This is a genomic window from Andreprevotia lacus DSM 23236 (genome assembly GCF_900176275.1).
Lineage (GTDB): Bacteria > Pseudomonadota > Gammaproteobacteria > Burkholderiales > Chitinibacteraceae > Andreprevotia > Andreprevotia lacus.
In genome coordinates, this window is the sequence record NZ_FWXD01000009.1 from 109322 (window position 1) to 163178 (window position 53857).

Here is a 53857-nt window from a genome sequence, read left to right on the forward strand (position 1 = left end):
TGGCCTGGTGCTCGGCAGCGATCAGTGCGCTCACGCTCGGGTCAACCGCGACATAGCTCTTGTCCGCATTCTGGGTCGAACGGGCTTCCACCGTGGTCTTGCTGGTGTCCACGCTCCACTTGCCGTTGTTATAAGCCAGGTTCAGGCCGATCACGCCCAGATTCTTGCCCCAATAGTTGGCCATCACGGTCGGTACGCCGTTCACAGTGCCCTTGACCTTGTCTACGCCCGGCAGGTTGAACTGCGGTACGGTGCTGTTGGCATCCGGGAACAGCTGATGCGAGTGACCGATCAGCATGGCATCGACACCGGCTACCTTGGACAGGTAGTAGCTGCCGTTTTCCATGGTCGGCGAGTAGGTCGAGTTATCCAGGCCGCCGTGCGAGATGACCACGACGACATCGGCACCCTTGGCGCGCATTTCCGGAATGAACTGCTCGGCGGCTTCCTTCACGCCAACGGTGTAGACCTTGCCGTCCAGCCAGCGCTTGTCCCACGCCAGGATGGTGGGCGGGGTGAAGCCAATGATGCCAACCTTGACGATGGCGCTGACGGTCTTGCCATCCGGGCCGGTTGCGGTCACGGTCTTGTTGATGATGGTGTAGGGCTGGAACAGCGGTTGCTTGGTCTTGGCGCTGTAGACGTTGGCCAGCACTTGCGGGAACTTGGGGCCGGCGCAGGTCTTCTGGCTGGCCGGGTCGGGCTGGCCGTCCACGTTGAAGCGGTTGCCGGTCACCTGGCTCAGGTAGGGCAGGCCATAGTTGAATTCGTGGTTGCCGATGCCGCCGCCTTCATACCCGGCTGCATTCATGGCCTTGTAGATGGCCAGGGTCTGGTCGCAGGTGATCGGGCTGACCATGGCCTGGTAGTCGGACAACGCGGTGCCCTGGATGGTGTCGCCGTTGTCCAGCAGCAGCGTGTTGGGGAAATCCTTGCGCGCCTGCGCAATCAGCGTGGCAACGCGCTCGAAGCCGAACGATTTGTCCTCGGCGAGCTTGAAGTAGTCATAGCTCAGCACATTGGTGTGCAGGTCGGTGGTTTCCAGCAGCGCCAGCTTGGCCACGGTGCCCGATGCCACTTGCGGGGCCGGAGTCGGCGATGGATTGGTATTGTTGCTGGGTGTGCTGCTGTCGCTGCTGCTGCTGTTGCAGGCGGCCAGCAGGGCCGACGCTGCCACCGCTGCTGCGGTCAAGGCTAGTTTGTATTGCATGACTTGCTCCCTGTTATAAGGCTCGCAAGTCTGCCTGACGTTATTGGCAAGAAATTAACGAATACATGAATCTAGTTTGAAATTTATTGGAAAGAAATATGACAAAGCATTCTCTGGTGATTTTTTAATCGGCGAAGAATGTTGGTGCCGGACAAAAAAACGCCGACCCGCAGGCCGGCGTTTCATTTGCTGCCGGTTTATTGCAACTGCACGTTGGTGGTGGCGGCAAAGCTGCTGCCCAACGTGGTTTCCAGGTTGCCGATGGCCGCTTCCAGAACGCCGAAGATCTGGGCGCGCTGTGCCGCATTGCTCAGGTCCAGCGTGGCCGATGCGGCAACGCCCTTCTGCGCCAGTGCGGCGTTGAACGCAGCCTGCGCCTGCGCCACGGTAATGTATTGCGACTGGCTGCTGCTGGTGGGATAGGCCAGCGTCGCAAACACCTTGCCGAATACCGTGGACAGGTTGCCCATGTTGAATGCGACATGGATGTTGGCATTACCGAAGGTGGTGGCACTGCTGGTCGGGATCGGGTTGCCGTAGAACTGGTCGAGGTAGTAGCGCACCTGATACGGATACTGCTCGTAGGTGTCCTTGCTGCCCCAGACCGAGCTATAGGCGTTGACCTGATTTACCGTGGCGGTGGTCGCCGTGGCGCCCAGATGACTGTAGCTCTTCATCAGGGTGCCATAGTAGCCCTGGTTGTAAGCCACGTTCAGCATCACATCCAGGAAACTACCCGGCAGGGTCTTGAAGTTGACCAGCGCATTGTCGTAATCAGGTTGCCACGGCGTAGTCCAGCCCCCGGTGCCCTTGCCGATGGCGGAGAGCGAGATCATGTCGAGATAGTGGAAGTAAGCCGTCACCACCGGGCTGTAGTACTTGTTGTTGAACGACGGTGGCGTGACCTTGGTGTTCTGCGTTGGCGCCTCGGCCATGGTGTAGCCGATGTTCTTCTGCAGCGCGATGAAGTTGACCAGCGAATGGCCGCCCGGCGTATAGCTGCCGTTTGCCATGTCTGCCGCGTAGTTGTTGATCTGGTAGGGACCGCCCTGGCCGCCGCCCATCACGGCCTGTTGATCGGGCGACGAATCAATCAGGTCGCTGCTCGACTTGTACAGCTGGGTCGCCAGGTTTTCCTGCAGCAGCTGGCCGAGCACCGAGCCGTACAGATAATCCTTGTTGTACTGGATGCCCGGGTAGGCGCTTTCTACCAAGTGGCCGTACATCACGCCGGCGATCATGTTGGACATGATGAGGTCGGTGTAGTTGTCGCCATCCAGTGTCATGCTGTCTTGCGCCGTGCTGGCGCCCAGCAACAGGTGGAAGTTGAGCGTGCCGCTGCTGACCACGCCGGACGGATTCGGCGTCGGCGTCACGCCCGGCACCGGGGTGGCAGTCGGTGTGCTGGTCGGGACCGGGGTTGCGGTCGGCTTCGGTGTGGCGGTAACCACCGGGGTCGGCGTGGTCGGGGCGGGGGTTGCCGTCGGGCCGCAGGTGCCGTTGTCGGTCCAGGGCAGACCATCACCGGTGCTGCTGGACGGTATATTGCCTTGCGTCCACCACTTGGCGGTGTAGGTGTGGCCGTTGTAGCTCACCTGTGCGCCGCCGCTGTACGCGGTGCTGCTGTTCCAGGCCGCAGCACTGCAGCTGCCGGCAGCCGGTGTCGGCGTGGCAGTCGGCACCGGGGTACTGCTGGGCTTGGGTGTGGCCGTCGGTGTGCTGGTCGGCGCCGGTGTGGCTGTCGGGGCAGGGGTTGCCGTCGGCTTGGGTGTTGCCGTGGGGGCAGGAGTCGGGCTGCTGCCGGTATCGGCGCCAAGGTCTTGCCACAGTGTTGGCGTGGTCGACGGCGTCCAGCCGGCGCCGGTATAGGCGGTATGTGTGACAAGGGCTTTGTAGTCGTGGCCGTTGTAAACCACGATGGTGCCGGCGGTATACGTCGTGCCCTCGGCCCAGGCCGGGTAGGCTGCGTGGGCTGCAATCGAGCTTGCCAGCAGCACAGCCGCCAGCAGACCCGACATGCGCGCATAAGCGCGGGTGCGTGGGTGCATTGGTCATCCTCCTTCAGGACTTGACGGGCAGGGCCGTTGCCACGGCCTTGCCCCGGGTTTCCGGGGTCGTTGCCCCGGATTGGCTTATCGCCCGTGCGCGGATGCGTGCGGGCGTGTCTGCATGTTCCGCAGCGGCAAAAGCACGTCAAGCCTGGGGGTGCAAGGTGGCGGTAGGGGAGGGAAAGCCGCCTGTTACAAAACGGAGGAGGGTGCTGTCGGCCCGTGTTGCGCAGCAATCAAGCCGGGGCAAGACCCCAGTAAAATCCGGCGCTGGCGGCCATTGGGGTCATGTGGCAATGCAGCATGCAGTGCCGCTGTTTGCAGGCGTGTAGTCCATTGCGTGCACTGGTGTATGTGTAACGAAATATTCGCGTGTCGTGCTTAGGTTGCACCTTCGCAGGCCAGTGCAGTCTGGCGTGCGTGGTGGCGCAGCGACAACAGATAGATGGCGATGCCGGCCAGCGGCAGCAGCGCGCCCACCCAGGAAGTCGATGTCCAGCCCAGCCCGGCGGCAATCGCCGCCCCGCCCAGCCACGCACCCAGCGCATTGGCGATATTGAAGGCTGAATGGTTGAGCGCGGCGGCCAGCGTCTGCGCATCGTTGGCTACATCCATCAGCCGCACCTGCAAAGCCGGGCCAAGTGCTGCGCCGGTGCCGATCAACAGAATGTTGAACATCGCCAGCCACCAGACGTGCGCGGTGAAATAGAACAGCGCCGTTACCGCCACGTTCCACACCAGGATGCCGCCGATGGCGGGCAGCAAGGCACGATCGGCCAGCTTGGCGCCGACCACATTGCCCAAGATCATGCCGCAGCCGAACAGGGTGAGCACGGCCGGCATCCATGCCACCGGCAGCCCGGCAACCTTGGTCATCGTCGGCGCCACATAGCTGAATACGCAGAACACGCCGCCAAAGCCCAATGCACCGATGCCCAGGGTCAGCAGCACCGGCATGTGGGTGAGCGCGCCCAGCTCGCGCGACGGGCTGGCCTCGGCATCGCCGGGCTGGCGGGGCACCCAGCGGTGGATCAGCCAGCACGCCAGCGCGGCAATCACGCCGACGAACACAAAGGCCGCGCGCCAGCCCCAGTGCTGGCCCAGCCAAGCCGCCAGCGGCACGCCGGCCAAGGTGGCGGTGGTCAGCCCCAGCATCACCCGGCCGACGGCCTGCGCCCGCTGATTGGCCGGCACCAGCGATGCAGCCACCAGTGCCGCTACGCCGAAATAGGCGCCGTGTGGCAGGCCGGCAATGAAGCGGATGGCTACCATGCTCCACAGCGACGGCGACAAGGCGGTAACGAAGTTGCCCAAGCCAAAGCAGGCCATCAGCACGATCAGCAGCAAATGGCGCGGCCAGCGCGCGCACAGGGTGGCCAGTACCGGTGCACCGATCACCACGCCGAGCGCATAGGCGCTGATCACATAGCCGGCCTCGGGCACGCTGACCTGCAGTTGCGAGGCTACATCGGGCAGCAGGCCCATGATGACGAATTCGCCGGTACCGATGGCAAAGCCACCCAGCCCCATGGCAAGTTCGGCTTTGACGCTTTGTCTGGCGTTGGTGGTCATGCTGGCTCCTGCCTTCTGCAACGATCAGGCGCCATTTTATCGCTGTTTTGTACTGACTAAAACGATACAGCAAGCAGGGTCTTTCCCTGATCATGTTGCCAACATGCAGCAAAAAGCCCGCATGCGTGGGCATGCGGGCCTGGCTGGGTGCGACGTGGTCAGAGGTCGAACTTCAGCTCGGCGTAGTAAGTGCGCTGCGGGAACGGGTGATACAGGTAGTAATCGCGGTTGTTGATGTTGTCGATGCCGACCGCTGCCGTCCACTGCTTGTCGAGGCGGTATTGCACCCGTGTATCGAGCACGAAGAAGGACTCGAAACCCATATAGGTGTGCGCATTGGTATCGGTGTTGTCGACCGTGGCGTACTGCGTGCCGCTGTAACGCCCGGCCAGCGTGAAGCTCCAGCGCTCGTTCGGGCGATAGGTGGCCACGGCAGTGGCGCGCCAGTCCGGGATATAGGGCGTGCGCTTGCCGACCGAGGTGGCACCGGCCATGCTCGGCACATAGCGGTCATTGGCGGTGATGCGCGCATCAACGTAAGTGATGCTGCCCGACAGGTCCAGCCCGGCGATGAAGGCATCGCGCTGGTCGGCGACGATCTCGATGCCGCGCTGGCGCGTGGCGTCGACGTTCTGCATGAAGCTCGTCGGCGCTGCCACGCCGGGATATTGGGCTGTTTGCGAAATCAGCGCATCGCGCACGTGTTCCTCGAACAGCGAGATGCGCAGCTTGCCGTTGTCGAAGGCGCGCTCGAAGGCCAGTTCGCCGCTGGTGACGGTTTCCGGCTTCAGATTGGGGTCGGCACTTTGATAGGTGCTACCCACCTGGATGGTTTGGTACAGCTCGCCCACAGTGGGGAAGCGCACCGCACGGCCGAGCGAGCCGGTGATCAGCCAGTCCGGCGTGGCCGACCAGGCGATGGAGAGTTTCGGGCTGACCGCGTCGTCCGAGCGGCCCGGCTGCTGCACCGTCACCAGCTTGCCGGCGCTGTTGGTCAGCGAGTTAGCGCCATCGAAGGCGCGCCAGTTTTCGTAGCGCAGGCCCAGGGTGGCGGTGATGTCCGGGTGCCAGCGCCAGGCATCTTGCAGCCACAGCGCAGCGGTGCTGCTCTTGCCGCGTGCATCGCTGAACAGCGTGGTGGTGCTGTCGCTGCGCCAGTCGCTGGTGTTCCAGGTCGGGCTGGCCAGCGTATAGCGGTCGTAATGCACGCCGCCGCGTACGCGGTGCACGTTGTCACTGCTTTTCCAGCTGGCGCTGGCGTCCAGCGTGGTCCAGCCGGTGCCGCCCATGTCGAGGATGCGGCCGGCACCGCCTTGCTGCGCGCTGGTATAGGGAGTGACGGTGCTGCTGCGCTCCTTGTGCGTGGCATAGTCATAATTCGCCAGTGCCACATTCCAGCCGATGTTGCCTGCACCCTTGTCGCTCAGGGTCAGGCTCTGCATCACGTGCAGCGCATCCTTGCTGCCGGCGGAGAACTGGCCGGCGATGCTGCTGGCGCTGTACACCCGCCCGTTCAGGCTGACGTTGCCACTGTTGCCGCCGTAGTAGGGATTGCCGTTGGCATCGCGCAGGTAACTGTCTGCTGCGGTGCCGGCGCTGTTCTGCCAGAAGCCCAGCGTGTAGGCGGCCTGCAGCGTGGGGGTGACGTCGTAGGCCAGCTTGAGCTTGGCGTTGTCCTGAACGGTATGGGTGAGGTTGCCTGCACCCAGCACCACGATATCGCCGCCGGTGCGGTTCCTGTCGGCCAGCACGCCGCTGATGACGGGTGTGGCGGCGCTGCTGGCGGTGCTGCTGCGCGCAAGGTTGGCATAGGTCACCGGCTGGCTGAAGCTATCCAGATGGCTGGCGCTCAGCCAGTACGACCAGTTGCCGCTGCGGTTGCCAAAGTAGGCCGAGCCTTGCCCGGCGCGGAAGTTGTCGTGCGTGCCGTACTGGTCGAATTGCTGCTGGCTGCCAGTGAGCTTGATGCCGGCCTCAAGCTTTTGCGGCATGCGGGTGCTGATGTCGGCGACGAGACCATACGAGTTGCCCGGATAGGCTGCCGAATACGGGCCATACAGCACATCGATGCGCTCGATTTCCTGCGGCGACACCATGAACCAGCGTGGCGAGCCATTGCCGTTATTGTTGTTGATCAGCGGGGTCAGCAATACGCCATCGGCGTAAACCAGCGAGCGGGCGCTGGCGTTGATGCCGGTGGTACGGCTGGCAATGGGGGCATCGGTATCGCCGATGAAGCGTTTGCGCACCAATACATTGGGCAGGTACTTGAAGCTGTCCTCGGTGTTGACCGCGTTCACGGTTTGCGCGAGTTCATCGCGTGTGCGGCCCTCGTTGCTGTTGGGTGCTTGCAGGCGTGTGGCTGCAGAGGGCGTGTCGGAAATCACGACCGCCGGCAGCTCTGCAGCAGGGGCATCCGCGGCCTGGGCGGGCAGCGTGAACAAAGGCAGCAGCAGGGCGGCCAGCGGGGTAAGGCGGGCGGGGCAGTACGAAGTCATCATGCATCCTGTCAGCGGCCGCTGCCCGGCGACTCCTGCGCGCGGTATCGACGGCCGACACAAGCCCGGGGAGCGGGCAGTTGGCTGGTGCACGCGATCAGGCGCGTGCGTGTGCGGGCCGTCGTCAGCGACGGCCGGAACGGGCCGGCAGGATGAAAGGGCGGGAGTTGCGCGCGCTCAGACTACGCTGCCGGCCTGGGCCGGCTGCGGCGGTGCACGGGGTTGCGCGCTGGTCCACGCATACAGGCGAACCGGTGCGGTGTAGAAACGTGCGGGGGCGTCGTAGTGCGCCAGCGGGATTTGTAGTGCTGCTTGCGTCGCCAGCGGCATGCCGCCATGCCAGCTATGGGTGTGGCAATACGCGCAGGCATGATCGGCATGGCTGCCGGGCAGCTGGCCATCGTCACGCTGCACCGCGCCTGCCAGCAGCAGGCCGGGGCGGACGGCAGGGCCGGTCGAGCACAGTTCGGCATTGGCCGGGCTGCTCAGCAACTGGCTCAGCCCGGGCGCGACGAAACCGGTCAGGTGCGCCACGAAGGCGAACCAGACGACGAGGTAACGAAGCGCGAGGCGGCGGGCGAACATGGGGGGAGTGTAGCAGCAGGATGCCGGACTGCTGCCGGCGGCGCTGTTTTTTGCCCTTGAGTGTTGCGCATCGGATGCCCATGGCGGTGTATCGGCGTGATTGCGCTTTTTTTACGGAACGAATACATCGCGCAGCGTTACCTGACGTTACAATTGGCGCCCGCTGATCGCCTCGCCGCGCATCAGGCCCCAAGCCATGATGAAGTGGGCCCCATGTGGGAAACGCGTCTATTCAATACCAGGCCTCAGGATGAGCGATCCGATATTCGTTGCAACACCGCTGCCGCAGCTGCAGCGGGATTTACTGGCCGCAGCCGGAAGCCCGCCCCTTTTGCAGGCTTATCTGGAAAGGTTGCAGCAGCTGCGCGATGCCGCGCAGTTCGACGCCTTGCGGCAGGCCGCGCAATGGCTGTGCACGCATTTCCCGGCCTGTGCGCCCGGCTGGGGCTGGCTGGCGCGCGCCTGTATCGCGCTGGGTGAGACCGGGGCCGCATTGGGAGCGCTTGATGCGCCTTCGCTGGCGATGGCGCCACAGCACTATCTGCAATGCTGGCGTGGTGAGCTGTGTCTGGAGATCGGTGCGCTGGATCGCGCCGCCGATGCACTCACGCGTGCACTATCGGTTGCGGATGACGCTTTGCTGCCCAAGATCAAATATCACTGGCAACGTCTGCTCTGGCTGGGCGTGGCCCATGGCTATCGGGATGCTGCCATTTCCTACGCCACCCGGCTGCGGCAGGCCTATCCGCATGACGCCTGCTGGCCGCATATCCTCTGCTCCGCTTACCAGGACAGTGGCGAGATCGCTGGCGCATTCCAGCAGGGCAGACAGGCTGTGGCGCTGTATCTGGATGGTGTGGCCGATGCCGGGCCACTGGATGTGCATGCGGTGCCGCATTTCGTGCGCCCCGAGGCCGAAGCCATCCTCGACAGGGTGCGGGCGGCGCTGGATGCGGCGGGAATTCAATGGTGCCTCTACGCCGGCACCTTGCTGGGCGTGATACGCGATGGCGAATTGCTAGCGTATGACAAGGATCTCGATATCGCCATTCCCGCTGCAAGCAGCCGGGATGCCGTGATCGAAACCATGCGGCTTGCGGGCTTCCAAGCGGTGCCCGAAGGCGCAAATCCAGGCGAAGAGATGGCGTGGCGCATCATCTTCGCCACGCCGGATTCACCGATTTCGCTCGACGTGTTCTTCATTCATCCCGACGGGGACGAGCATGTACGGCTGGGCATGCAGCATGCCGGTCACCCTGTACGCTGCCGCCTGCCCCGCTTTGACTTCGGCCTGCATGACTGGCGCAACTCGCTCTGGCCTGTACCGGCTGACCCGGCCGCTTTCTTGCTCAGCTTCTACGGCGATGGCTGGCGCGAGCCCGACCCTTACTTCAACACCGTGCTGTCCAACCGGGGCCGCACCGCAGCGTCGATACCCGTGGTGCTGGGCTATGGCTACGGCTGCCTGTACCGGGCCCTGCTGGCAGAAAAATACGCCAAGGCGCTGTCGCTGTGCGCGCAAATCCAGCGCCTGCAGCCCGATCCGCTGTTAGACAGACTGGCGGGTGAATTGCGGGCCAGACAAGCGGCATGAACAGTGGACTGGACGACACGCTCAGCATCGTCATTGCTGCAGCGGGGGATGGCGCCCGCCTGGGTCTCGGCCCCAAGGCACTGCTGCCACTGGGCGGCAGGATGCTGCTGGAGGCTGTATGCACCAAGGCGCGCCGGATCGCAGGCGAAGTCATGGTCGCCGCGCCCGCCAGCCGCATGGCGGAGTGGCAGCGGCATGCCACAGGCTGCGCGGTGATTGCCGGGGGCGAGAGTTTTTTGCGCACCACCGCATCGCTGGCGCAGGCGGCAAGCCGGCGCAAGTTGCTGGTGTGGAGCGTGGCAGCACCCTTCGTGAGCGAACCGGTGCTGCGCCGCGTTGCTGCCGGGGTGCCGGAGGGCGGGGTTTGCGCGGTATTACAGCCCAGCGACGTACCGCTGGCCGCCATGCAAGATGGCGCGGTGCGCGAATTCCTGCCGCGCGATGCGGTCATGGCCGTGCAGGGGCCGCAGGCCTATGATCGTGCCGCGCTGCTTGATCTGATCGCACGGGCCACCGATGCGGACTGGCAGCAGCAGTCATTCCTGCAGGTTGCCCTGCGCCACGGGCAGCCCGTCGCCACCGTCATGGGCGAGAAAACCAATTTCAAGATCACTACGCCGGACGATTGGCGTCTGGCGCAATACCTGAAGGATTTGCTATGAGTTCGGCCGGCCTGTTGGTCGCGCGTGACCCGGCGCTGTATGCGTGGGACGACGCGTTGCGCGAGCAGGATTATCTGTTTGCCTGTTATGAAATCACCACCACGGTGGATGGCCACGCGGCCGCGCTGGGCATGGCCATGGAGCAAAGTGCCGCCACCAGCCATATTGCCGGCTATGTCGAGCCGACCATGCTGCTTGGCTACAGCATCCGCGTGCGGATGGTGCGATCCCTGGGGCAGGCCGTGCCCGTGGTGGGCAGCTATCAACTGGATACGCCGGTTTACGGTGCCGCAGCCGGTGCCGGTGCGCAGCGCTATCAAATCGAGCTGGCCGTGCCGCTGCGCCTGCTGGCCGGCAAACCGGCGCAGTTGTGGAACGTGGTGGTGGGCGAGCTGCCCAGGCTGGGCTATCTGACCGGCTTTGCCTTGCTGCGCGCTGATCTGCCCGCCAGCTTCGGCCCCGGCCCGGGCTTTGGTGCCGAGGCACTGCTGGCATGGTCTGCGCATGGCGCGGGCCCGCTGCTGTGCCGCTCGATGCGGCCTGCCGTGGGCGTGGACGAGGCAACCATGGCGCGCCTCAATCATGACGTGTTGCTGGGCGGTTTCGACATCGTCAAGGATGACGAACTGCAGGTGTTTGCCGACTTTGCCACCTTTGCCAGCCACGTGCGCGCCATGCTGGTGGCGCGCGACGCTGCCAGCGCGGCAACGGGTCTGCGCAAACGCTATATCGCCAACCTGATCTGCGAGCCGTGGGAGCTGGCCGAGCGTTGGGCACTGGTGTGCGAGCTCGGGGTCGATGGCGTGCTGGTGGCACCGTGGATACAGGGCATGGGCACGTTGCTGCAGCTGGCACGCCAGCGCCGCATGCCGATACTGGCGCACAACACGCTGGGCGAACTGTTCTCGCGCAATCCGGGTTGGCGCGTGGCACCCGCCGTGCTGGCACAGTGGCTGCGCGTGCTGGGGGCCGACCTGATCGTGACCGACGGGGACTTTGGCGATACACCGGGCGATGCCGACGCGCAGGCCGCGCTGGCCGCAGCGCGTGCGCCGCAGGGCGAATGCCGGGCGGTCCTGCCCATCCTGCAGGGGGGCAAGCAACCCGATGGCCTGCCGCGCTATCGCGCAGCGATCGGCAGTGATGCCTACATGCTGATCGTGGCCAGCTGGGTGGATCATCATCCGGACGGTATCGCCACGGCCGCAGCGCAGTTCCGGGCCGCTGTGGATGGACAGCCCGCAGCGGGGTGAACGGGCTCAGGCAGCTCAGCTTGGGTCGGGCCGGCCTGCACTGCTAGGATGGGCGCATTGCCATCTTCAGGAAGTCGCTACCGTGTCGAGCAATCAGGCGCTGGCCGAAGCGTTGTTTTTCGAAGGAAACCGCCATCTGGCCGCTGCCGAGCATGCCGCAGCGGCGGCCTGCTTTCGCGAGGCGGTCACGCTGGCGCCACAGCTGGCCGAGGCGCATGCCAATCTGGGCTTTTTGCTGGAACAGACCGGCCAGCTGGACGAGGCCGAAGCCTGCTACCGTCAGGCCATGGCCATCCTGCCCGACTGCCTGCAGCTGTATCTGAATCTGGGGGCGCTGCTGATGGCGCGCAAGGATTTTGGCGCGGCGGAGGCGCTCTACCGGCAGGCGCTGCGTTTTGCGGCGGGCGATCCGGCGCTGTGGTCCAACCTGGGCGTGCTGCTGGCCTGCCTGCAGCGCGACGACGAGGCCGAGCAATGCCATCGCACCGCGCTGGCCATCAACCCGGACTACGCCAATGCGCGTTTCAACCTTGCCTATGTGCTGCTGCGGCATGGTCGCTTTGACGAGGGCTGGGCAAGCCTGGAGGCACGCGACTGGTACGAGCGGCTGGCACAGTATTTCGAATTTCCGCGCTGGCAGGGTGAACCACTGGCGGGCCGCAGCGTGCTGATCGGCTTCGAGGCTGGCCATGGTGACATGATCCAGTTCTGCCGCTATGCCGCCGAACTCAAGCGCATGGGGGCCGAGCAGATCACCGTGGTGTGCCACCCGGGGCTGAAAACGCTGTTCGGCAGCATGATTGGGGTCGACGAGGTCTATTCCTTGCACGACGACGTGCCGACGCGCGGCTGGGATTACTGGACACCGCCGCTCAGCCTGCCGTACTACTGCCAGACCCGTCTGGATACCATTCCGGCAACGGTGCCGTATCTGCAGGCCGAACCCGCGCGCGTGGCCGCATGGGCCACGCGGCTGCCGGCGGCAAGGTTGCGCGTGGGTCTGGCCTGGCTGGGCAATCCGCGTTTCGAGAACGATGCCGATCGCTCATTGTCCGCGCTGGATATCCTCGCGCCGCTGGCCGCCGTGCCGGGTATACAGTTCATCAGCCTGCAAAAAGGCCGGGGAGAGGATGTGTCAGCCCCGATTGGCATGGCATTGCAATCGTATGCCGGTGAGCTGGGCGACTTTGCCGATACCGCCGCACTGATTGCCAATCTTGATCTGGTGATCAGCGTCGATACCGCCGTCGGCCATCTGGCCGGCGCGCTGGGCAAACCGTGCTGGCTGATGCTGCCCGACTACCGTGCCGACTGGCGCTGGCTGACCGGGCGTGATGATACGCCGTGGTATCCGCACACCCGGCTGTTCCGCCAGCCGCCGGGTGGCGGCTGGGGGCCGGTGGTAACGCAGCTGGCCGAGGCACTCGGCCAGCTGGCTGCCCGCTGAGCTTCAGCGCGCAGTGGCACGCACCACAGGGAAATCGATATCGGTGTGCGCTACGTTGTTGATGTAGTTGGTCAGCACGTTCAGCGCCACACCGGCGACGATTTCCAGCACGGCGGCTTCATCAAAACCGGCAGCGCGTACGGCAGCCAGTTCGGTGTCGTTTACCGTGCCGCGTTGTTCCAGCACATGGCGGGCAAAGCGCAGCGCGGCGGCGTTTTGTGCGTCGCTGCTGTGTGCATCGCGCGCCGCGTCGATTTCAGCCTGCGGCAGGCGGGCCACATTCAGGCCCAGATAGCTGTGCGCAGACAGGCAGTAATCGCAGCCATTGTATTCGGCAGTCGCCAGTGCGATGCGCTCACGCAGGCCCACGTTCAGCTTGCCCTTGCCCAGCGCGCCGTTCAGCGCCAGATAACCTTCCAGCGCGGCCGGGCTGTGGCCCACCAGCTTCATCAGGTTGGGCACCACGCCCAGTTGTTGTTGCACGGCAGCCAGCAGCGGCTTGCTGGCGTCCAGCGATTGTTCGACGGTGGGGATGCTGATGCGGCTCATGGTCTTGCTCCTCGGGTGGGGCGCCGGGCGATATGCCGCAGCGCATGCCGCTACTTTGCCGTGTTGGCTGGGCGAATAGAATATCCATAAAATACAAATTATTGTTTCGATTGGTGGAATAATTGATCGACTGCGTTTGATGGCTGCTTATGTGGCGGTGGCCGAGGCACAAGGTTTTACCGGTGCGGCGCGCAAGCTGGGCATGTCTGCCCCGGCGGTGACGCTGGCGGTGGCGGCACGGTTGGGTGTGCAATTGCTGTAGCAGACCACGCGGCACGTGCGGGCCACCGAGGCGGGCCAGCGCTATCTGGACGATGCCCGCAGCGCGGCTGCTGCCGCCGACGAAGCCGCCGGAGGCAGCAGCCGCGCTGCGTGGCCATGTTGCGCTGACCGCACCGGTACTGTTTGGCCGGCTGCACGTGATGCCGCTGGTGGCACGGTTAGCCAGCAGGTTAACTGGCCTTTTGCCGGCCGCTGCGCTTGCAGACGCGGCTGGCAGTCAGCAACAACGACAGCTGCATCGATGCGGCGCGGCGCGGTCTGGGCATCGTGCGGCTGATGTCGTATCAGCTGGCCGATGACACTGCCGCAGGTCGTTGACCTCCGTGCTTGGCATCCATGAAGAGGCCGCCTTGCCGGTGCACGTGCTGCATCTCGAGCACAAGGCGGGCCTGCCCAAGGTGCGCGGGCTGATTGATTTGCTGCTGACGCGCTTGCGTGCAAATCGCCACCTTAACCCACAGCAAGGGTTCAGCTACCCAGTGGCAGCGGTTTGCCAGGGTAACTGGCCAGCACGATGGAGGTGGTCACTGCACCCAGGGTGGCGAGCTGGTCAATCACTGCTTCCAGTTCGTTCATGGTCGGTACCGTCACCCGCACGATGAAGCAATCCTCGCCGGTAATGCGATCGGCTTGCGTGATGGCTGGTATTGCATCAAACAGTGTCAGGCAGCGTTTGATGTGCTCATGCGTGGTGCGCAGCCGGATATAAGCCGAGATTTCCATACCCAGCGGGCCTGGGTCTATGCGTGCGGCGTAGCCAGTGATCACACCGGCTTGCTCCATTTTTTGAATGCGTGCAGTCACTGCGGGTTGCGATAGGCCCACGCGTTTGCCGATTTCCGTATTGGATAGGCGCGCGTTCTGCTGCAGCAGCATCAGGATACGTCGGTCCAGCCGATCCGCTTCGTACTTTGGTTTCATCAGCAATATTCACCACTTTCCTGGATATGTGCCGAGATTGCCTTGTTTTTATTGGTTGTTCCATGGGATTTGCAGGATATCGCCTGCATACTTTAATGGAGGCAAAGACAAGGAGAAGTGCACCATGCAGATGGCTGCGTTGATTGTTCCCGGCATCGGCAATTCGGGCGCTGCCCACTGGCAAACCTTGTGGCAACAGCAATGGCCTTGGGCTACGCGCATTGCCGTGCCCGACTGGGACAGGCCAGTTCTGGCCGACTGGATGGATGCCATAGAACAGGGTGTGCTGCAGAGGGGCGGCGAGACGGTCATCATTGCGCATAGCCTGGGCTGTATCGCTGTTGCGCATTGGGCTGCTGCCACACGCTTGCGGGTGCGGGGTACCTTGTTGGTGGCGGTGCCTGACCCAGCTGGCCCGGCATTCCCGGCCGAGGCAGCCGGGTTTGTACTACCGCCGCTGCGGCCGCTGCCGTTTCCGGCGATTGTGGTTGCCAGCTGCGACGACCCCTACGGCAGCATGGCGCACGCCAGCCGCTGTGCGCAGGGCTGGGGAGGCGAGCTGGTTAATGTGGGTGCATCCGGCCATATCAATGCGGCCAGTGGACTCGGTGACTGGCCGGCTGGCCGCAGCCTGCTTGGCAGGCTGTCAGGCACCTGAGCTGGAGTGGCTAACAGGCTGTGCCGGGAGATGGATGCTGTTTGGCCCGCAGATGACGGGCGTGGATAGACAGGCACTTATGCGGAGGCCTGGTAAATCTGCTGCAGCAGCTGCTCGGCATCGCCGTGCAGCACCTTGCGCAGCTCGATGCGCACATCGTGTTGCGGCAAGCCCAGTTCGGCCAGCGTGGCCAGCACTTCGTCGAATTGCTCGCGCAGTGAGGGCTCGGTTTTGCCGCGCCGGTCGCTGAATGCCGCGGCCAGGGTGGCGCCACACTGACAGAGGCGCCTGGACTCGATCACGCCGGGATGCGGCTCGTGCGCGGTTTCAGGCAGTGCGCGCGTACTGGTCAGGTATTGGGTAAAGCTCACATACTGCGTGCCGCACTGCGGGCACTGGCGCGGATAGGCCAGCAAATGCGCCGGGCTGGGGTCTGCATGCGTCATGGCGCCACTCCTGGTGACGGCCGCTTGCTGCGGCGCTCAATCCACTATAGCTGTGCCCGGCGGGTGTTTCGAATGAAGCTGCCCAGTGTGTCGGCCAGCACCTGACGGTGTACCACGCGCCCGAACACGTGATCGGCCCCGGCTATCGGGGTCCAGCGTGCGCCGGCAATCGCGTCGGCAATCTGCCGCCCTTCGCCAAAGGGCACGGTCATGTCCAGCGTGCCGTGGACGACCTGCACGGGCAGGTCGAGTGCAGCAGCATCGGCTTGCACCTGCAGCGAGCCGGCTTCATCGCGCAGCGCCTGGGTCACTTCCAGCCCGAACCAGTCGATATTGCCGTTGGGCAATGCATGCGCCAGTGGCCAGATGCCGTCGAGGATGCCGCGCAGATTACCGGCGGGTGCCAGCAATTGCAGCGAGGCCAGCCCGGCATCGCGCGCGGCCTGCATGGCGACGATGCCCCCCATCGAAAAGCCGGCCAGGTGCCAGCGCAAGCCCGGGTATTGGGCCACCAGCGTGTGCAGCAGCCAGCGCGTCTGCGCCACCTGCCCGGCGACCGAAACATCGGTGAAATCGCCGCTGCTCTCGCCACAGCCCAGGAAATCGAAGCGGAACACCGCCAGGCCGCTATCGGCCAGCCGCCGCGCCAGATCGACAAACAGATAGGTGAACTCGCCCCGGTTGCCGGTGAACCCGTGCAGCAACAGCACTGCATCGGTGGCTTCGGCAGGCTGGTGGGCGGTGCCCACCAGCGTATGTTGGGCGTAATCCAGATACAGCGTTTTGACGGTCATCGGCGGCTCGCTGGGGTCAATGTCTTGGGCGTCTGGCCAGCGCAATATCGAGCTGGCGGGCAAAGCGTTGCTTGTCGGCTGCCGACAGTGCCGGCGGGCCGCCCGTCTGCACGCCGCTGGCGCGCATGGTCTCCATGAAGTCGCGCATGGTCAGCCGCTCGCGGATGTTTTCGGTGCTCATCACCTCGCCCCTGCTGTCGAGCACCTGCGCGCCCTTGGCAATGGCCTCGGAGGCGAGCGGAATGTCGCCGGTAATGACCAGATCGCCCGCCTCGACGCGGCGGGCGATTTCATCGTCGGCCACATCAAAGCCCTGCGGCACCTGCAAGGCGCGGATATAGGGCGATACCGGCACCGTCAGCAACTGGTTGGCGATAAAGGTCAGCTCGACCTGCGTGCGCTCGGCTGCACGGCAGAGGATTTCGCGGATCACCTTGGGGCAGGCATCGGCATCGACCCAGATGCGCATGCCTCAGCCCGCCGCCTTCAGGATGGCGACATAGCGCTGCACCGTTTCGGTGTAGCCGTAGTGCAGCGCTTCGACGGTCAGCGCGTGACCGATAGACACTTCGAGGATGTCGGGGATGACGAGGAAATCAGCCAGGTTGTCCAGATTCAGGTCGTGGCCGGCATTGATGCCCAGCCCGGCCGCGCTTGCGGCGGCGGCCGCTTCGGCAAAGCGGGCGAATTCGGCAGTGAAATCATCCTGCTCGTGCTGGTGGGCAAACGACTCGGTGTACAGCTCGATACGATCGCAGCCGGTGGCCGGAGCCAGCACGATCTGCATTGGGTCGGGATCGACGAACAGGCTGACGCGGATGCCGGCGGCTTTCAGCTCGGCGACGATGGGTTTGAGCTTGTCGAGATCGCGCGCAATGTTCCAGCCATGGTCCGAGGTGATCTGGCCCGGTTCGTCCGGCACCAGCGTGCACTGGTGCGGTCTGGCGGCCAGCACCACGTCGAGGAAGGCGCGATCCGGGTAGCCCTCGATATTCAGCTCGGTGCCCGGGTATTGGGCAACGACTTCTTTCAAGGCGGCCACATCGCTGTAGCGCGCATGGCGCTGGTCGGGGCGCGGGTGGATGGTGACGCCGGCAGCACCAGCCTTGAGCGCCAGATGGGCAAAGTGGCTGATGCTGGGGTAGTCGCGCCCGCGCGAGTTGCGGATCAGGGCGATCTTGTTCAGGTTGACGGAAAGTTGGGTAGGCATGAGTTGAAGCCCGTCTCGTTCGGCGTGGTGTACAGCATGTATTGTCCCTGCCTTCGCGGCCTTGAGCCAGCACAGATTGCGCCGCAGCAGGCGGGTACACGGCGGGTGCGCCTCCGGTTGTCGGCCCGGGCGGATGGCCGGTGGCTGCCAGGGCGCGGCGGTCGGCCGTGCAGGTGGCGGCGGGGCTATAAACCAAGGGCAGCGCGTGCTGCATGGTGTTCAAACTATCTGGAGTGCGTGATGAATCGTTTATACATCGATTGCCGCGACGTACCGGGCAGCACTTGCTCGGTGGCCATCACGGCAGACAACAAGGAAGAATTGCTGGTCGCCGCCGTCGAGCACGCGGTAAAGGCACATGGCTATACCGATACGCCCGAATTGCGTGCGCAATTGCAGACCATGTTCAAGGTGGCACCCACCGTACCCCAGCGCAAGGCGGCGTGATGGACTGGCCTGGCGTATGTTGTGCAACATGAAAAAGCCCCGCATCGCGGGGCTTTTTCTGGCCGGCCAGACGATCAGGCGCCCAGTGCCTTGAAGATTTCGTTCTTGATCGCGTCGACATCGCCCACGCCGTTGACCTTCACGTACTTCGGTGCGGTGGCGTCGCCCGAGGCAGCCTGCTTGCCGTAGTAGCTCACCAGCACTTCGGTTTGCTCATGGTAGACCGCCAGGCGCTTGAGCACGGTTTCTTCGCGGTCGTCGTCGCGCTGGATCAGGTCTTCACCGGTTTCGTCGTCCTTGCCTTCCACCTTGGGCGGGTTGAACTTGACGTGGTAGGTGCGGCCCGAGGCCACGTGCACGCGGCGGCCAGCCATGCGCTCGACGATGGACGAATCCGGTACGTCGATTTCAACCACGTAGTCGATTTCCACGCCGGCATCGCGCATGGCATCAGCTTGTACGGTGGTGCGCGGGAAACCGTCGAACAGGAAGCCCTTGGCAGCGTCCGGCTGCGCAATGCGCTCTTTCACCAAGCCGATGATGATGTCATCGCGCACCAGGCCGCCGGCATCCATGATGGCCTTGGCTTCCAGGCCCAGCGGAGTGCCGGCCTTGACGGCCGCACGCAGCATGTCGCCGGTGGAAATTTGCGGAATGCCGAACTTTTCCTTGATGAAGTTGGCCTGGGTGCCTTTGCCGGCGCCGGGGGCACCAAGAAGAATCAGTCTCATCGTCGTTCCCTGTTTTACGTTGGTTTATGAATTCTGTTGTGTGAAGAGGGCGCGCACGCGCGCCAGGTCTTCGGGTGTATCCACGCCGGCGGCCGGGGCGTGCGCAGCGATGTGCACGCCGATGGCGTAACCATGCCAGAGCACGCGCAGTTGCTCCAGTGCCTCGATCTGTTCCAGCTGCGACGCGGCCAGATCGCGGTAGGTGCGCAGGAAACCGGCGCGATAAGCATAAATGCCGATGTGGCGCAGCGCGCCCAATTGTTCAGGCAGGTGTTGCGCTGCAGCGACGGTTTGCACGCCATCGGTGCGGGTAAATGCATCCCGCGCCCACGGAATGGGCGCGCGGCTGAAGTACAGCGCGCGGTTGCGCGCATCCAGCACCACCTTGACCACATTCGGGTTGAAGAAATCGGCTGCGTCGTGGATCGGATGGGCAGCGGTGGCCATCGGCAGTGCGTCGTCGCTGGCCAGCTGGGCGGCTACGGCGTCGATCAGCGCTGGGTCGATCAGCGGTTCATCGCCCTGTACGTTCACCACGATGGCTGCGTCGGGCAGACCCAGGAGGTCGACCGCTTCGGCCAGCCGGTCGGTGCCCGAGCTGTGGTCGGCGCGCGTCAGCAGTGCTTGCTGGCCGGCGGCTTCGACGGCAGCGGCGATGCGCGCATCGTCACAGGCCACGTAAACCGCAGCGGCATGCGTCTGCAGTGCCTGTTCAACCACGCGCACGACCATGGGCTTGCCGCCGATGTCGGCCAGCGGCTTGTCGGGCAGCCGGGTCGATTGCAGCCGGGACGGAATCAGGATGGTGTAGCGCGCGCTCATGACGGTCAGCGCGGAATGTCTTCGGTGGGGTCCAGCGTGCGCGCTTCGCCTTCCAGCATCACCGGGATGCCGTCCTTGACGGCAAAGGCCAGGCGGTCGCCACGGCAGATCAGTTCCTGGCGGGGCTTGTCATACACCAGCGGGCCCTTGCAGACCGGGCAGACGAGGATTTCAAGCAGTTTGGCGTCCATGTTTCAGTTTCTCGCTAAGCCACGCAATCAGATCGGGCTGGATGACAGCCGTAACGGGCAGGACCCAGATTCTAGCACCCGCATCGCCCAAATCCGGCATTGCCGCGAGTTTGACCGCATCTTTCTCGGTCACGATCAGCGTGCCGGCTGGCAGATCGGCCACAGTGAACGCGTGGTGGTCGGGGAAGTCATGCCCGGCAAACTGCAGGCCAAGGCCGCGCAAGGTGGCAAAAAAACGCTGCGGGTTGCCAATGCCGCACACGGCAGTCAGCGGGCCGGGCAGGGCAGCGACGCTGCGGGTGATGGTGGCATTGTCCAGCCGGTAGGGCACGCCTGGCACCAGCTGCATGCGAAAGCCGTGCGGGTGGGCCGGCATGTCGCCCTCGCCGTTGACGACTACGGCATCAACCGATTGCAACCGATCCACCGGCTCGCGCAGCGGCCCGGCCGGCAGCAGGCGGCCGTTGCCGAAGCCGCGCTGGCCGTCGATCACGCACAGCTCGATATCGCGGCCCAGTGCGTAGTGCTGCAGGCCGTCGTCGCACAGGATGATGTCCACCTCCGGGTGGGCCGCCAGCAATGCTTGCGCGGCGGCGGCACGCTGACGGCAGACCCAGACCGGCGCACGCGTGCTGCGAGCCAGCAGCAGCGGTTCGTCGCCCACTTGTGCGGGATGGCTGTCGGGGCTGACGGCCAAGGGCGTATCTGCCTGACCACCATAGCCGCGCGAGACAATGCCGGGGGTGTAGCCGGCCGCGCGCAGCCCTGCGGCCAGCGCGGCGGTCAGCGGCGTCTTGCCGGTGCCGCCGACGGTGAGGTTGCCGACGACGATGACCGACACCGGCAGCCGGGTGACCGTGCGGGCGCCACGGGCATACGCGCTGCGGCGCCGTGCCGCCAGCCAGCCGAACAGGCAGGACAAGGGCGAGAGCAGCAGCGCCAGCGGGTGGCGTGGTGCATACCAGGCACGCTCGATCAGCCGCATGCGGTCTGTCCTGGCGGCGAGTGACAAAAAACGGGGCCGCAGCCCCGTTCCTGTTGATCCGCGTGCGCGCAGCCTGGCATCACTTGGTCTGCGTGGCGAAGGTCAGCTTGCCGAAGCCCGCCAGCCGTGCCGCTTCCATCACGTTCACCACGCTCTGGTGGCTGGCCTGACCGTCGGCATTGATGACGATCATCGGGTCGGGATTGTTGCCGGCCGCCTTGCGCAGCTGCAGTGCAAACTCGTCGGGCGTGCTGAAGGTTTGCAGTTGTTCGTTGATGCTGTACTGGCCGCCGGCAGAAATGCTGATCTGCACCGTTTGCGGTGTTTCAGCTGCTTTTTCTGCATCGGCGGTCGGCAGGTTGATCTTCAGCTCGGCAAACTTCGAGTAGGTGGTGGTGGCCATCACGAAAATGAGGATCACCAGCATCACGTCGATCAGCGGAATGAAGTTGATTTCCGGCTCTTCCCGGTGGCGGCGTTGGCGGAATTTCATGTCGCGTCGCTCAGTGACGGTCGCCGTGGACCACTTCAACCAGCTTGATGGCTTGTTGTTCCATCTCGACGATGAAGCCATCCACCTTGCTGCGGAAGTAGCGATAGAACAGCAGCGCCGGCACGGCCACGATGATGCCGAAGGCGGTGTTGTAGAGGGCTACCGAAATACCGTGCGCCAGCATGGCCGGGTTGTTGCCGCTGGCCGGGTTTTGCGCGCCGAAGATCTCGATCATGCCGATCACGGTGCCGAACAGGCCCAACAGCGGGGTGACGGTGGCAATGGTGCCCAGTGCCGACAGATAGCGTTCCAGATCATGGGCAACGGCACCGCCGATTTCCTCGATCGATTCCTTCATGATCTCGCGGCTGCTTTTTACATTCTTCAGGCCGGCGGCCAGCACGCGGCCCAGCGGACTGGTGGCAGCAAGCTTGGACAGCATTTCCGGCGTGACGCCGTGGCTGCGGTATTCCTGTACTGAACGCGCCAGCAGGCCCTCCGGCAGCACCAGGCTTTTGCGCAGGGTGAGCAGGCGTTCAATGATGATGGTCACGGCCGTGACGGAAGCGGCGATAATCAACCAGATCGGCCAGCCGGCGGCTTCGATGATTCCGAGCATGGTGCGTGCGTCCTTTTCGGGAGGGCTTTGAAAACGGCGTAACTGTAGCCGGATTGCGGCTTGCGCGAAAGGCCCGCCGCTATGCGCTGCCTTGCGTGGCCGATGGACGTCAAGACTTGACAGGGGGCACTACAAACCCATTCTGTAGCAGTGCAACATGAGACGATTGTCCCCAAACCCGCGCCCTTGCTGCGTTTGTCCCGCTTTCCCACAACTTCTGTGGATAACTTTGTGAACAACGGGGATAAACGCGCACTAAACCCTTGATGGACCTAGGGGGCAGCCAGATTGCCCCATTTTTGATCTTTTTGTTAAGTTTAATAAAAACAAAGACTTGCGATGTTCATTTGCACTACAGGTTTCAGATCGGGCAGCCAGCCCAGTCGGGAAGCCATTTTGTGGATTAAAGAGGTGTAGCTTACGATGATCGACGTGTTGTCAAGCCCTACAAGCAGGGCCGTTTCGGTCACCGAACTGAACCGGCAGGTACGTGATGTGCTGGAGGGCAGCTTTCCCGTGCTGTGGGTGGCGGGCGAGATTTCCAACTTCAAGCGCTACGATTCGGGCCACTGTTATTTCAGCCTGAAGGATGCCGGCGCACAGGTGCGTTGCGTGATGTTCCGCAACCGCGCCGCGCTGCTCGATTTCCAGCCGCGCGAGGGTGCGCAGGTGGAAGTGCGCGCCGTGGTGTCGCTGTATGAGGCGCGCGGCGACTTCCAGCTCACCATCGAGGCCATGCGGCCGGCTGGTTTGGGGGCATTGTTCGAGGCCTTCGAGCAATTGAAGAAGAAACTGGCTGCCGAGGGCGTGTTTGATGCAGCGCGCAAGCGGCCGGTGCCCGCATTCCCGCGCGCCATCGGCATCGTCACCTCGCTCAAGGCGGCGGCCTTGCGTGACGTGCTGACCACCTTGCGCCGGCGCATGCCCGGCTTGCCGGTAATCCTCTACCCGTGCGCGGTGCAAGGCGCCAGCGCGGCGAACGAGATCGCTGCGGCCATCAATGCCGCATCCGCACGGGCCGAGGTGGATACCTTGCTGGTGTGCCGTGGCGGCGGCAGCATCGAAGACCTGTGGTCATTCAATGAAGAAGTCGTTGCGCGCGCAATTGCTGCCTGCAGCATGCCGGTGGTCAGCGGCGTGGGCCATGAAACTGATGTGACCATTGCAGACTTTGTTGCCGACGTACGCGCTGCCACGCCCACCGCTGCGGCCGAGCTGGTCAGCCCCAACCGGCAGGAGCTGCAATTGCGCGTGGCACATTTGCAGGCCCGGCTGGCGCGTGCCTTGCGCCGGCAGATCGAGGCCCGCATGCAAAAGCTCGACGGCCTGCAGCGGCGACTGCGCCACCCGGGCGAGGCGTTGCAACGTCGGCGCGAGCACTTGCTGCGCGCGCGCAGCAGCCTGCAACGCGCCATTGGCCAGGTGCTGGAGCAGCGCCGCCAGCGCCTGCTGCGTGATCGCTTGCGGCTGGATCATCTGGCGCCGGACATGGCCCAGCGGCGCTTGCGGCTGGCCAGACAGGCCGAGCGGCTGGCCATCACCATGCAGCAGCAACAGGCACGCCGTACACAGCGGCTGGCACTGCTGGGCGCGCGGCTGGCGGCACTCAACCCGACCGCCGTGCTGGCACGCGGCTATGCGCTGGTCGAGGACAAGGCGGGCCATGTGGTGCAGGCGGCTGCGCAATTGCAACGGGGCGATGCAGTACGCATCCGCTTTGCCGATGAGGCGGTGGATGCACAGGTAACGGCCACGCCGCACGATAGCCAGCCGCAGTTGTTCTGATTGCCGTATCCCGGCCGGGGCGCCAGCGGGGTGGCCTCGCTGTAAGCCGAATCGGAGATGGCCGGTAGCTGGGGGTAAAGGCAGAAATGTATCTGCTTCCTTGCACGGTCATGGCAAAAAGCGATGCAGAAACAGCGCACTAGCACCGGGTTTTGTGCCGTTTGTCGCCTCTCTCTCACTTGTACATTTGTTTGTTTGACTCGGCATGGCTTCTACCGATAAATCACAGGCGAGCAGCCTGCTGACAGGTTGCTTAATAAAAATCTAATATTGGAGGAGTTGCAATGACATCCCGTACGTCCCGACGCGGACACGGGAAGCTGGCGCTTGCCCTGCTTCCCGCCCTGTTCGCCGCGCATGCCGCGCACGCTGCCAGCTATCCGGCCTGGCAGGCTGATACCTATTACGCCGCTGGCACCATCGTTTATTACAGCGGTCACGACTACAAGGCCTTGGTCAGCCAGACCGACTATGCCAGCACCGGCTGGAACCCGACCAATGCCAGTCTGTGGACCGATCTGGGCGCCGATACCGGCAGCGCTACGCCGACTCCGGCGCCGACCGCAACGCCCAAGCCGACCGCAACACCGATCCCGGTGACCGGCACTCCCACCCCGACCACCAAGCCGACCGTGACCCCGACACCGGTTAGCGGTGGCTGTACCGCCGCCGCGTGGAACAGCAGCACCGCCTATAACGGTGGCGCACAAGTGAGCTACAACGGCCACACCTACACCGCCAAGTGGTGGACTCAGGGCAATATTCCATCGTCCAGCACCGGCGACGGGCAACCGTGGACCGACAACGGCGTGTGCGGCCCGACGCCGACTCCGACCGCAACACCGACGGTCAGCCCGACTCCGGTGGGTGTCACCCCGCCGGCTGCAACCCAGTTGGTGGCCGGCACCTGTCCGAGCGATCCGGCGTTGCCGGTATGGACTGCCGGCACGTCTTACGCCTCCGGCCAGCGCGTGCGCCCGGCCCGTGACGTGAGCACGTTCAACGTGATGTACAACGGCAGCACCTACCCGGGTGTTTTCGTTGCTGCTCAGGCCCACACTGCCACCGCAGCCACCGAGCCTACTGCCGGCCTGCCGCAAGGCGGCTGGAGCAAGCTGACCTACAACGCCACTTATTGGGCCGTCGGAGCCATGGTGCCGCCGCCGTGTGCCGTGCCGACGCCGACCCCGGTTGCCACGCCGACGCCGACCATCACCCCGACCGTTACGCCGACCCCGGTGAGCGGTACTGCGCCGGCCTTCATCTACAGCCCGTACAAGGATGTGACGGTCAATACCGACTGGAACACCGACATGATGCGTGCCAGCGTGGGCAGCGGCAAAGTGCAGGCAGTCACGGCCGACATGCCGGCCAAGGTCGATACCTTGACTTGGGCCTTCGTGACCGGTGAGTGCGGCAGCACTGCCGCCGTGCCGTCGGGTGAAAACCTGGCCGGCATGGACCCGACCACCTTCGTCAACACCAATGTCCCGCTGTTTACCGGCTCGGGCAAGAAGTACGTGGTGTCGACCGGTGGTGCAGCCGGCGTGTTCTCCTGCGGCAGCGATGCGGGCTTTGCCAAGTTTATCAACCACTATTACTCGGCCAACATGATCGGCGTCGACTTCGACATCGAAGCCGGCCAAACCCAGGCGCAGATCACTGATCTGGTACAGCGCGTTATCGTGGCCCAGAAAACCTGGCCCAACCTGCGCTTCAGCTTCACGCTGGCCACACTGGCGCAGAGCAAGTCCGGTTCGGCTGTCGCGGTTGATCTGGGTGCCAGCTCGCCCAACCCGCTGGGCGACATGGGCAAGGTGGTGATGAGCGCCATCCAGGCGGCCGGTCTGAAGAACTACACCGTCAACCTGATGACCATGGACTACGGCAACCCGCCGAGCATCAATCTGTGCGTGGTCAGCGGCAGCTCGTGCCAGATGGGCCAGTCGGCCATCCAGGCGGCCATGAACCTGCACAACTTCTATAACCTGCCGTACAGCCAGATCGAAGTGACACCGATGATTCTGGCCAACGACGTGGGTGGCGAGAACTTCTCGCTGTCCGACGCCGATGTGGTGGCGGCATGGGTGAAGGCCAATGGCCTGGCCGGCCTGCACCACTGGTCGTATGACCGTGACCAGAGCGGCGCCGCCTTCTCGGTGCGTTTTGCCACCGGGCTTGGCCTGTGATCGTCACTGTTTGAAATCAAGCAGTGGATGTAATGGAAAACCGGCCTGTGAAGGCCGGTTTTTCTTTGCCATGATGGGTCATTGCTGCTGCAGAGCCAGATCTCCATGACCCCATCCCGCGCCTGGACCAATGCTGCCATCCGCACCATCGAGGCGGATTTTCACCGCTCGGCCGATACGCATCTGATCCCGCTGGTGCTGCCCGGTTTTTCCGGCATCGATGTCTACCTGAAGGATGAATCGTGCCACCCCACCGGCAGCCTCAAACACCGGCTGGCGCGCTCGCTGTTCCTGTATGCGCTGGCCAATGGCTGGCTGCATGAGGGCAGCACAGTGATCGAGGCATCAAGCGGCTCTACCGCCATTTCCGAAGCCTATTTCGCCCACCTGCTGGGCCTGCCCTTCATCGCGGTGATGCCGGCCACGGTCAGCCCGGACAAGATTGCCGCCATCGAATTCCATGGCGGCGGTTGCCATCTGGTGCAAGACCCGACGGCGATCTACAGCGAATCGGAGCGGCTGGCGCGCGCCACCAATGGCCATTTCATGGACCAGTTCACCTACGCCGAGCGCGCCACCGACTGGCGCGCCAACAACAACATCGCCGAATCCATTTTCAAGCAGATGGAGCTGGAGCGTTACCCGGAGCCGGACTGGATCGTGGCCTCGGCCGGTACGGGCGGCACCAGCGCCACCCTGGGGCGCTATGTGCGCTACCGCCGCCACGGCACGCAGATTGCCTGCGTTGATCCGGAAAATTCGGTGTTCTTCGATTACTACGCCGCCGTGCGGCAGGGGGAGGACGCTACGGCCGCGCGTGCGCGCTTCCAGCTCGATTGTGGCTCGCGCATCGAGGGCATAGGCCGGCCGCGCGTCGAGTCATCCTTTTTGCCGGATGTCATCGACAGCATGTTCAAGGTGCCTGACGCGCTATCCGTTGGTGCCATGCGCTGGCTGGCAGACAAGCTTGGCCGCCGGGTGGGGGGCTCCACCGGCAGCAACTTCGTTGGCGTGCTGGCGCTGGCCGCGCAAATGCAGGCCGACGGCCGCCAGGGCAGTATCGTCACCCTGCTGTGCGACAGCGGCGAGCGCTATGGCCACTCCTACTACAACGACGCCTGGCTGGCAGCGCGCGGGCTGGATGTGGCAGCGGCACAGGTGCAGATTGCTGCGGTGGCGGAACAAGGTACAGTGCTGCCGGGCTCAGTGCTGCGTGCCTGACCGGGTGGTGCAGGATTCCGCCGGCGCTTACTGATCGCTCGGGGTGAACTTCGGACAGGTATTCCAGAGATGCACCGCGCTGCCGTCATGCGGGCCACCGGGCTGTGTACAGCAACCGAAATCAAGCAGCGCACCATCACCATTCAGCCTGACAAAAGCCATGCATTTCCGGCAGCATGCGTCGTTGACATGCTCGAGCCTGCCCCAGCGCAGGGCGGTCTGATCCGCCCGGGCAAGGGCGGCTTCTTCTTCTACACTCACCGGCTCGGATTCGCCCGTCCCGCAGTACAGCAAGCCGCGCCGCGCCCACAGCCAGTTTTGATCGGGCAGGCGGATGCGCCACTCCGGGTTGCCGCTTACCATTACCATGCTGCGCAGACAGTACCCGCTGGCGAAATGCAGAGCCAGCTCGGGAATGCGGCCGGAGATGGCGATGTCAATCAAGGTTGCCCCCTGCAACCGGCTTAGTCCTTCGGCAATTTCCGGGCGTGTGTTGGAACTGCCAAAGCAGACCCGCTCGCCCAGCTCGACACGCCAGTCCCATTCAATGCCGATATTGGCCTCCCCACTGGGCAGCCGGCGCCGTCCTTCGGGTTCGGTCAGCGCGCCCAGCTCGAAAAACACCGCTGAGCCATAGCCCGGCCACGCCAGTGAAACTGGCAAAGCCAGCAAGGGCCGTATGAGCGTTGTAAATTCGGCAGGGGTAATGATGCGACTGGTCATGGGCAACCATTCAAAGCCGGGAGCGTCCGGTGCGATATCATCCAGCCGATGGTGGCAGCACGCAATGGCCGCCTGCCCGCCGGGCTACGCGCCAGCGATTTCCCCCTGGGCGAGGCGCGCCAGCAGCCCTGCGCAAACCTCGGGCCACTCATCCTCGATGATGCTGTAGCGCAGCGAATTGCGCTTGCGCCCGTCGGGCATGATGCGCTCGTAGCGGATCAAGCCTTCCAGCCTGGCGCCCAGGCGCAGGATGGCGGCTTGCGAGCGGGTGTTCAGCTCGTCGGTGGTGAACTGCACGCGGATCATCCCCAGCGTATCGAAGGCATGGCGCAGCATCAGATACTTGGCCTCGCTATTGGCGCGCGTGCGCTGCCACGATGCTGCCAGCCAGGTGTGGCCGATTTCCAGCTGGCGGTTGCGCGCATCCACCTTCCAGTAGCGGGTCGAGCCGATCACCTTGCCGCTGGAGATATCCTCGGTGACAAAGGGAATGACCATGCCGGCCGCGCGCGCCTCGAGCGCGGTGGCGATGTAGGCTGCCATCGTGGCCTGCGAGGGCACGACGGTGAACTTGAGCTGCCACAATTCGCCATCGCTGGCCGCCTGCAGCAGGGCAGGACCGTCGTCCGCCTGCAGTGGGCGCAGGCGGATGTGCGAGCCGGTCAGGGTGGGGTAGATGTCCATGCCGGGCATTGTGGTGCGCAGGCCAAGCCATGCCAAGCGGCCATCGCCATCAGGCACGTATCAGCCCGCGCGGCGCAGTCGTCGTCAGCCCCGGAAAAATCTGCGCCAGCTGCGCATCGGGCAGTCGCAAATGCCGCTCGGCCACTTGCGCCAGCACGGCGCGGAAGTCGGTGGTCACGGGCACGTCGCGTTGCTCGTACAGCGCGGCGTTGTCCAGCCCGCGCCAGTCACCATAAACCTTGCCGCCGGCCACGGCACCACCCAGCAGCCACATCACGTTGCCGTGGCCGTGGTCGGTGCCGCCGTTGCCATTTTGTTTTGCGGTGCGGCCGAATTCGGACATCACTACCACGGTGGTGTCGTTCCACATCGGGCCAAGGGCCTGTGCCAACTGGGCCAGCCCTTCGCCCACCGGGGCTAGCCGGTTGGCGAGCTGGCCTTTGCCGGCGCCCTGGTTGATATGGGTATCCCAGCCGCCCAGCGCGATGAAGGCGAGCTGCACATTGCCCTTGCGCATCAGTTTGGCCAGTTGCACGGCGTCGGTGGGAAAGCCGTTGGGCAACGGCGCGCCATTGCTGGCGGCCATCATTTCATCTGCCAGGCTGTCCATCACTTCCTTGTGGGTTTCGCGCGCTTCTTCATAGGCCTGCGCCAGCTTGTCGTCGCCCTTGTAGAGCTGGCTGAATGCATCGTCGACCTTGGGCCTATCCAGCACGGTGGGCTTGCCGGCTGCATTGCCGCTGGCGACATTGGCCACGCCGATGCGCCCGCTGAGGATGCGCGGCAAGGTCGGGCCGATGCTGACCGCGCGGGTGGGCGACATCTCGCCCGGCAGGGTGGCCAGCAGCCGGTTCATCCAGCCATCGGCCGTGCCTTTGCGGCCGGGCGTACCCGACTCCATATAGTCCTGCGCATCGAAGTGCGAACGCGTCGCATCCGGCGAGCCGGCGGCATGCACAAAGGCCAGTTGTTTTGCCTGCCACAGCGGCTGCAGCGGCGTCAGCGCCGGGTGCAGGCCGAAATAGCCGTCCAGATCGAGCAGGCCATCGGCTGCGCCAGGTTTGGCGACCGCAATGCCGGGGCGCAGCGCGTAGTAATTGGCATCGGCATATGGCGCCACCACGTTCAGGCCGTCGACTGCGCCGCGCAGCATCACTACCACCAGTTTCTTCTGCGTCGGGCTGGCCGGATTGGCTGCCAGCGCCCAGCCACTCTGGCCGAAGGGGAACAGACCGGTACCGAGCAGCGCGGCGCTGGATTTCAGGAAAAGACGGCGATCCATGATGTGCTCCCGAGACATGGATGAAAATGGACAAAACCCAGTGCAACGGTGCTGGCAAGACGCACGAAATGCAGACAGTACAAGTTGTACGGCAAGTGAGCGCAACGCAGCCAGCAGGGTTTTGTTGTGCTCCTAATGGCGTTGGAAATCAGGGCTGCCCAGCATCAGTGCTGCGCGCAGATTGGGGTCGGCTTGCTGGATGCTGGCCAGGGTCTTGTCCGACAGCGCCGGCCCCAGCGTATTGGCGAGTGTGACTGGGTCCAGCGGTTCGATTTCGCCCTTGCCCATCGGCGCGCTGGCGTCGCTGTCGGCCGGGCGGCTGAGTGCCAGCCGGCCGGTGCCCAGCGCGGTGGCCAGATTGATGCGGCGGGTGATGGCATCCGGGTTCAGCCAGGCGGCTTCGGTGTTTTTGTAGCCATCGGGGGTCTGGCAGCCGTACAGCGGCATGCCCAGCTGGTACAGCGCACCGGTCAGCGGTTTCACGTTGTTGACCTGCACACCGGCAGCGCGCGTGGCCGAGACCACCAGTTGATAGGGCGTCTTGAACTTGTTGCCGACGTTGGCGCTGTCCCAGAACTCCGGGCTGGCGAACAGCGTAGTGAGCACGGCGCGGATATCGCCCTGGCTGTTGATGAAGCGCTGCGTGAGTTTGTCCACCAGCGATGCGGGCGGCTCGTCGGCAACGAAGTATTGCGCCAGCTGGTAGCTGATATGGTGCGCGGTGACCGGGCTGGCCGCCAGCACATCCAGCGCCCATTCGCCTTCGGCTTGGCCGCGTGGCTCGACATGGCGGTTCAGCCATTCCTTGCCGTGCGTGTCGTGCCGGCGCGCATCGAAGGTGTAGCTGCCGCCGCCGAAAAAGCTGGCGCGCGGATCAAAGGTCCAGCCAGTGAGCATGCGCGCCAGCTCGGTCACGTCCTTTTGCGTATAGCCACCATCGACGCCCAGCGTGTGCAGCTCCATCAACTCGCGCGCGTAGTTTTCGTTCAGGCCCTGCACGCGCTTGTTCTTGCCCTGGAAGTCGGGCGCGGCCGATTCCCAGTTGTCCAGATAGAACAGCATGGCCGGGTGCTTGGCCGTGGCGCCAAGCAGATCGCGGAAGCGCCCCAGCACATAGGGGCGGATGGCATTGCGCTCGTAGTCGGTAACGAACACACGGGTCAGGCCCTTGTCGGCATACACGTTGAAGTGGTTGAACCAGAAGTCGGTCATCACTTCTTCGAGCTGGCGCGGGCTGTAGATGGCGCGGTACAGCCGCTCCTGATGCGACAGCTGGGCGGCATCCTTGTAGATTTCGCGCTGCGCCTCTTGCTGCTGTGCTGCGTCGAGCTTCATCAGCGGTCCGGGCCGTACCACGGCCAGCATCTCGCGCGGGGTTTTTTCATTGTGGCGCAGCGCATCCAGCCGCTGGTTGAGCGCTGCCGGCAGCGCAATGCGCTCGGGGTGCAGCTGCTGGTCGATATAGCGTTCGACCCCCATGGCCTGCACCTGCTGCAGATCACCTGGTGCCGGGCCATAGCCCAGCCGGTTGAGCACGTGCAGCGCGCGTTGCTCGTCGGTCAATGGCGCCGCACAGATTGATGCAGCGGTCAGCAGCGTGGCGATTACAACAGCAAGTTTCACCATGATGGCTATTTCCGGGCAGATGTCTTGTCGATTAACGCAGCGCTATGACACTGCGGTGACGTGCATGTGCGTGGCGTGTGTAACTGCTTGTGAGATCAGGAACGGCACCTGATGCGGGCGCGTTTTCCCGGCCGGATCACAGTTGCCAGATATGTTAAGTGTTTGTTTCAAAAAATAACCTGGCAGCCGGGCGCAACTGCCATAGTTTGCTGGCAGAGTGCTCAATACGGGGTGAGTGATGAAATGGTGTTGGCTGTGGCTGTTGGTGGTCAGCGGGCTGGCCCAGGCTGGCATGAACAAATGCCGGGTGGATGGCGCCGTGGTCTATCAGGACCAGCCTTGCAGCAGCGCGCAGCAAACGCTGCAAACCGGTGTGGCTGACCGGGCTGCAGCAACCGGCAGCGCCGACCCGCTTGAGATCCAGCTGCCGCCGCAAATGCCCAGCGAAGCGCTGTATCGGGAATTGATCGGCAGCTGGTGCGAAGACCCGGCGGCGTTCTACGAGTTGATCCGGGCCATATATAACCAGGCAAGCAAAAGATCGGCCGATGTGCCTGCCTCGGACGAATACCGCCTGAGCTACAAGGAAAAACTGGCGCAACTGAAGAAGACAGACCCCAAGGCATACGCCGAAGCGATGAATGCACCGCCCCGGCTGGTCGTCACTTTCTTGCCCGATCATGTGGCGCGCTCGTCCGGCCGGCCGCAACTGCTGCCGGTGCGCATGGACAAGGAAGGGTTCGTGGTGGGCGATGATGGCTTGACCATTTATCGCCACGGCCAGCATTTTTACCGGGGCAGCCACGAGTTCCACCGCGTTCCACTGATGCGTTGTACGGCATCGCCCTGATGCAACCGCGTTGCAGGCGGGCAGTCCACCCCGGGGAAATCCCGTATAGCCGCCGGGCATGCTTGCGGCGCAAAGTGGTGCCATGAATACCGCGCTCAACATCCTTTCCCGCCCGGCCTGTCGCGTACAGGCTGCGTTTTGGTACCGCTCCTATACGTAGGGCGGCCGGGATGTTTTGACTCTCACAATGCCGCCGATCAGGGCGGCATTGTTGTTGGAGCACCAGCTCCATCTCTCCCGGATCGGTGGCCTGAATAAAAAAGGAAACCGATCATGCAAGCTACACAGTCCAGCCCTGCTACCCATTCCGCCATCTTGTGTGCCGAGCGCGCACATGGCCCGCTATCGCTTGGCCTGCTGGTCAGCGGCTTGCGCCAGCGCCTGCATTTCCAGGATCGCCACCAGCAACTGGTGATGCTGGATGCCGCTGACGATGCTGCGCTGCAGGTGGTGGCCGATCATCTGGCCGCCGGCATCGACCCGGCACGCGTGACGGTGTTTGCGCCACAACAGGTGCCCGAGCTGGCCGCGCTGCGTGCGCAACTGGCTGCACACGCCCCAGAGGCCGTACGCGGCACCGCAGCGGTGCTGGCCGCCTTGCAACCGGGCTTTGTGTCGCCGCAGGCGGCCGATGCCATCGTGGTTGCAGATGCCAACCGGGTGATCCGCGCCATCAACCAGCGTGCCGGTAGCGACTTGCTGACCGAGGCCCGCCCGCTGCTGGCTGGCCGCAGCCCGTTTGCCATGCCGCGCGCGCCGCTCGATGTGCCGTTCTCGGCCGATGCCGATACGCTGGCCGCTGCCATCGATGCGATTCCACCCGGCGCTGCGCTGGGCCTGCCGGCCAAGGAAACCGAGGGCCACCCGCTGTTCCAGTTGCTCGATGTGTTCGAGCGCGATATCCACTTCCTCGATGACCTGAAGTCCAAGTTCCGCCGTGGCGGCCTGTCCGAACGCGTGATCCGCGCGCATTTGATCGACCGTGCCGAGCAGGCATTGGCGCCGCTGCGTGAGCGTCGTGCCGAGCTGCTGGCCGACCGCGCAGCACTGACTCGCGTGCTGGATGAGGGGGCCGAGCAAGTGCGGACTAGTGCGGCGGCTGCGCTGGCCCGTCTGGCCGTATTGAATTGACGGACTGAATCAGCTGGCGAGTGCCGGCAAGGCAGCCAGGGTGTTGGTGCGCGTCGCTGCTGCAATGGTGGCAAGGTCGGTCTGGCGCAGTTCGGCCAGTACGGCGGCAATGCGTGGCAGCTCGGCTGGCTCGTTGCGGCCACGTGGCTGGCCGGGTAGATCGAGCCAGCTGGGGGCAATGTCGGGGGCATCGGTTTCCAGCACGATGGCATCCAGCGGCAGCTCGGCCGCCAGCTTGCGGATGCGCTGCGAGCCGGAATAGGTCATCGCCCCGCCAAAGCCCAGTTTGAAACCGAGCTTGATGAATTCATCCGCCTGCTGGCGGCTGCCGTTGAAGGCGTGCGCGATGCCGCCGCGCACCTGCCATTTACGCAGGTATTTGAGCACCTGATCCTGGCTGCGCCGGATGTGCACGATCACTGGCAGATCGAAGTCGCGTGCCAGTTTCAGTTGTGCCTCGAAGATCGCCACCTGCCGGTCGGCATCGAGTTCCGGCACATAGAAATCCAGCCCGATTTCGCCGACTGCCACCGGTTGCTCGCGTGTCAGCCAGTTGGCCAGCTCGGCCAGATGCGCGTCGCGATGCTGGTCGATATAGATGGGGTGCAGACCAAAGGCGAGATGCGCACCATAGCGGTTGCGCATGGCCAGCGTATCGGCAAAGGTGGCTGCGGTGATGGCCGGCACCACGATGCCAACGACGCCGGCCGCTTGCGCGCGCCTCGCCACCGCATCGCGGTCGCCCGCAAACTCGGGTGCATCAAGATGACAATGACTATCAATCCACTTTTCGATCGGCGGCATGGAACTCCTGGGCAGCGGCGCACTCATTCATCGGTCATTATGAATTCTACGCCGTGCGTATAAAGGGAAGGCCGTGATCGATCTGTGGACCTGGGGCATCTTTGCCATTGTCGTTGTCGTACTGCTGGTGTTCGATCTGGGCATCTTGCACAAGGACGATCACGAAATCGGCATTGCCGAGAGCCTGAAGCTGTCGGCGTTCTACATCACTGCCGGCCTGCTCTTCGGCGGCTATGTGTGGTGGCTGAAAGGGCCACAGGCCGGGCTGGATTACTACACCGGCTTTCTGGTGGAAAAATCACTGTCGATGGACAACGTGTTCGTCATCTCGCTGATCTTCACCAGTCTGGCCATTCCGCGCCAGTATCAGCACCGGGTCTTGTTCTGGGGCATCCTTGGCGCCATCGTCATGCGGGCGCTGATGATCGGTGTGGGCGCCGCGCTGGTGCATCAGTTCAGCTGGATTCTGCTGATCTTTGGCGGCTTCCTGCTGTTTACCGGCGTGAAGATGCTGTTTGCCAAGGATGAAGAGACCGACATCACGCAAAGCGGCATGTTCCGCTTTTTCAAGCGCCACATCCGCCTGGCCGACCAGTTGCACGGCTCGCGCTTTGTGGTGCGCGGCGAGGACGAAGGGCTGAAACCGGGTCGCTGGTTCACGCCGCTGTTCCTGGCGTTGCTGATGGTGGAAGGGGCCGATCTGGTGTTCGCGGTGGACAGCATCCCGGCCATTTTTGCCATCACGCAAGACCCGTTCATTGTCTACACCTCGAACATCTTTGCCATTCTTGGTCTGCGCGCGCTGTATTTTGCTCTGGCAGCCATGGTGCACCGCTTCCACTACCTCAAGTATGCGCTGGCGGTGGTGCTGATCTTCATCGGCGTGAAGATCGGTCTGGTGTACATGGAGATCAAGATTCCGTCGCTGGTGTCGTTGACGGTGACCTTCGGCCTGCTGCTGGCCGGTGTGCTGTACTCGCTGCATAAGACGCGGGGTGAGGCGGTGGCAACGTCAAAGTAAACCCGGCATCAACTGCCCCGGCCCGGCTTGGCCGGGGGTATCAAGCCAGGCGCATCACCTGTTCGTCGAGCAGGCGGTGCGCCATCTGCAGCCCCTGCGCGGGCTCTACATCCCAGCTCTGCATCTGCCCATCCACATACATGCGTGCCAGCCCGTAGGCCAGCGCGCGCGTGGCCAGCATTGCGTCATCGACGGTCACGTTGCGGATTTCGCCATCGTCCAGCGCCTGTTGCAGCAGTGCACGCATGCGGTCGCGTATCCGGTGGTTGGCTGCCGCGAGGCCCGAGCCGTCGAAATCGATCAGTGCGCGGCTGGAAATCACCCGGAAGTGGGTGGGGTTGGCAAATGCCCAGTCCAGAAAGGCGCGGCCCAGTGCCATGTATTGCGTCAGCGCCGATTGCCCGCCAGCCTGCGCCAGTGCTTGGTCTATGGCTTGCGCCAGCCGCGCCATGGCCACTTCGGCCACGGCGGTGAGCAAGGCGGTGCGCGATTCGAAATGGCGGAACGGTGCTCCTGGCGATACGCCGACCCGCTTGGCGACGGCGCGCACCGAAACCGCGTCCACGCCTTCTTCCTCGATCAGCGTGACGGCGGCCTCAATCAGCGCATTTTTCAGGTCGCCATGATGGTAGGGGGTGGTCGCGGAGCTCAAGGCTGGTTCTCTGGAAAAGGTTGACAGCTTAGCATCCGGCCCGCATGCTCCGTAAATGTAATCGTTGATTACATTAATCCACAGGAGCGTAGCATGACATTCAAACTGGCAGTGCTCGGCAGCTTCATGGGCCTGTTGCTGGGGTTTGCCCAGGCCGAGGGCAAACCCTTACCACGTATCGTGATCGATTCACCCACCCCGGATCAGCCGGCGCAGAAAGTCGCCATCATCCAGTTTCATACCGAGAACATGAAAATCGCGCCCAGCTATGGCGCCGCCGCACTGGCGCTGGTCCCGCCAGTGGGGCATCTGCATGTGACGGTAGATGGCAATGCGTGGCACTGGGTGCACGCGATGGAAGGGCCGGTGGTGATACAGGGGCTGGCACCCGGGCTGCACCGGGTGGCGCTGGAGCTGGCTGATCCGCTGCACCGGCCGGTGGACAGCCAGACGGCGGTGTTCAGCATTGCGGCGCCCGTGGCGGATGCTGGCAGCGAGCATATGCATTAGCGGGCCGCTGCGGCTGGGCCACAGGCCCATGAATCCGGCCTACGCCGCCGTGTCTGGCATGGCGGCGATCAACTCGACCTTGCGGCCGTCCGGGTCTTGCACCACGCAGCGCATGCCGCGCTCGCCTGGTGCAGGTGGCCGCAATACCTTGGCGTGCAGGCTGGCAAGCGCCGCGAGTACCGGTTCGAGTCCGGCCACACCAAAGCCCAGCATGCCATTGGCGCGTTCCGGTGCGCCCGCGGGCGGGGTAGATTTCCAGTACCAGCGGGCCGGCGGTGCTGGCGTAATGGCGCGGCCCGTTGCCGTGCTGCTCCGCGGTCAGCTCCAGCCCGAGCGCAGTATAGAAGCCGGCCGTGGTTTCAATATCGGCTGCGTACAGCACCAGCAGGTTCAGCGTTGCCGACGGCATCGGCTATTTGACCGCCAGCCTGGTGCGCGCCAGCGGCGGGTTCTTGGCAAAGTAGCGCTTCACACCCTGGTGCAGCGCGCTCGCCAGCTTTTGTTGATAGCCTTCGTCGATCAGTCGCTGTTCTTCGTCCGGGTTGGAGATGAAGGCCGTCTCTACCAGGATGCTCGGGATGTCCGGAGCCTTCAGCACCGCAAAGCTGGCCTGTTCGACGCTGCCCTTGTGCAAGCGGTTGATGCTGCCCAGTTCGCCCAGCATGGCCTTGCCGATTTTCATGCTGTCGTTCAGGGTGGCGGTCTGGGTCAGGTCCATCAACACGCGCGCCAGGTGCACGTCCTTGGTATCGATTTTCACGCCACCGATCAGGTCGGCGTCGTTCTGCGTTTTGGCCAGCCATTTGGCTGCGGTGCTGGTGGCGCCGCCTTCGGACAGCGTGAACACCGATGAACCGCTGGCATCCGGGCGGATGAAGGCATCGGCGTGGATGGAAATGAACAGGTCGGCCTCGACCGCGCGCGCTTTTTTCACCCGAACGCCCAACGGCACGAAGAAGTCGGCATCGCGCGTCATCACCACGCGCATGTTCGGCTCGCTCTCGATCAAGGCCTTGAGCTTCTTGGCTACCGACAGCACCACGTTTTTCTCATAGTTGCCGGCTGGGCCGACCGCGCCGGGGTCTTCGCCGCCGTGGCCGGGGTCGAGCACCACGGTGATCTGCCGGCTGCCCTTGCCGTTCTTGCCGCCGTCGGGCGCATCTGCCTGCTTGTCGGCCGGTTTGCTGTCCGTGCTGGTTTTGCCGTTGCTGGCGGCTTCGGGCGGCTTGACCGGGTCGGCCTCGGGGGCGCGCTTGATGATGTGGTTGCCGTCGTCATCGTCATTCAGCAGCGCCAGCAGCGGGTCGCTCTGTACGGCGGGGTAGAGGTCGATCACCAGCCGGTGTTTGTAGTCGCCCACAGGGTCGAGCGTGAACACCTGCGGCTTCATCTCGGCCTTCAGGTCCATCACCAGCCGCACTACGCCGGGCTTGTTGCGCGCGGCGCGCAGCAGCTTGATATAGGGGTCGTCCGGGCCGACCTTGCTGGCCAGGCTTTGCAGCTCGCCATTCAGGTCTATGCCTTCCAGATCGACGACGAGTCGTTCGGGGTCTTTCAGGCTGAACTGCTTGAAGGTCAGCGGGGTGGTCGATTCGATGGTGACACGGGTATAGGCCGTGGCAGGCCACACGCGCACCGCCACCACCTTGGCATCGCCACTGCCGGCTGCCGCCAGCGCACGGCGGGGCAATACCGACAGCATCAGCGCGGCGGCAGCGCCGCCCAGCAGCGCGCGCCGCTGCGCGTCCGGCGCGTCAGCGGTCAGGTGGGTGTCCCCGGCGGGGAGGCGAGTTTGGCGAGGCATGCCGCTCCCAATTCCGTGTTTGCAATCAAGTGGATACGCCGCCCTTCGCCCTCCGGCGCCAGCGTAATCAGCCAGTCCGGCGCAGGCAGCATACCCGCCGCTTTATCGGCCCATTCGATCAGGCAGACCGACTCTGGATTGAAGTAATCCCGGAAGCCGGCGTCCTCCCATTCTGATGGATCGCTAAAGCGATATAAATCAAAGTGATACAAGTATAAGTTCGAAACCACATAAGGTTCAACCAGCGTGTAGGTGGGACTTTTCACCCGACCGTTGAAACCCAGCCCGCGCAGGATGCCGCGTGTGAGCGTGGTCTTGCCTGCGCCCAGATCACCTTCCAGAAACAGGGTCAGACCCGGTTGCAGCGCGTGCGCCAGCGCATGGCCGAATGCAATGGTGGCCGCTTCATCGGCAAGGAAGCGCTGCAAGGCTTTATCATTCGGGGTATGCATCAGAAACTCGATCCCAGTAAAACGCAAATGCCGGATGGCGACGTCACGGCGCAGGATGCTGCGCGCCCCGATCCGGTCGCCGTGGTCGCGCAGCTCAAGGCGTGGGCGCTGGAGCTGGGCTTTGCCCGGGCCGCCGTCACCGGCACTGACCTCAGCCACGCCGAGGCCGGCTTGCAGGCGTGGCTGGACGCCGGTTATCACGGCGAGATGGATTATATGGCAAGGCACGGCATGAAACGCGCCCGCCCGGCCGAACTGGTGCCGGGCACGCAGTCCGTTGTCAGCGTGTTCCTGCCGTATCGTCCGCCGGCTGTCGCCAACAGCGAGGCCGTGATGGCCGATGGCGAAAAAGCGCATATCTCGCGCTATGCGCTGGGGCGGGACTACCACAAGGTGTTGCGCAACCGGCTGCAAACGCTGGCCGACCGGCTGACCGCACTGATTGGCCCGTTTGGCCATCGCGTGTTTGTTGATTCCGCGCCGGTGCTGGAGGTCGAGCTGGCCAAGCAGGCCGGGCTGGGCTGGCGTGGCAAACACACCTTGCTGATCAACCGGGACTACGGCTCGTACTTTTTCCTGGGCGAACTGTTTACCGATCTGCCGCTGCCGGCCGACCCGCCCGAGCAGAACGAACACTGCGGCCGTTGTACCAAATGCCTGGACGTGTGCCCGACGCAGGCCATCGTCGCCCCCTATACCGTTGATGCACGGCGCTGCATTTCTTATCTGACTATCGAGCTCAAGGGCAGCATTCCCGTTGAATTCCGCCCCATGATCGGCAATCGGGTCTACGGCTGTGACGATTGCCAGCTATGCTGCCCGTGGAACCGCTTTGCGGTGGATACCGCCGAGGCGGACTTCCACGTGCGCCACGGGCTGGACGACATCACGCTGGCCGAACTGTTTGCCTGGAGCGAGGCAGACTTCCAGAGCCGCATGGCCGGCAGCGCGATTTACCGTATCGGCCACGCGCAATGGTTGCGCAATCTGGCAGTGGGGCTGGGCAACGCGCCAAGTACGCCGAGGGTGCTGGCCGCGCTGGCATCACGGCAGCAGAGCGATGATGAAACGCTGCGCGAGCACGTGGCATGGGCGCTGGCACAACACGCAGCACGGCAGAAAGGGGAGAACGATGACAGACGAGGAGCTGCACCCGGGCATACAACTACTGGGTGAGGCCGCGCTGGTGTTTTCGGTGGCACCCGGCTTGCAGGCGCAGCAGCGGCTATGGGCCGCATGCCGCTGGTTGCAGCAACGCCATGCCGATGTCGAATGGGTGCTGGGCATGGGCAACCTCACCGCACGTTTTGATCCGCTGGTCATCAAGGCCACCAGGCTGGAGCGTGCGCTGGAAACCGCCTGGGCTGCCAGTGCGGATGCCGTGCCGGCGCCGGGCAAGCAGGTCGAAATCCCCGTGCGCTACACCGGCGCCGATCTTGCCCACGTGGCCGAGCATGCCGGTCTGACGGTTGCCGAGGTGATTGCGCTGCATACCTCCCCCGACTACACCGTGTTCTGCCTGGGCTTTTTGCCGGGTTTTGCCTATCTGGGCGGACTGGATGAACGCATTGCCTGCCCGCGCCGTGCCGAGCCGCGTCTGAAAGTGCCCGCAGGTGCAATCGGCATTGCCGGCAGCCAGACCGGCATCTATCCGCTGGCATCGCCCGGCGGCTGGCAGTTGATCGGACGCACCAGTCTGTCGCTGTTTGATGCCGCTGCTGCAACGCCAGCCTTGCTGGCACCGGGTGACACGGTGCGCTTCGTCGAGGTGACGCGATGACCGTCACCATCCTCAAACCCGGACCGCTTTCTTCGGTACAGGATGCTGGTCGCCCCGGTCATGGTGGCATCGGCCTGCCGGCAGGGGGCGCGTGTGATGCGCTGGCCTTGCAGCTCGGCAATCTGCTGGTTGGCAACGACCAGGGCGCGGCCGGCATCGAAATCAGTCTGGGCGGGCTGCAGCTGCGTTTCGATCGCGCTTGCAGCTTCGCACTGACCGGCGCTCTGGCCGATGCCACGCTGGATGGCGTGCCGGTGGGCTGCTGGCGACGGCTGCATGCACAGGCCGGGCAGGTGCTGGCCGTAGGCTATGCCGTATTGGGGGCCCGGTTGTTGTTGTGCGTAGCTGGCGGTATCGAGGTGCCCGTGGTGATGGGCAGCCGGGCTACCGCCCTGCAATCGGCCATCGGTGGCTGGCAGGGGCGCGCGCTGGCGGCTGGCGATGTGTTGCCGCTGGGTGAGGCGCGCATGTTGCCCGTCAGCGAACCGGCCATCCGTCCGCCCGGACGTGGCGATACGCTGCGTGTGCTGCCGGGGCCGGAGTGGCCGTTGCTGGAGCGCAGCGCGCAACACCAGTTACTGCACGCACCGTGGCGGCTGACACCCGACAGCAACCGCATGGGTGCCAAGCTCGCCGGTCCGCCGTTGACGCATGGGCTGGGTGCGCTGCCTTCGCATGCAGTGCAACCGGGGGTGGTGCAGCTGCCGCAAGCCGGTCAGCCCATCCTGCTGTTGGCCGATGCACAGGTGACCGGCGGCTATGCCAAGCCGCTGGTGGTGATCCAGGCCGACCTGTGGCGTGCCGCGCAATTCCGCCCCGGCGAATCGCTGCACTTTGCCGAGGTCAGTGCCAAGGATGCGCTGGCCGCGCTGCAAGCGCAGCGCGATTGGCTGGCTCGGCTACGCAGGGTGCTGAAGTTACCGCAACGCTAGCAGCGCCAGCAGCGCGTCACGTTCGGCGCTCAGCTCCTCGGTGAGCCGGGCTGCCGCGATGACGGGCAGCCAGCGCAGTACGTCTTGCTGCGCAATGCCGGCGGTGGCGCAGTAGATTTCCAGGTAGGCCGCGGCCAGCGGCGGCGCGTGGATGCGCAGGATCAGATAGCTGCGGCACACATCGGCCGCTCGGTCGCCCAAGCTGGCGTCGAACCAGTCGATCACATGCAGGCCGGCCTCGTTCACGATCACGTTGAGCGGGTGATAGTCGCCATGGCAGAGCGCGTCGCCGTCGGGTAGGGCGGCCAGTTGTTCTGCCAGTTGCCGCAACAGGTCGCTGGGTAACTGGTCCGCCAGCCTGGCCAGCTTGCCCTGCAGCAGGGTTTTCAGCCGGCAGGGCAGTGCCAGCCGCTGGCGGTGGATGCGTTGCTGCAATTCAACAAAGCGTTGTAGCAGCACTGGCACTTGGTCGGCTTGCCGCAGAAACGCATCGGCCAGCAAGGGGCCGCCGATCAGGTCCATGCGTAGCGCCCATTGCCCGTCACGCTGTTCTACTGCGTGTATTTTGGCGATGGGCAGGCCCGTCGGCTCGATCAGCGCATGGATGTACGCTTCATAAAATACGCTGGCCTTGTCTGTTTCCGGCTGATACAGCTTGAGCGCGTCATCGCTATCGCGTATCACCCGGGCGCGTGCGCCGGTTCCCAAGATTTCAGTCATGTGCCCTCCTGCCCGCTGCATGCCATGCATCGTGTGCTGAATGCGTGCCTTGTGCCTTGCCGATCTTGCTGTGCCGGCCGGCTATGCTGCCAGTTTGTCCAATAGGAACGGCAACTGTCCCATGTCGTCGAAAACCAGCGCGTGCGGATGCGGCGTGCCGCCATCGGGCAGATACTGGCAGCAGCGCATGCCGGCGGCCTGTGCTGCTGCTACGCCCACCTCGCTATCCTCGATTACGATGCACTCGGCTGGCGCACGGCCCATTTGTGCTGCTGCGTGCAGGAACAGCCCCGGATCGGGCTTCCAGCTGCCCACGTCATAGGCGCTGTAGATGCGCTCGCCGAAGTGAGCCGCAATGCCGGTGGCGGCCAGCGCCTGGCGTATCTTGGCCGGAGGCCCGCTGGAGGCAATGCAGCGGCGGTGCGGCAGTTGGTCGAGCATGGCTGGCACGCCCGGCATGGTTTGCAGCTCGCGCGCAATCAGCATGGCGGCGTGGGCGCGGTAGCGCGCTTCGAAATCATCCGGCAGCGTGACACCCGCGCGCTGCGCGATATCGACGAGGATGCGCGCCAGCTTTTCGCCACGATAGCGCTCGGTCATCGCAGCCAGGTCTTCGTCCCAATCGGGCAGCAGATCAAGCAAGGCGCGGTTGCCCAGTGTTTCGCTGTCCACCAGCGTGCCATCCATGTCGAAGATCAAACAGGGCAGGATCATGCGTGGTCGCCGCATACCGGGCAGGCCGGGTCGCGCTTGTAGCGCATTTCCTTCCAGCGCAGTGTCTTGCCGTCGAGCAATTGCAGCCGGCCCGCCAGCGATTCACCCACGCCCAGCAAGAGCTTGAGCGCTTCGGCCGCCTGGCCACAGCCGATGAGGCCGGTCAGCGGGGCGAATACGCCAAAGGTAGCGCAGGGGCCATCGCTGGCGTCGCCCTCGTCGGGAAACAGGCAGTGGTAGCACGGGTTGCCGGGCGTGCGCAGGTCGAAGCTGGTGAGCTGGCCATCAAAGCGCACTGCCGCGCCGGATACCAGCGGCACGCAGGCGGCCACGCAGGCGCGGTTGATCGCATGGCGGGTGGGGAAGTTGTCGCTGCAGTCGAGCACGACCGAGGCTTGTGGCACCCATTGCGCCAGCAGAGCGTCGTCGGCGCGGGCAACGACGGGAACGACCTCGATCAGCGGGTTGATGGCATGCAGCGTGCGCTGGGCCGACAGCGCCTTGGCCTCGCCCAGCCGGCCGGCGTCGTGCACGATCTGGCGCTGCAGGTTGGACAGCTCGACCGTGTCGTGGTCGACGATCACCAGCCGGCCCACGCCAGCCGCTGCCAGGTAGAGCGATGCCGGAGCACCCAGCCCGCCGGCACCGATGATCAGCGCGGTGCTGGCCGCCAGCGTCTGCTGGCCTTCGATGCCGATTTCATCCAGCAGGATATGCCGGCTGTAGCGCAGCAGTTGGTCGTCGTCGAGGGCGTCTGCGTTCTGGGTCATGGCGGGGTGGGGAATGGCAGGCTGTGATGCTGGGAGATCGATTATAAGCCTGTCGCGCCATGACCGACGGCATGAAAAAGCCCCGCTTGCGGCGGGGCTTTCTGGCGCTGAGACGCTTACTTGATCGTTGCATCCTTGCTGCCGGACTGTTTTTGCTGCAGCAGTTGCTGCACCTTGAGCACGCTGAATGCCTGTTGCAACTGGTAATCGGACTTCGATACCAGTTCGCGTGTATTGCCGTCGGCATCGACCTCGCTGGCATTGCTCTTGGCCGGTTTGGCCGGCTTGTCCAGCACCACTTCCGGCTTGGCGCTGCTCTTTTCGCTGCCCTTGGCGTTCGGGTTTTCCAGGTGGTGGCCCAGATCAGCTTCGCGCAGGCGCAGGCCGTTGTCCTCGACGCCATTGACGGTGGCTTCGCTGACTTCGATGTCCGGCACGATGCCCTTGGCCTGGATGGAACGGCCGCTCGGCGTGTAGTAACGCGCGGTGGTCAGCTTGAGCGCCGATTTTTCGTCGATCGGCAGGATGGTCTGCACCGAGCCCTTGCCGAAGGTCTGCGTGCCGACCACCAAAGCACGTTTCTGGTCTTGCAGCGCACCGGCCACGATTTCAGATGCCGATGCCGAGCCGCCGTTGACCAGTACCACCAGCGGCACGGTCTTCACTTCCTTGGGCGTGTTGGCAAAGTAATCGCTCTTGCCGCCGCGCATGTAGTTTTCCTTGGTCGCGGTCAGGCGGATTTTGGCATCCGCAGTGCGGCCCTCGGTGTAGACCACCAGCGCATCCTTGGGCAGGAAGGCGGCGGACACGCCGACGGCGCTGTTCAGCAGGCCACCCGGATCGTTGCGCAGGTCCAGCACCAAGCCTTTCAGCGGTGCCTTGTTTTCCTTGTACAGCGCCTCGATGGCCTTGGCGACGTTCTCGGTCGTCGGTTCCTGGAACTGGGTGACGCGGATATAGCCATAACCCGGCTCGGCCAGTTTGGACTTCACGCTTTGCGTCTTGATCACTGCACGCTTGAGGTTGAATACCAGCGGCTTGGATTCGCCCTTGCGCAGCACCGTCAGCGTTACATTGGTGCCCGGTTTGCCACGCATCTTCTTCACCGCATCGGACAGCGCAATGCCCTGCACTTGCGTGTCATCTATCTTGACGATGAAATCGCCCGCCTTGATGCCAGCCTTGTAGGCCGGAGTATCTTCGATCGGGCTGACGATGCGTACCAGCCCGTCTTCCATGTTCACTTCCAGCCCCAGGCCGCCGAACTCGCCCTGCGTGCTTTCCTGCAGGTCCTTGAAGGCGTCGGCATCCAGATAGGTGCTGTGCGGGTCGAGGCCCGACACCATGCCCTTGATGGCTTCGTTGATCAGTTTCTTGTCTTCCACCGGGTCGACATAGCTTTGCTTGACCAGACCGAATACGGTGGTGAAGGTGCGCAGCTCGTCCACCGGCAGCGGATTGACGTCGGCGCTCTTGTCGGCCACCGCATTGAAGGACAGCGAAATCGCCACGCCCAGACCGGCGCCGGCTGCAAGAAGACCGAATTTCTGGAGTTTATGTTTCATGTCGTGGAGGCTTGGTGTGCGGGTTTATATGGGTGCTGCAGGTTTTTATTGACCGGCCCAGGCCATCGGGTCGAGCGGACGACCGTTCTGCCGGATTTCAAAGTATAAGCCGGAGTCTGCCATGCCACCGCTGTTGCCGGTAGTGGCAATTGCATCGCCAGCGCGGATATTTTCGCCAACCGGCTTGAGCAGGCTCTCGCAGCCGGAATACAGGCTGAGATAGCCACCGCCATGGTCAACGATGATCATGTTGCCAAAGCCGCGCAGCCAGTCTGCAAATACAACGCGCCCACTGGCGACTGCGTGGACAGGCTGGCCCGACGTGGCGCGCAGCATGATGCCCTTCCAGCTGGTGCCCTCGGCGCGCTGACTGCCAAAGCGGTTGATGATCTCGCCGCGCACCGGCAGCTTGAGCCTGCCCTTGAGTGCGGCAAAGGCTTGCCCGGCCTGGCTGGCATCCGGCACTTGCTCGTTATTGCGCACCACTTGCGGCGCTGGCGTTGGCAGCGGGGTGGGGGCGGGCTTGCCGGCGGCCTTGGCCCGTGCGGCAGCGGCGGCTGCAGCCTTGGCTTGCTGGGCAGCCAGTCTGGCCTGTTGCTCGGCCAGCTGTTTTTGCCGTGCTGCTTCACGGGCGCGGGCGATGGCCGCCTTGCGCTCCTGCTCCTTGATGATGGCGTTCAGGCGCTCTACGAGCTGGCCCAGGCGTTTTTCATCGGCGGCAAGTTTCTCGATTTCGTTGCGCTGGCTGTCGATCTGCCTGGAGAGCTGGCGTACCAGGGTGGCGTGGGCTTGTTGCTCGCCTTCCAGTTCTTCCTTCTGCTGCGCCTTGGCGCGTGCCAAGGCTTTCAGCTCGGCGCTGCGCTCGCGGATTTCGTCGGAAAGGCGGCTCAGTTCGTTGAGCTGGCCCTGCAGGCGTGCGGCAAAGCGTTGCTGGGCATCGACCAGATAGCGGTAATAGCCCAGCGTGCGGCTGACTTCGTTCGGGTCTTGCTGGTTGAGCAGCAGCTTCCACGCTTCCAGGTCGCCGGCACGGTAGCGGGTGTTGAGCAGATCGCCCAGCCGCTGCTGGCTGGCGCGGATATGGATGCGTGTCTGCGCGATGTCGGCTTCCAGCCGCGCCAGTTGCGCCTCGGTCAGCTGGCGCTTCTGCGTCAGATCGGTCAGCACGCGGTTGGCATCGGAAATCGCAGTTTCCGATTCCTTCAATGCATCAGCCGCTTCCTTGCGGTTCGATTCATTGCTGGCCAGCTTCTTTTTCAGCTCGCCGATCTGGCTGTGCAGCGATTTAAGCTCTTCCTGCGTTTGCGCCGATTGCGCGCGCGCGTTGTCGCCGGCCGGCGCAGCCAGTGCACCGGTCGACAACAGCAGGAAGAGGATTGCGCTGCGCACCGTGTTACTTGAACTCGATCAGCGCGTGGCCGGTCATTTCTTCCGGTTGCGGCAGGCCCATCATCTTCAGCAGCGTCGGGGCGATGTCCTTGAGGGCGCCTTCGCCGCGCGGCGCGATGGTAGCCGGACGGCCCACGTAGATGAACGGCACCACGTCGGTGGTGTGCTGGGTATGCGGCTGGTGGGCAACCGGGTCATACATCTGCTCGCAGTTGCCGTGGTCGGCCGAGATCAGCACTTCGCCGCCGATCTTCTGCATGGCTTCAACACAGCGGCCCACGCAGGCATCCAGCGTTTCCACTGCGGTCACTGCGGCCGACAGTACGCCGGTATGGCCCACCATGTCGCCGTTGGCATAGTTGCAGATGATGGCTGCGTACTGGCGCGATTCGATGGCCTCGACAATCTTGTCGGTGACGGTGACTGCGCTCATTTCCGGCTGCAGGTCATAAGTAGCCACTTTGGGGCTGGGCACCAGAATGCGGTCTTCGCCCGGGAATTCCTTTTCCTCGCCGCCGGACAGGAAGTAGGTGACGTGCGGATACTTTTCGGTCTCGGCAATGCGCAGCTGCTTGAGGCCCAGGCTGCCGATGAATTCGCCGAAGCTGTTCTTGACCTTGGGTTTTTCATAGGCCACCGGGAAGCTGTAGCTCTCGCCGTAGCTGGTGGCGGTACAGAAGTTGGCAAACTTGATCTGGCGCGGACGCTCGAAACCGTCGAAGGCCGGGTCGGTCAGCGCGGTGGCAATTTCACGTGCGCGGTCGGCGCGGAAGTTCATGAAGATCACCACGTCGCCGTCTTCCATGCGTGCCGGGGCGCCGATGCTGGTGGCGCCGACGAATTCGTCGTTCTCGTTGCGCGCATAGGCGTCAGCCAGACCAGCCAGCGCGCTATCGGCGTGGTGCAGGCCCTGGCCTTCGGTGATCAGGTTGTAGGCCGGGTGCACGCGCTCCCAGCGCTTGTCGCGATCCATCACCCAGTAGCGGCCGACAATGCCGACCACGCGTGCGGTCTTGGCGGTGGCACAGACTTCGTCCAGCTTCTTCAGGTATTTTTCGGCGCTGCGCGGCGGCGTGTCGCGGCCGTCGAGGAAGGCGTGAACGTGAATATTTGCCACGCCGGCGCGGGCTGCATCGCCGATCAGGGCGTAGATATGGCTGTCATGCGCATGCACGCCGCCGTCGGAGATCAAGCCCATGATGTGCAGGGTCTTGCCGCTGGCACGTGCGGTTTCGATGGCGGCTGCGAATACCGGGTTCTGGCCCAGCTTGCCGTCGGCTACGTCGCAGTCGATGCGGCTGATGTCCTGTTGCAGCACGCGACCCGCGCCGATGTTGAGGTGGCCCACTTCCGAATTGCCGAACTGACCGTCCGGCAGGCCCACATAGTGCTCGGATGCATTGATCAGCGTCCACGGATACTCGGCCATCAGGCGATCAAGATTGGGCTTGTTCGCTGCGGCAATGGCGTTGTCCTGGGTTTCCTCGCGGTAGCCATAGCCATCGAGAATCAGAAGCAGTACGGGTTTGACGGAAGGCGCGGCGCTGACGTTGCTCATGATCGGTTTCGCTTTGTAAAGGGGCACTGGCCACTGGCGGGCCGTTGCGAAGGGGTTCCAAAGATGGGTAGTATTCTAACCGATTGCATCCGCTTGCCCATGTTTGGCTGCGCGCAATTTGCCAGACAGAGCGGCCTTAGCCGCCGATATAAAATAAGAAAGCGCTTATATGCCCGTTTTTTTGTACTATGATGCAAAGGCGGAATTACAAGTGCCACCAAAGACTTAGAGGAAGACGGTGAATCACCCTGATTTGATGAGCGATGACCATATCCAACAGGCGTCGCGGGCCATGAAGGCGATGTCGCATCCTTTGCGGCTGAAGATACTGTGCGTGCTGGGTGACCAGGAAGTCAGCGTGCAGGATATTGTGGACCAGGTTGGCACCACGCAATCGAATATTTCCCAGCACCTGGCGTTGATGCGCGAGAAGGGCGTGCTGCGCACCCGCAAGGATGCCAATCGCGTGTTCTATCGCGTTGGCGACATCCGCACGCTGGAAGTGATTGCGATGTTGCGCGACGTGTTCTGCGCCTTCTCCAAGTAAGCTCTTCAAGCTCCAGGCTGCATGCAGCCGAGAGCTCCCGCCGTCATATCAAACAGCATACGCTTCTTTTCTACTTAACTGTTCTAGTCCTGCAGTTCCTTCCCCCGCAGTTTCATTTCAGCGTTTTCAGTACGGCCTCCAGCACTTCGCCCTTCATGCGGCCCAGCTTGGTGCTGACCTTGTTGCCCTGGCTATCGTAAATCACCGTATAGGGCAGCCCGCCGCTCTGGTTACCCTCTTGCTGGATCAGCGTGAAGGCATCAGTCTCATCCGCCAGCAAGGGGTAGTTGATCTTGTAGTCGCGTGCAAACTGGCCGACCACCTTGGCATCGTCAATAGCGATGCCGACGAACTGCACCTTGCCGTATTTCTTTGCCAGCGCAACGAACTCCGGTATTTCCTCGCGGCATGGCGAACACCAGGTGGCCCAGTAATTGACCACCAGTGGCTTGCCGCGATACTTGGCCAATGACTGCTTCTTGCCATCCAGATCATTCAGGCTGGCATCGAAAAAGGTCTTGGCGGCCAGCACGGTCGGCGCGGCGCAAACGGTGGCGGTAACAAGCAGCAGGGCGGGCAGGATGCGCATCAGCGGGTCCGGAGTGATTCAAGGGTTTTCAGGAAGGCATCGGCATTCTGAAAGCCGATGACGCGTTGTTGCGGGCCCTGGGCGCCGGCGGTGAAGAACAGCATGGCCGGCGGGCCATACAGGCCGAAACGGCGCAGCAGCGAGGCATCGTCGGCGCTGTTGCGGGTGACGTCGGCCCGCAGCACCACGAAATCCTTCAGGGCCGCTTGCACGCGCGGGTCGCTCAGCGTTTCGCGCTCGAATTCGATGCAGCTCACGCACCAGTCGGCATAAAAATCCAGCATTACCGGTTTGCCGACATTGCCCAGGTGACTGTCCAGCGCCTGGCTGGAGGCTACCGGCGTAAACGCAACGGCAGCTTGCTGGCCAGCAAACCAAGGTTGCCACAGCGGGCGGGCCACCCAGATGGCCATGCCCAGCAGCAGCACGCCAAACACGTTCTGCACCACGCGCATGGTCCAGCGTGGCAGGCGCGGCAGGATGGAGTTGCCCAGCACGCCAATTACCACCAGCGGTACGCCCAGCCCCAGTGCCATCGCGTAGAGCGCGCCGCCGCCCAGCAATGCGTTGCCCTGCTGGCCGATATAGGCCAGCGCTGCCGCCAGCGGCGGAGCAATGCACGGGCCGACGATGGCAGCCGACAGCGCCCCCATCACGAAAACCGACAGGTAGCGGCCGCCCGGCAGGCGGTTGGACCATTCCGAAAAACGGCTTTGCAGGCTGCCTGGCATCTGCAGGCTGAATACGCCGAACATCGACAGCGCCATGGCGACGAAGAACAGCGCGAAGGCACCGATCACCCACGGCTGTTGCAGCCAGACCGACAGCAGGGTGCCGGTCAGCGCAGCGGCTACGCCAACGGCGGTATAGGTGAGCGCCAGACCCTGGCTATAGGTCAGTGTCAGCAACAGGGCTCGGCCCCGGCCTGCCTGACCCGCGCCGATCACGATCGAGGAAACGATCGGCAGCAGCGGATACATGCAGGCTGTAAAGGCAAGACCGAGCCCGGCCAGAAAAAAAAGGCTGAGCGTGGTGATGGGCGAGCCAGAAAAGTAGCCCGCGTCGCTGCTGCGCGCGTCTGCCGCCGGCGCAGGGGCCGGCTTGGTGCCGAACAGCTTGTCCACGGCGCTCTTGCTGCCGCTGATACCGGGATTGGCAGTGCTGAGCTGGGTGGTTTGCGGCGGATAGCACACGCCGGCCTCGGCACAGCCCTGATAACGCACGGCAATGCGGAAATCGTCCGGCAGCGGGTTGGCCGCATGCAAGGTCACGGCGGTGTCGTGCTTGTAGACCTCTACCTTGCCAAAGCTCGGGTCATCCTTGATCACGCCGGCCGGAAAGGTCGGGGCCAGGTCGCCCGCGGGTTGCAGGGTGAAGCGCATGCGCTCGCGGTACAGGTAGTAGCCATCGGCCACCCTGAACTGGATGTTGACGGTGCGCTCGTCGATGCGGTTCAGTTCTGCCCGGAAAGCCTGCTCGGGCGGCAGCAGATCGGCCTCGGCGCGGGCCAGCTGGCTGCACAGCAGCAACAGCGGCGCGAGCAGCAGCGCGAAAAGCACTCTGGTCATGCGTTTACCTCTTGGTTTATCCAGGCCAGATAATCAGGCAGCCCGGCCACGATGGGCAAGGCAATGATTTCCGGTACGTCGTAAGGATGCTGCCCGGCCAGCCATGCCTGCAAGCGTGGCCAGGCCGAAAGGCTGGTTTTGATGTGCAAGGGGAACTCTTGGGCGGTTTCGATGGCCCCATTCCAGTGATAGGTCGAGGTCACGGCGGCCGGGCGGCTCACGCAGGCGGCCAGCCGCGCAGCCAGGAGCCCGGTGGCCAGCCGTTCGGCGCAGGCCGCGTCGGGGCAGTTGCAAATGACCAAGATGGCCCCATTTAAATCGGCCGGGTTGACCGGCGTTTCGTTTGGAGTATTCATGCCTTATCTGTTGCTTGCCTTGCTGGCCTATCCGGTTGCCGAGGTGATCGCCATGGTGCTGGTCGCCAAGGCCATTGGTACCGGCTGGCTGGTTGCCTGGCTGGTGCTGGCGGCCGTGGCCGGGTTTACCATGCTGCGCCATCACAAGCTGGCCGTCGGCATGTCGCTGCTGGGTGATCTGCGCAGCGGCCGGCTGACACCGCACAGCCTGTTCTGGGTGGCGCGTTACTATATCGCAGCCGTTCTGCTGCTGTTGCCCGGCGTGATTGGTGATGTGATTGCTTTGTTGATGTTGCTGCCATGGGGACGCGATAAAGTGGCACAAGTTCCCCAGGAAACGGTGCTGGAAGGCGAATATCGCGAGATTGATCCGCGTGTCGGCCCGGGGCGACGGCTGGAAGGGCGGGACTGAGCCGCCTCGCCTGTCTGAGTGATCGCAATAGAAAACGGGGGCCAGGCCCCCGTTTTTGCATCGTCGTGCTGGCGCTTAGCCCAGCGCGGCAACCGGAATGCTGCGCAATACGGTCTGCTGTGCGCCTACTACCAGCACGTTCAGCACCAGCAATGCCAGCATCAGCACCATGGGCGTGATGTCCACATTACCTACCGGCGGAATCACGCGACGCAGCGGGCGCAGGAAAGGGGTGGTCAACGAATTGATGACCGAGAATGCCGGGTGGTGGCGCGGCGCAAACCATGACAGCACGGCCTGGCCGATCAGCGCCACCATCAGCAGATACATCGACACCAGCAGCAGCTCGAGCAGGCCGGTGACCGCGATGGCCAGCAAGCCCTGCGGGGCCAGCAAGGCATAAGGCCACGGTGACAGCCACAACAGCAGCACATGCATGCCGCAGGCCCATAGCCAGGCCAGCACGAAGGTGGCCGAATCATATTGCCTGACCGACGGCAGGATGCGGCGCGCCGGCAGTACCATCCAGTTGGTCAGCGCCATCACGAACTGGCCGAATGGCGTGTTGAACTGAGCCTTGAGCGCCAGCAGGTAAAAGCGGGCCAGCAACATCCAGATGATGAAGCCGCCCACACAGCGAATCAGAACGTCGAGTGCATTGGCAAGCATGCGTGTCCAGCCCCCTTAGTCGTCACGACCCAGTTCTTCGCCCAGCTCGCGCGAGCGGGCGGCGGCGGCCGAAGCGGCGGCGATGATGGTCGAGCGCACCTGGCTGTTTTCCAGCGCATTGATGGCACGCTCGGTGGTGCCACCCTTGCTGGTGACCTTCTGGCGCAAGGTTGCTGCGTCGTCATCGCTTTGCAGCGCCAGCTTGATGGCGCCGGCAAAGGTCTGATAGGCCAGCTTGCGGGCCGTTTCCGGCGCGAAGCCCTGCGCGCGCGCTGCAGCTTGCAGCGATTCAATGAAGTAGAACACGTAGGCCGGGCCGGAGCCGGAAATGGCGGTAATACCGTCGATTTCCTCTTCGTCGGCCACCCAGACGGTTTCACCGATCGAACCGAGAATGCGCTCGGCCAGGGCTTTGTCGTCGGCCGTGGCGCCGGGGCTGGCATAAGCGCCCGAGATACCGGCCTGCACCAGCGCAGGTGTGTTGGGCATCACGCGCACCACGCGATCCAGCCCGCCCAGCCAGCGGCCCAGCGTATCGGCGCGTACGCCGGCGGCAATCGAGATCACCAGCGAGCCAGCCAGTTGCGGCGCCAGTGCGGCAGCTACGCTACGCAGCTGTTGCGGCTTGACGGCAAAGATCACGGCCGTGCTGGCGGGTAATGCCTCATCCGGGCTGCCGGTGCTGATGCCGAACTGCTGCGCCAGCTCGGCGCGTTTGGCTGCATCTGGTTCGACGACGTGAATGTCCGTGCCGGCAAAGCCCTGCTTGACCATCCCGCCTATCATCGCTGCTGCCATGTTGCCGCCACCGATAAAGCTGATTTTCATGCTGTTCCCTGTACTTTGATGTTGATTAACTGCGCCTGCCAAACAAGGCGGTGCCGATGCGGACCATGGTCGCGCCCTCGGCAACGGCCAGCTCCAGATCGGCCGACATGCCCATCGACAGCGTATCGAGTTGCAGGCCCTGCGCGTTCAATTGCTCAAGCAGCGTGCGCAGCTGGCGGAACTGGCCGGCCAGCAGCACGCTGTCGTCTGTCGCTTCCGGGATACACATCAAGCCACGCAACTGCATGCGTGGCAAGGTGCTCACGGCCTGCGCCAGCGCCGCGACTTCGGCCGGCGCGACGCCTGATTTGCTGGCCTCGCCAGACACATTGACCTGCAGACAGACCTGCAACGGTGGCAAGTGTTCCGGGCGCTGGCTGGAAAGCCGTTCGGCAATCTTCAGGCGGTCTACTGCATGCACCCAGCTGGCGATTTCCGCCACGCTGCGGGTCTTGTTGCTTTGCAGGGGGCCGATGAAATGCCAGCGCAATTCAGACAGCTGCGCTAATTCTGCAGCCTTGCTGCCAAGCTCCTGCACGTAATTTTCGCCGAAATCCCGTTGACCACAGGCATACAATTCGGCGATGTCTGTTGCAGGGAAAGTTTTGCTTACGGCAAGCAGTCTGACACTATCATCCGGGCGCTGTGCCGTTGTGACGGCTGTCCGGATACGCGCCAACACGCCTTGCCACCTCGCAAATATCGTTGC

The 53857-nt window shown here is 63.8% G+C and carries 57 protein-coding genes and 1 pseudogene (2 of these 58 cut by a window edge); 19 read left to right on the forward strand and 39 right to left on the reverse strand.

What is annotated here, in order from left to right; translation table 11 throughout:
- From B9A19_RS09285 to B9A19_RS09305, 5 genes are all read right to left on the reverse strand, one after another.
- Positions 1-1210, reverse strand: the 5' portion of a protein-coding gene (locus B9A19_RS09285; RefSeq protein WP_084090512.1) for a bifunctional 2',3'-cyclic-nucleotide 2'-phosphodiesterase/3'-nucleotidase. The gene continues 860 nt to the left of window position 1, outside the view; 1210 of the gene's 2070 nt are visible here — the first part of the coding sequence; it begins with the start codon at positions 1208-1210; the stop codon falls past the left edge of the window.
- Between the two features lie 197 nt (positions 1211-1407).
- The gene (locus B9A19_RS23300; RefSeq protein WP_281249554.1) at positions 1408-3258 is read right to left on the reverse strand and encodes a carbohydrate-binding protein; all 1851 of its coding nucleotides are present in this window, start codon (positions 3256-3258) and stop codon (positions 1408-1410) included.
- A 381-nt stretch (positions 3259-3639) separates the two neighbouring features.
- Complete coding sequence (locus tag B9A19_RS09295) at positions 3640-4830, reverse strand: MFS transporter (RefSeq protein ID WP_084090513.1); 1191 nt, start codon at positions 4828-4830, stop codon at positions 3640-3642.
- Positions 4831-4988: 158 nt separating this feature from the next.
- Positions 4989-7331 carry a TonB-dependent receptor gene (locus B9A19_RS09300; RefSeq protein ID WP_217807027.1) on the reverse strand — a complete coding sequence of 781 codons (2343 nt, stop codon included), beginning with the start codon at positions 7329-7331 and terminating at the stop codon, positions 4989-4991.
- A 174-nt stretch (positions 7332-7505) separates the two neighbouring features.
- Complete coding sequence (locus B9A19_RS09305) at positions 7506-7913, reverse strand: DUF2946 domain-containing protein (protein ID WP_084090514.1); 408 nt, start codon at positions 7911-7913, stop codon at positions 7506-7508.
- A gap of 250 nt (positions 7914-8163) precedes the next feature.
- Between B9A19_RS09305 and B9A19_RS09310 the strand changes: the two genes are divergently transcribed.
- The 4 genes from B9A19_RS09310 (at position 8164) to B9A19_RS09325 (ending at position 12869) form a co-directional block, all read left to right on the forward strand.
- Positions 8164-9507, forward strand: coding sequence for a LicD family protein (locus tag B9A19_RS09310; RefSeq protein WP_084090515.1), 1344 nt, complete (start codon positions 8164-8166; stop codon positions 9505-9507).
- Entirely contained in the window at positions 9504-10169 is a 666-nt protein-coding gene (locus B9A19_RS09315; RefSeq protein ID WP_084090516.1) for an IspD/TarI family cytidylyltransferase, read from the forward strand. The genes B9A19_RS09310 and B9A19_RS09315 overlap by 4 nt, the downstream gene beginning before the upstream one ends.
- Positions 10166-11422 carry a RuBisCO large subunit C-terminal-like domain-containing protein gene (locus B9A19_RS09320; RefSeq protein ID WP_084090517.1) on the forward strand — a complete coding sequence of 419 codons (1257 nt, stop codon included), beginning with the start codon at positions 10166-10168 and terminating at the stop codon, positions 11420-11422. The genes B9A19_RS09315 and B9A19_RS09320 overlap by 4 nt, the downstream gene beginning before the upstream one ends.
- Before the next feature lie 82 nt (positions 11423-11504).
- The gene (locus B9A19_RS09325) at positions 11505-12869 is read left to right on the forward strand and encodes a tetratricopeptide repeat-containing glycosyltransferase family protein (protein WP_217807028.1); all 1365 of its coding nucleotides are present in this window, start codon (positions 11505-11507) and stop codon (positions 12867-12869) included.
- 3 nt (positions 12870-12872) lie between these two features.
- On the opposite strand, the gene B9A19_RS09330 is transcribed toward B9A19_RS09325, so the two are convergent.
- Entirely contained in the window at positions 12873-13418 is a 546-nt protein-coding gene (locus tag B9A19_RS09330) for a carboxymuconolactone decarboxylase family protein (protein ID WP_084090519.1), read from the reverse strand.
- 139 nt (positions 13419-13557) lie between these two features.
- Here B9A19_RS09330 and B9A19_RS23040 point away from each other — a divergent pair, with 139 nt between their 5' ends.
- On the forward strand, positions 13558-13680 hold the full coding sequence (locus B9A19_RS23040; RefSeq protein ID WP_245804314.1) for a helix-turn-helix domain-containing protein: 123 nt from the start codon (positions 13558-13560) through the stop codon (positions 13678-13680).
- A 488-nt stretch (positions 13681-14168) separates the two neighbouring features.
- Here the strand turns inward: B9A19_RS23040 and B9A19_RS09345 are convergent, their stop codons facing one another.
- Entirely contained in the window at positions 14169-14621 is a 453-nt protein-coding gene (locus B9A19_RS09345) for an Lrp/AsnC family transcriptional regulator (RefSeq protein ID WP_084090521.1), read from the reverse strand.
- A 124-nt stretch (positions 14622-14745) separates the two neighbouring features.
- On the opposite strand from B9A19_RS09345, the gene B9A19_RS09350 reads away from it, so the two are divergent.
- Entirely contained in the window at positions 14746-15279 is a 534-nt protein-coding gene (locus tag B9A19_RS09350) for an RBBP9/YdeN family alpha/beta hydrolase (RefSeq protein ID WP_084090522.1), read from the forward strand.
- A 77-nt stretch (positions 15280-15356) separates the two neighbouring features.
- On the opposite strand, the gene B9A19_RS09355 is transcribed toward B9A19_RS09350, so the two are convergent.
- The 4 genes from B9A19_RS09355 to B9A19_RS09370 are packed head-to-tail and all read right to left on the reverse strand — an operon-like array spanning position 15357 to position 17729.
- Complete coding sequence (locus tag B9A19_RS09355; RefSeq protein WP_084090523.1) at positions 15357-15725, reverse strand: hypothetical protein; 369 nt, start codon at positions 15723-15725, stop codon at positions 15357-15359.
- Positions 15726-15769: 44 nt separating this feature from the next.
- Positions 15770-16519 (reverse strand): alpha/beta hydrolase, encoded by a 750-nt coding sequence (locus B9A19_RS09360; RefSeq protein WP_084090524.1) that lies wholly within the window; start codon positions 16517-16519, stop codon positions 15770-15772.
- A gap of 16 nt (positions 16520-16535) precedes the next feature.
- Positions 16536-16988: a YaiI/YqxD family protein gene (locus B9A19_RS09365; RefSeq protein WP_084090525.1), complete on the reverse strand. Its 453-nt coding sequence runs from the start codon at positions 16986-16988 to the stop codon at positions 16536-16538.
- 3 nt (positions 16989-16991) lie between these two features.
- Complete coding sequence (locus B9A19_RS09370; protein WP_084090526.1) at positions 16992-17729, reverse strand: pyridoxine 5'-phosphate synthase; 738 nt, start codon at positions 17727-17729, stop codon at positions 16992-16994.
- 240 nt (positions 17730-17969) lie between these two features.
- On the opposite strand from B9A19_RS09370, the gene B9A19_RS09375 reads away from it, so the two are divergent.
- On the forward strand, positions 17970-18176 hold the full coding sequence (locus B9A19_RS09375) for a DUF1059 domain-containing protein (protein ID WP_084090527.1): 207 nt from the start codon (positions 17970-17972) through the stop codon (positions 18174-18176).
- 74 nt (positions 18177-18250) lie between these two features.
- Here the strand turns inward: B9A19_RS09375 and adk are convergent, their stop codons facing one another.
- The 6 genes from adk to B9A19_RS09405 form a co-directional block, all read right to left on the reverse strand.
- Positions 18251-18907, reverse strand: coding sequence for an adenylate kinase (adk, locus tag B9A19_RS09380; RefSeq protein WP_084090528.1), 657 nt, complete (start codon positions 18905-18907; stop codon positions 18251-18253).
- Between the two features lie 24 nt (positions 18908-18931).
- Positions 18932-19729 carry a 3-deoxy-manno-octulosonate cytidylyltransferase gene (gene kdsB, locus B9A19_RS09385; protein ID WP_084090529.1) on the reverse strand — a complete coding sequence of 266 codons (798 nt, stop codon included), beginning with the start codon at positions 19727-19729 and terminating at the stop codon, positions 18932-18934.
- A 5-nt stretch (positions 19730-19734) separates the two neighbouring features.
- Positions 19735-19920 (reverse strand): Trm112 family protein, encoded by a 186-nt coding sequence (locus B9A19_RS09390; protein ID WP_084090530.1) that lies wholly within the window; start codon positions 19918-19920, stop codon positions 19735-19737.
- Positions 19901-20905 carry a tetraacyldisaccharide 4'-kinase gene (lpxK, locus tag B9A19_RS09395; RefSeq protein WP_084090531.1) on the reverse strand — a complete coding sequence of 335 codons (1005 nt, stop codon included), beginning with the start codon at positions 20903-20905 and terminating at the stop codon, positions 19901-19903. Before lpxK ends, B9A19_RS09390 begins: the two co-directional genes overlap by 20 nt.
- 79 nt (positions 20906-20984) lie before the next feature.
- Complete coding sequence (locus B9A19_RS09400) at positions 20985-21398, reverse strand: ExbD/TolR family protein (RefSeq protein ID WP_084090532.1); 414 nt, start codon at positions 21396-21398, stop codon at positions 20985-20987.
- A 10-nt stretch (positions 21399-21408) separates the two neighbouring features.
- Entirely contained in the window at positions 21409-22017 is a 609-nt protein-coding gene (locus tag B9A19_RS09405) for a MotA/TolQ/ExbB proton channel family protein (protein WP_084090533.1), read from the reverse strand.
- A 423-nt stretch (positions 22018-22440) separates the two neighbouring features.
- Here B9A19_RS09405 and xseA point away from each other — a divergent pair, with 423 nt between their 5' ends.
- From xseA to B9A19_RS09420, 3 genes are all read left to right on the forward strand, one after another.
- The gene (gene xseA / locus B9A19_RS09410) at positions 22441-23802 is read left to right on the forward strand and encodes an exodeoxyribonuclease VII large subunit (protein WP_084090534.1); all 1362 of its coding nucleotides are present in this window, start codon (positions 22441-22443) and stop codon (positions 23800-23802) included.
- 284 nt (positions 23803-24086) lie between these two features.
- Entirely contained in the window at positions 24087-25991 is a 1905-nt protein-coding gene (locus tag B9A19_RS23305; protein WP_084090535.1) for a carbohydrate-binding protein, read from the forward strand.
- 105 nt (positions 25992-26096) lie between these two features.
- The gene (locus tag B9A19_RS09420; RefSeq protein WP_084090576.1) at positions 26097-27212 is read left to right on the forward strand and encodes a PLP-dependent cysteine synthase family protein; all 1116 of its coding nucleotides are present in this window, start codon (positions 26097-26099) and stop codon (positions 27210-27212) included.
- 27 nt (positions 27213-27239) lie between these two features.
- Here B9A19_RS09420 and B9A19_RS09425 read toward each other — a convergent pair whose 3' ends face one another.
- From B9A19_RS09425 to B9A19_RS09440, 4 genes are all read right to left on the reverse strand, one after another.
- Complete coding sequence (locus B9A19_RS09425; protein WP_084090536.1) at positions 27240-27935, reverse strand: hypothetical protein; 696 nt, start codon at positions 27933-27935, stop codon at positions 27240-27242.
- Between the two features lie 84 nt (positions 27936-28019).
- Positions 28020-28619 carry a GNAT family N-acetyltransferase gene (locus tag B9A19_RS09430; protein WP_084090577.1) on the reverse strand — a complete coding sequence of 200 codons (600 nt, stop codon included), beginning with the start codon at positions 28617-28619 and terminating at the stop codon, positions 28020-28022.
- A 49-nt stretch (positions 28620-28668) separates the two neighbouring features.
- Complete coding sequence (locus B9A19_RS09435) at positions 28669-29901, reverse strand: DUF1501 domain-containing protein (protein WP_084090537.1); 1233 nt, start codon at positions 29899-29901, stop codon at positions 28669-28671.
- 132 nt (positions 29902-30033) lie between these two features.
- Positions 30034-31527 carry a DUF1800 domain-containing protein gene (locus B9A19_RS09440; RefSeq protein WP_084090538.1) on the reverse strand — a complete coding sequence of 498 codons (1494 nt, stop codon included), beginning with the start codon at positions 31525-31527 and terminating at the stop codon, positions 30034-30036.
- 238 nt (positions 31528-31765) lie between these two features.
- Here B9A19_RS09440 and B9A19_RS09445 point away from each other — a divergent pair, with 238 nt between their 5' ends.
- Positions 31766-32377 (forward strand): DUF4124 domain-containing protein, encoded by a 612-nt coding sequence (locus B9A19_RS09445; protein ID WP_084090539.1) that lies wholly within the window; start codon positions 31766-31768, stop codon positions 32375-32377.
- Positions 32378-32650: 273 nt separating this feature from the next.
- Positions 32651-33508, forward strand: coding sequence for a hypothetical protein (locus tag B9A19_RS09450; RefSeq protein WP_084090540.1), 858 nt, complete (start codon positions 32651-32653; stop codon positions 33506-33508).
- A gap of 9 nt (positions 33509-33517) precedes the next feature.
- Here the strand turns inward: B9A19_RS09450 and B9A19_RS09455 are convergent, their stop codons facing one another.
- The gene (locus B9A19_RS09455) at positions 33518-34312 is read right to left on the reverse strand and encodes a TatD family hydrolase (protein ID WP_084090541.1); all 795 of its coding nucleotides are present in this window, start codon (positions 34310-34312) and stop codon (positions 33518-33520) included.
- Positions 34313-34385: 73 nt separating this feature from the next.
- On the opposite strand from B9A19_RS09455, the gene B9A19_RS09460 reads away from it, so the two are divergent.
- Positions 34386-35333 (forward strand): TerC family protein, encoded by a 948-nt coding sequence (locus B9A19_RS09460; protein WP_084090542.1) that lies wholly within the window; start codon positions 34386-34388, stop codon positions 35331-35333.
- A 40-nt stretch (positions 35334-35373) separates the two neighbouring features.
- Here the strand turns inward: B9A19_RS09460 and B9A19_RS09465 are convergent, their stop codons facing one another.
- Positions 35374-35985: a TetR/AcrR family transcriptional regulator gene (locus B9A19_RS09465; RefSeq protein ID WP_084090543.1), complete on the reverse strand. Its 612-nt coding sequence runs from the start codon at positions 35983-35985 to the stop codon at positions 35374-35376.
- 93 nt (positions 35986-36078) lie between these two features.
- Between B9A19_RS09465 and B9A19_RS09470 the strand changes: the two genes are divergently transcribed.
- Positions 36079-36495 (forward strand): DUF6130 family protein, encoded by a 417-nt coding sequence (locus tag B9A19_RS09470; protein ID WP_084090544.1) that lies wholly within the window; start codon positions 36079-36081, stop codon positions 36493-36495.
- Positions 36496-36534: 39 nt separating this feature from the next.
- On the opposite strand, the gene B9A19_RS22540 is transcribed toward B9A19_RS09470, so the two are convergent.
- The 4 genes and pseudogenes from B9A19_RS22540 to tsaE form a co-directional block, all read right to left on the reverse strand.
- Positions 36535-36708: a VOC family protein gene (locus B9A19_RS22540; protein WP_176216867.1), complete on the reverse strand. Its 174-nt coding sequence runs from the start codon at positions 36706-36708 to the stop codon at positions 36535-36537.
- A gap of 58 nt (positions 36709-36766) precedes the next feature.
- A pseudogene (locus tag B9A19_RS23445) lies at positions 36767-36904 on the reverse strand (hypothetical protein); the annotation flags it as partial.
- A gap of 3 nt (positions 36905-36907) precedes the next feature.
- On the reverse strand, positions 36908-38299 hold the full coding sequence (locus B9A19_RS09475) for an N-acetylmuramoyl-L-alanine amidase (RefSeq protein WP_084090545.1): 1392 nt from the start codon (positions 38297-38299) through the stop codon (positions 36908-36910).
- Positions 38257-38751 (reverse strand): tRNA (adenosine(37)-N6)-threonylcarbamoyltransferase complex ATPase subunit type 1 TsaE, encoded by a 495-nt coding sequence (gene tsaE, locus B9A19_RS09480; protein ID WP_084090546.1) that lies wholly within the window; start codon positions 38749-38751, stop codon positions 38257-38259. The genes B9A19_RS09475 and tsaE overlap by 43 nt, the downstream gene beginning before the upstream one ends.
- Between tsaE and queG the strand changes: the two genes are divergently transcribed.
- Genes queG through B9A19_RS09495 form a run of 3 tightly spaced genes read left to right on the forward strand, consistent with a single transcriptional unit; the run spans position 38746 to position 41463 of the window.
- The gene (gene queG, locus B9A19_RS09485; RefSeq protein WP_084090547.1) at positions 38746-39927 is read left to right on the forward strand and encodes a tRNA epoxyqueuosine(34) reductase QueG; all 1182 of its coding nucleotides are present in this window, start codon (positions 38746-38748) and stop codon (positions 39925-39927) included. The two genes, tsaE and queG, sit on opposite strands and share 6 nt — an antisense overlap.
- Entirely contained in the window at positions 39884-40531 is a 648-nt protein-coding gene (gene pxpB / locus B9A19_RS09490) for a 5-oxoprolinase subunit PxpB (RefSeq protein WP_084090548.1), read from the forward strand. Before queG ends, pxpB begins: the two co-directional genes overlap by 44 nt.
- Complete coding sequence (locus tag B9A19_RS09495; protein ID WP_084090549.1) at positions 40528-41463, forward strand: 5-oxoprolinase subunit C family protein; 936 nt, start codon at positions 40528-40530, stop codon at positions 41461-41463. The genes pxpB and B9A19_RS09495 overlap by 4 nt, the downstream gene beginning before the upstream one ends.
- On the opposite strand, the gene B9A19_RS09500 is transcribed toward B9A19_RS09495, so the two are convergent.
- The 6 genes from B9A19_RS09500 to gpmI all read right to left on the reverse strand — a co-directional run bounded on the left by B9A19_RS09500 (position 41449) and on the right by gpmI (position 48179).
- Positions 41449-42183, reverse strand: a complete 735-nt coding sequence (locus B9A19_RS09500) for a phosphotransferase family protein (protein ID WP_176216868.1) — start codon at positions 42181-42183, stop codon at positions 41449-41451. The genes B9A19_RS09495 and B9A19_RS09500 overlap by 15 nt on opposite strands.
- Before the next feature lie 81 nt (positions 42184-42264).
- Positions 42265-42897: an HAD-IA family hydrolase gene (locus tag B9A19_RS09505; protein WP_084090551.1), complete on the reverse strand. Its 633-nt coding sequence runs from the start codon at positions 42895-42897 to the stop codon at positions 42265-42267.
- Entirely contained in the window at positions 42894-43667 is a 774-nt protein-coding gene (locus tag B9A19_RS09510; RefSeq protein ID WP_084090552.1) for a HesA/MoeB/ThiF family protein, read from the reverse strand. The genes B9A19_RS09505 and B9A19_RS09510 overlap by 4 nt, the downstream gene beginning before the upstream one ends.
- Before the next feature lie 116 nt (positions 43668-43783).
- The gene (locus B9A19_RS09515) at positions 43784-45232 is read right to left on the reverse strand and encodes a S41 family peptidase (RefSeq protein ID WP_084090553.1); all 1449 of its coding nucleotides are present in this window, start codon (positions 45230-45232) and stop codon (positions 43784-43786) included.
- 45 nt (positions 45233-45277) lie between these two features.
- Complete coding sequence (locus tag B9A19_RS09520) at positions 45278-46621, reverse strand: murein hydrolase activator EnvC family protein (RefSeq protein ID WP_084090554.1); 1344 nt, start codon at positions 46619-46621, stop codon at positions 45278-45280.
- 4 nt (positions 46622-46625) lie between these two features.
- Complete coding sequence (gene gpmI / locus B9A19_RS09525) at positions 46626-48179, reverse strand: 2,3-bisphosphoglycerate-independent phosphoglycerate mutase (RefSeq protein ID WP_084090555.1); 1554 nt, start codon at positions 48177-48179, stop codon at positions 46626-46628.
- 238 nt (positions 48180-48417) lie between these two features.
- On the opposite strand from gpmI, the gene B9A19_RS09530 reads away from it, so the two are divergent.
- Positions 48418-48726 carry an ArsR/SmtB family transcription factor gene (locus B9A19_RS09530; protein WP_245804315.1) on the forward strand — a complete coding sequence of 103 codons (309 nt, stop codon included), beginning with the start codon at positions 48418-48420 and terminating at the stop codon, positions 48724-48726.
- Between the two features lie 112 nt (positions 48727-48838).
- Here the strand turns inward: B9A19_RS09530 and B9A19_RS09535 are convergent, their stop codons facing one another.
- The 3 genes from B9A19_RS09535 to cutA are packed head-to-tail and all read right to left on the reverse strand — an operon-like array spanning position 48839 to position 51239.
- Positions 48839-49315 (reverse strand): TlpA family protein disulfide reductase, encoded by a 477-nt coding sequence (locus B9A19_RS09535; RefSeq protein ID WP_084090557.1) that lies wholly within the window; start codon positions 49313-49315, stop codon positions 48839-48841.
- Positions 49315-50883, reverse strand: coding sequence for a protein-disulfide reductase DsbD (gene dsbD / locus B9A19_RS09540; protein WP_084090558.1), 1569 nt, complete (start codon positions 50881-50883; stop codon positions 49315-49317). The genes B9A19_RS09535 and dsbD overlap by 1 nt, the downstream gene beginning before the upstream one ends.
- Positions 50880-51239: a divalent-cation tolerance protein CutA gene (gene cutA / locus B9A19_RS09545; RefSeq protein WP_084090578.1), complete on the reverse strand. Its 360-nt coding sequence runs from the start codon at positions 51237-51239 to the stop codon at positions 50880-50882. The genes dsbD and cutA overlap by 4 nt, the downstream gene beginning before the upstream one ends.
- On the opposite strand from cutA, the gene B9A19_RS09550 reads away from it, so the two are divergent.
- Positions 51238-51651: an FxsA family protein gene (locus B9A19_RS09550; protein ID WP_176216869.1), complete on the forward strand. Its 414-nt coding sequence runs from the start codon at positions 51238-51240 to the stop codon at positions 51649-51651. The genes cutA and B9A19_RS09550 overlap by 2 nt on opposite strands.
- 75 nt (positions 51652-51726) lie before the next feature.
- On the opposite strand, the gene B9A19_RS09555 is transcribed toward B9A19_RS09550, so the two are convergent.
- The 3 genes in view from B9A19_RS09555 to B9A19_RS09565 are tightly spaced (at most 25 nt apart) and all read right to left on the reverse strand, a layout consistent with a single transcriptional unit that may run on beyond the window.
- Positions 51727-52320, reverse strand: coding sequence for a YggT family protein (locus tag B9A19_RS09555; RefSeq protein ID WP_084090560.1), 594 nt, complete (start codon positions 52318-52320; stop codon positions 51727-51729).
- Positions 52321-52335: 15 nt separating this feature from the next.
- On the reverse strand, positions 52336-53148 hold the full coding sequence (gene proC / locus B9A19_RS09560) for a pyrroline-5-carboxylate reductase (RefSeq protein WP_084090561.1): 813 nt from the start codon (positions 53146-53148) through the stop codon (positions 52336-52338).
- A gap of 25 nt (positions 53149-53173) precedes the next feature.
- Positions 53174-53857, reverse strand: the 3' portion of a protein-coding gene (locus tag B9A19_RS09565) for a YggS family pyridoxal phosphate-dependent enzyme (RefSeq protein WP_084090562.1). Its footprint extends 3 nt past the window's final position; only the last 684 of its 687 coding nucleotides appear in the window; its start codon lies off the right edge, out of view — the gene reads right to left on this strand; the stop codon is at positions 53174-53176.

Bases quoted from the DNA above. Each gene is read 5' to 3' on its own strand.
- B9A19_RS23300 (WP_281249554.1), bottom strand. From the start codon at position 3,258: ATGCACCCACGCACCCGCGCTTATGCGCGCATGTCGGGTCTGCTGGCG.
- B9A19_RS09295 (WP_084090513.1), bottom strand. From the start codon at position 4,830: ATGACCACCAACGCCAGACAAAGCGTCAAAGCCGAACTTGCCATGGGG.
- B9A19_RS09300 (WP_217807027.1), bottom strand. From the start codon at position 7,331: ATGATGACTTCGTACTGCCCCGCCCGCCTTACCCCGCTGGCCGCCCTG.
- B9A19_RS09305 (WP_084090514.1), bottom strand. From the start codon at position 7,913: ATGTTCGCCCGCCGCCTCGCGCTTCGTTACCTCGTCGTCTGGTTCGCC.
- B9A19_RS09310 (WP_084090515.1), top strand. From the start codon at position 8,164: ATGAGCGATCCGATATTCGTTGCAACACCGCTGCCGCAGCTGCAGCGG.
- B9A19_RS09315 (WP_084090516.1), top strand. From the start codon at position 9,504: ATGAACAGTGGACTGGACGACACGCTCAGCATCGTCATTGCTGCAGCG.
- B9A19_RS09320 (WP_084090517.1), top strand. From the start codon at position 10,166: ATGAGTTCGGCCGGCCTGTTGGTCGCGCGTGACCCGGCGCTGTATGCG.
- B9A19_RS09330 (WP_084090519.1), bottom strand. From the start codon at position 13,418: ATGAGCCGCATCAGCATCCCCACCGTCGAACAATCGCTGGACGCCAGC.
- B9A19_RS23040 (WP_245804314.1), top strand. From the start codon at position 13,558: ATGGCTGCTTATGTGGCGGTGGCCGAGGCACAAGGTTTTACCGGTGCG.
- B9A19_RS09345 (WP_084090521.1), bottom strand. From the start codon at position 14,621: ATGAAACCAAAGTACGAAGCGGATCGGCTGGACCGACGTATCCTGATG.
- B9A19_RS09350 (WP_084090522.1), top strand. From the start codon at position 14,746: ATGCAGATGGCTGCGTTGATTGTTCCCGGCATCGGCAATTCGGGCGCT.
- B9A19_RS09355 (WP_084090523.1), bottom strand. From the start codon at position 15,725: ATGACGCATGCAGACCCCAGCCCGGCGCATTTGCTGGCCTATCCGCGC.
- B9A19_RS09360 (WP_084090524.1), bottom strand. From the start codon at position 16,519: ATGACCGTCAAAACGCTGTATCTGGATTACGCCCAACATACGCTGGTG.
- B9A19_RS09365 (WP_084090525.1), bottom strand. From the start codon at position 16,988: ATGCGCATCTGGGTCGATGCCGATGCCTGCCCCAAGGTGATCCGCGAA.
- B9A19_RS09370 (WP_084090526.1), bottom strand. From the start codon at position 17,729: ATGCCTACCCAACTTTCCGTCAACCTGAACAAGATCGCCCTGATCCGC.
- B9A19_RS09375 (WP_084090527.1), top strand. From the start codon at position 17,970: ATGAATCGTTTATACATCGATTGCCGCGACGTACCGGGCAGCACTTGC.
- adk (WP_084090528.1), bottom strand. From the start codon at position 18,907: ATGAGACTGATTCTTCTTGGTGCCCCCGGCGCCGGCAAAGGCACCCAG.
- kdsB (WP_084090529.1), bottom strand. From the start codon at position 19,729: ATGAGCGCGCGCTACACCATCCTGATTCCGTCCCGGCTGCAATCGACC.
- B9A19_RS09390 (WP_084090530.1), bottom strand. From the start codon at position 19,920: ATGGACGCCAAACTGCTTGAAATCCTCGTCTGCCCGGTCTGCAAGGGC.
- lpxK (WP_084090531.1), bottom strand. From the start codon at position 20,905: ATGCGGCTGATCGAGCGTGCCTGGTATGCACCACGCCACCCGCTGGCG.
- B9A19_RS09400 (WP_084090532.1), bottom strand. From the start codon at position 21,398: ATGAAATTCCGCCAACGCCGCCACCGGGAAGAGCCGGAAATCAACTTC.
- B9A19_RS09405 (WP_084090533.1), bottom strand. From the start codon at position 22,017: ATGCTCGGAATCATCGAAGCCGCCGGCTGGCCGATCTGGTTGATTATC.
- xseA (WP_084090534.1), top strand. From the start codon at position 22,441: ATGATCGACGTGTTGTCAAGCCCTACAAGCAGGGCCGTTTCGGTCACC.
- B9A19_RS23305 (WP_084090535.1), top strand. From the start codon at position 24,087: ATGACATCCCGTACGTCCCGACGCGGACACGGGAAGCTGGCGCTTGCC.
- B9A19_RS09420 (WP_084090576.1), top strand. From the start codon at position 26,097: ATGACCCCATCCCGCGCCTGGACCAATGCTGCCATCCGCACCATCGAG.
- B9A19_RS09425 (WP_084090536.1), bottom strand. From the start codon at position 27,935: ATGACCAGTCGCATCATTACCCCTGCCGAATTTACAACGCTCATACGG.
- B9A19_RS09430 (WP_084090577.1), bottom strand. From the start codon at position 28,619: ATGGACATCTACCCCACCCTGACCGGCTCGCACATCCGCCTGCGCCCA.
- B9A19_RS09435 (WP_084090537.1), bottom strand. From the start codon at position 29,901: ATGGATCGCCGTCTTTTCCTGAAATCCAGCGCCGCGCTGCTCGGTACC.
- B9A19_RS09440 (WP_084090538.1), bottom strand. From the start codon at position 31,527: ATGGTGAAACTTGCTGTTGTAATCGCCACGCTGCTGACCGCTGCATCA.
- B9A19_RS09445 (WP_084090539.1), top strand. From the start codon at position 31,766: ATGAAATGGTGTTGGCTGTGGCTGTTGGTGGTCAGCGGGCTGGCCCAG.
- B9A19_RS09450 (WP_084090540.1), top strand. From the start codon at position 32,651: ATGCAAGCTACACAGTCCAGCCCTGCTACCCATTCCGCCATCTTGTGT.
- B9A19_RS09455 (WP_084090541.1), bottom strand. From the start codon at position 34,312: ATGCCGCCGATCGAAAAGTGGATTGATAGTCATTGTCATCTTGATGCA.
- B9A19_RS09470 (WP_084090544.1), top strand. From the start codon at position 36,079: ATGACATTCAAACTGGCAGTGCTCGGCAGCTTCATGGGCCTGTTGCTG.
- B9A19_RS22540 (WP_176216867.1), bottom strand. From the start codon at position 36,708: ATGCTGGGCTTTGGTGTGGCCGGACTCGAACCGGTACTCGCGGCGCTT.
- B9A19_RS09475 (WP_084090545.1), bottom strand. From the start codon at position 38,299: ATGCCTCGCCAAACTCGCCTCCCCGCCGGGGACACCCACCTGACCGCT.
- queG (WP_084090547.1), top strand. From the start codon at position 38,746: ATGCATCAGAAACTCGATCCCAGTAAAACGCAAATGCCGGATGGCGAC.
- tsaE (WP_084090546.1), bottom strand. From the start codon at position 38,751: ATGCATACCCCGAATGATAAAGCCTTGCAGCGCTTCCTTGCCGATGAA.
- pxpB (WP_084090548.1), top strand. From the start codon at position 39,884: ATGACAGACGAGGAGCTGCACCCGGGCATACAACTACTGGGTGAGGCC.
- B9A19_RS09495 (WP_084090549.1), top strand. From the start codon at position 40,528: ATGACCGTCACCATCCTCAAACCCGGACCGCTTTCTTCGGTACAGGAT.
- B9A19_RS09500 (WP_176216868.1), bottom strand. From the start codon at position 42,183: ATGACTGAAATCTTGGGAACCGGCGCACGCGCCCGGGTGATACGCGAT.
- B9A19_RS09505 (WP_084090551.1), bottom strand. From the start codon at position 42,897: ATGATCCTGCCCTGTTTGATCTTCGACATGGATGGCACGCTGGTGGAC.
- B9A19_RS09510 (WP_084090552.1), bottom strand. From the start codon at position 43,667: ATGACCCAGAACGCAGACGCCCTCGACGACGACCAACTGCTGCGCTAC.
- B9A19_RS09515 (WP_084090553.1), bottom strand. From the start codon at position 45,232: ATGAAACATAAACTCCAGAAATTCGGTCTTCTTGCAGCCGGCGCCGGT.
- gpmI (WP_084090555.1), bottom strand. From the start codon at position 48,179: ATGAGCAACGTCAGCGCCGCGCCTTCCGTCAAACCCGTACTGCTTCTG.
- B9A19_RS09535 (WP_084090557.1), bottom strand. From the start codon at position 49,315: ATGCGCATCCTGCCCGCCCTGCTGCTTGTTACCGCCACCGTTTGCGCC.
- dsbD (WP_084090558.1), bottom strand. From the start codon at position 50,883: ATGACCAGAGTGCTTTTCGCGCTGCTGCTCGCGCCGCTGTTGCTGCTG.
- B9A19_RS09550 (WP_176216869.1), top strand. From the start codon at position 51,238: ATGCCTTATCTGTTGCTTGCCTTGCTGGCCTATCCGGTTGCCGAGGTG.
- cutA (WP_084090578.1), bottom strand. From the start codon at position 51,239: ATGAATACTCCAAACGAAACGCCGGTCAACCCGGCCGATTTAAATGGG.
- B9A19_RS09555 (WP_084090560.1), bottom strand. From the start codon at position 52,320: ATGCTTGCCAATGCACTCGACGTTCTGATTCGCTGTGTGGGCGGCTTC.
- proC (WP_084090561.1), bottom strand. From the start codon at position 53,148: ATGAAAATCAGCTTTATCGGTGGCGGCAACATGGCAGCAGCGATGATA.